A 57,671-nucleotide genomic window follows, 5' to 3' on the forward strand; every position below is an offset into this window, starting at 1 on the left:
GGGGGCCGGGCCGGGGGGGGGGGGGGCGGGGGGGGGGGCCCCCCCCCCCCCCGCCGCACCCGACGCCGCTCCGGCACCGGGCGCCGCGCCCGCACGATCGGACACCAGTCCGGGACCACCGGACGCGCCCGCACCACCCGGCGCCGCGCCCGCACCACCGGGCGCCTGGCCGGCCGTTCCGGGGTCCGGCAAGCGGCCGGCGCCGGCCGGCTCGCGCGGCCCGGTCATGCCGGACGGCGGGCGAACAGGTGCAGCTGCGCGGCGAGGTCCCGCCAGGGAGCCCGGGCGGCGAGCGCCCGCTCCAGCTCCAGCAGGGCGGCCGGCTGGCCGTCGGCGACCACGGCGGGGAGCAGGTCGGCGAGGACGCGTACGCCGTGGATCTCCTCCACCGTCAGCCCGGCGGCGGCCAGCAGCGCGGCGGCGCCCTCGGCGTCGTAGCGGCGGCGCAGGGTGTCGCGTGGCCCGGCGCTGCCGGTGGGCTCGGCGGCCAGCGCGGCGGCGACGTCCAGGTGCCCGCTCATCGCCCGGCCGAGCACGGCGGCGGCCCGCCCGGCGACCAGTACGCTCGCGGCGCCGCCCGGGCGGAGGGCGGCGGCCAGCGCGGCGACCACCGGCTCCGGGTCGTCGACCACCTCGAGGACGGCGTGGCAGAGCACCAGGTCCACACTGGCCGGCTCGACCAGCCCGGCGAGCGCGTCCCCGTCGCCCTGCACGGCGCGTACCCGATCGGCGACCCCGGCCTCGGCGGCGCGGCGGGTCAGCGCGGCGAGCGCGTCGGGACTGGCGTCGACGACGGTCACCCGGTGCCCGGCCTGGGCCAGCGGCACGGCGAATCCGCCGGTGCCGCCACCCACGTCGAGGACGGTCAGCTCGGTGTCACCGCGGCGGTCCAGCTCGGCGCGCAGCACCGACCAGATCACGGCGGTACGGGGGGTCAGCGGCGGCCCGGCGAGTCGGCCTCGGGTGTGCTCCACCCCGACGAGCCTAGTCACCCGGTCCAGCTCGGCCGGGGACGCGGGCGGTCAGGCCTCGCCGCCGGCGGCGGTGTCCTCCTCGTGTCGGGAGCGCACGGAGTTGGCGACGGGCCTGTCGGTGACCTCGTACTCGCGGGTCTCCGTGTGGTGTGTGGGCACCCAGCCGGCACCCAGCCGGGTCCGTCGGGCGTTGGCGACTCCACCGCTGTTGGCGCGATACCCCGTCATCGGTACGTTCCCCTCGTGACGCGCGGGCCACCCTGCCCGCGCGGGCAGGAGTCTCCCGCCGTCCGGGAAGGAAAACCGTAATGTGGATCACTTATTGATCAACGGAAATCGCGTGAGGCGGGGCTGACCGGGGGATCAATCGGATCCAACCGGTCAGCGGTGAGATTGATCACTCCCTCGTGACGGTGCAGCCGCCCCCGGACCACCAGCGCGGCGCTGGTCCGCGCCACCCGCCGGTACCGCTGCCAGAGCCCCGGGGAGCAGGTGACGTTGAGCATCCCCGTCTCGTCCTCGAGGTTGAGGAAGGTGACCCCGCCCGCGGTCGCCGGGCGCTGCCGGTGGGTGACGATCCCGCCGACCCGGATCCGCCGACCCGGATCCACCCGGCCGAGCCGGGCGATCGGCACCGCGCCCAGGGCGTCGAGCTGGTCGCGGATGAACCGGGCCGGGTGGCTCTCCGGCGACAGCCCGGTCGCCCACACGTCCGCGACGAGACGGTCCACCGCCTCCATCCCGGGCAGGGTCGGCGCGGCCGTGCCGGTCACCGTGCCGGGCAGGCGACCCGGCCGGTCCTGCGCCGCCGCGCCGGCGGCCCACAGCGCCTCCCGGCGGGTCAGGCCGAAGCACGCGAAGGCGTCCGCGGTGGCCAGCGCCTCCAGCTGCGCGGCGGTGAGACCCCCGCGCCGGGCCAGGTCCGGCATGTCCCGGTACGGCCCGTGCGCCACCCGTTCGGCCTCGATCCGCTCGGCCACGTCCTCGCCGAGGGTACGCACGCTCGACAGTCCCAGACGGACGGCCGGCCCGCCCAGCCCCCAGGCGTGCGGCGGCTCCCCCGGCCGGCTCCCCCACCGGGTGTCCGGGGTGGATTCCAGGACGGCCTTCGCGCCGCTCGCGTTCACGTCCGGCCGGCGGACCTCCACCCCGTGCCGGCGCGCGTCGTCGACCAGGGTCTGCGGCGAGTAGAAGCCCATCGGCTGGGCGTTGAGCAGCGCGGCCAGGAACGGACCGGGGTGGTAGCGCTTGAGCCAGGAACTGGCGTAGACCAGGTACGCGAAGCTCATCGCGTGGCTCTCCGGGAAGCCGTAGCTGGCGAACGCGGTGAGCTTGCGGTAGACGTCGTCGGCCAGCTCGCCGGTGATCCCCCGCTCGGCCATGCCGGCGTAGAGCCGGTCGGCGATCTGCGCCATCCGCTCCACCGACCGCTTGGCCCCCATGGCCCGGCGCAGCTGGTCCGCCTCGGCGGCGTCGAACCCGGCCAGGTCGATGGCGAGCTGCATCAGCTGCTCCTGGAACAGCGGCACGCCGAGGGTCTTCTCCAGCGCGTTGCGCATCAGCGGGTGCGGGAAGGTGACCGGCTCCTGGCCGTTCTTGCGCCGGATGTACGGGTGCACCGAGCCGCCCTGGATCGGGCCGGGCCGGATCAGCGCCACCTCCACCACCAGGTCGTAGAAGCAGCGGGGCTTGAGCCGGGGCAGGGTGGCCATCTGGGCGCGACTCTCCACCTGGAACACCCCGACCGAGTCGGCCCGGCAGAGCATGTCGTACACCTCGGGGTCGTCCAGGGTCATGTCCCCCAGGTCGAGGCTCATCCCGATCATGTCGTAGCCGTAGTGCAGCGCGGAGAGCATGCCGAGGCCGAGCAGGTCGAACTTGACCAGCCCGACCGCGGCGCAGTCGTCCTTGTCCCACTGGAGGACGCTGCGGCCGGGCATCCGCCCCCACTCCACCGGGCAGACCTCGATCACCGGCCGGTCGCAGATCACCATGCCGCCGGAGTGGATGCCCAGGTGCCGGGGGAACCCCGCCCACCTCCCCGAGCCACCAGTCAGCTCGTTGGCGTACGCGACCACCTGCTCGGGGATGTCCTCCACGTCGACCGCGGCGACCGAACCCCAGCGGTCGATCTGCTTGCTCCAGGCGTCCTGCTGCCCGGGCGAGAACCCGAACGCCTTCGCCACGTCCCGCACCGCCGACCGCGGCCGGTACGAGATGACGTTGGCGACCTGGGCGGTGTGCTCCCGGCCGTACCGGGCGTAGACGTGCTGGATGACCTCCTCGCGGCGGTCGGACTCGATGTCCACGTCGATGTCCGGCGGGCCGTCCCGCTCGGGGGCGAGGAAACGCTCGAAGAGCAGCCGGTGCCGCACGGCGTCCACATTGGTGATCCGCAGCGCGTAGCAGACCGCCGAGTTGGCCGCCGACCCCCGGCCCTGGCAGTAGATGTCCTGCTCGCGGCAGAACGTGACGATGTCGTAGACCACCAGGAAGTAGCCGGGGAAGCCCAGCTCCTCGATCATGTTCAGCTCGTGCTCCAGCTGCGCGTACGCCTCGGGGTGCGCCTCCGGCGGGCCGTACCGCTCCCGCGCGCCCTGCGCGGTGAGGTGGCGCAGCCAGCTCATCTCGGTGTGCCCTGGCGGCACCGGGTACGCCGGCAGCGCCGGTGCGACGAGCTGGAGGTCGAAGGCGAGCTCCGTACCGAACTCGGCGGCCCGGGCCACGGCTCCCGGGTACGCGGCGAACCGGGCCGCCATCTCCGCGCCGCTGCGCAGGTGGGCGGTGCCGGCGGCGGGCAGCCAGCCGTCGATCTCGTCCAGGCTGCGCCGGGCCTGGACCGCGGCGACCGTGGTGGCCAGCCGGCGCCGCCCGGGGGTGGCGTAGTGCACGTTGTTGGTCGCCACCGTCGGCAGCCCGGCGGCGGCGGCCAGCTCGGCGAGGGCGTCGTTGCGGTCCGCGTCGACCGGGTGGCCGTGGTCGGTCAGCTCCACCGCCACCGTCTCCGCGCCGAAGAGCGCGGTCAGCCGGTCCAGCTCCCGGGCCGCCGCGTCGACGCCCTCGGTGAGCAGGGCGGCCGGCACGTGCCCCTTGCGGCAGCCGGTGAGCACCAGCACGTGGTCTTTCAGCTCGGCGGCGACCTCCTCCAGCTCCCCGTAGACCGGGCGGCCCTTCTCCCCACCGCGCAGCTGGGCGCGGGAGATGGTGGCGGCCAGCCGCGCGTACCCCTCATGGCCGTGGGCGAGCAGCAGCAGGTGCCGGCCGAGCGGGTCCGGTTCGCCGTTCTGCGGGCCGGGCAGGTCGAGGGAGAGTTCCGCGCCGAAGACCGTCGGCAGGTGCAGGGCGCGGGCCGCCTCGGCGAACCGCACCACACCGTAGAAGCCGTCGTGGTCGGTCACCGCGAGGGCGGTGAGCCCCAGCCGGGCGGCCTCCTCGGCCAGCTCCTCCGGGTGGCTGGCGCCGTCGAGGAAGCTGAAGTTGGTGTGCGAGTGCAGCTCCGCGTACGGCACCACACCGTCCGGGCGGTCCAGCGGTGGCGGCTCGTAGTGCTGGCGCTTGCGGGTCCAGGCCGGTGAGTCCCCACCGTCGGCGTCCACCGCCAGGGGGTCCACCACGTGCAGGTGCCGCTCCCCGCGCGGCGTACGGCGTTGCCCTCGGGCCGGCTTGCCGGTGAGCACCCGCTCCAGGTCCGACCACGGCAGATCCGGGTTGTGGAAACTCACGCCCCCACCCCCGGGTACGGGCGCGCCGGGCGCGCCGACGACGCGGTCGCACGGACGGGGCAGCTCGACAGGGGACGGTCAGTCATAGACCGCCTCCACCAGCCACCGGCCGCCCTCGACCGTGAGCAGCAGGGCGGTGCCGTCGGCGAGGCCGACCTGGAACCGGGCCCGCCGCCGGGCCTCGGCCGGTGCCCACCAGCGCTCGTCGGCCGGCCACGGCCCGGTCCAGCCCACGATCTCCACCGGGCGGGCGGTCCCGACGGCCAGCCGGGCCGGTGCGGCGCTCACCGCCAGGCGCGCGCTGACCACGACCGGCTCGCCGGCCGCGTCGTGCACGGTGGCGGCGAGCGGCTCGGGGAGCACCACCGCCGGTGCCGGCGGTGGGAGCCGACCCGGCCACGGCGGCTCCGCCGCCCGGCCCGCCGCCCGGCCCGCCGACCGACCCGTCCGGGCCGGGAGCGGGTCGGTGTGGGCCGGGAGCGGGCCGGCGTGGGCCGGCAGCGGGGGCGGGCCCGGGCGGGCGGGGAGGCGTTCGTCGCCCCACGGCACCAGGCGTACCTGGTCGGCCGGGGACCGCCCGCCGCCGAGCACCGCCGTGACCACCGCCTCGGGGCCGAGGATGCCCTGGACGCGGCTGAGCGCCCGGTGCGCCCGCTCCCGCTCCTCGCCGGCCTCCCCCCACAGGCCCGGTTGCAGGGCGCCCTGCGCGATCACCCCGTCGGGGACCAGCCGCAGCCGGATGATGCCGGCCGTCGGCCGGGCCGGGCGGGCACCGGTCCGGCCGGGCCGGCCGCCGGAGAGCCAGCCGTCGAGCTGCCACCGGACGCGGTCGGCGATGGCGGTGGCGGTGAGCAGACCGTCGTGCCGCCAGACCCGGTGCAGCTCCTGGCCGTGCGCGGTGACCGCCTCGATGCCGAGCCGGGTGCAGGCCAGCCCGTGCGCGGCGAGCCGCTCGTGCAGCCGCTCGGCCAGCGCCCGGGCGACGAAGGCCGCCGCGTCGACCCGGTCGAGGGGATCGTCCTGGTCGGCGGTGACCGCCAGGTCGGCCGGGGGTTGCCGGACGGCGAGCGGGCGGTGGTCCCGCCCCGCCGCCAGCCGGTGGGCCAGCGCACCGTCGAAACCGAACCGGGCCAGCACGTCCCCGGCGGGCAGCGCCGCGAAGTCGCCGAGGGTACGCACACCGAGCCGGCGCAGCAGGTCGGCCAGGGCCGGACGGCCGAGCGCCTCGACCGGCAGGTCGGCGAGGAACCGCGGCGTCCCGCCCGGCGGGACGACCCGGCCGGAGCGGGCGGCCAGCCCCGCGGCGAAGACCCCGTCGGCGATGCCGATCTGACTCTCCACCGCGCAGGCCTGGGCGACGTGCTCGACGATCCGCTCCGCCGCCGCCTCCTCGCCGCCGAGGTAGCGGCTCGGCCCCCGGGCCGCCACCGCGCACGCGCCGGGGCGGACCACCTCGACGCCGGCCACCAACTCCTCGACCGCGGCCACCACCGGCTCGAACGCCCGGGCGTCCCGGGCGGGGTCGTGGTCGACGACGGTGAGCCGGGGGCACCGGCCCTGCGCATCCCGCCTGCGCAGCCCCCGGCGGACCCCCTCCGCCCGGGCCTGCTCCGAGCAGGCGACCACCCGGTTGGCGTGCAGCACCGCGACCGGATCGGTGGCCGGCACCCCGTCGACGATCTCGGCGGCGATCACCGGCCAGTCCGGACACCAGAGCACCAGCGTGCGTACCGGCGCGGCGGACCCGCCGGCCGCCCCGGAACGGACCGTGCCGGAGCCGCCGGCCGTCCCGGGAGGGGACGCGCCGGTCACGCCGGTCACCTCGGGAGGGGACGCGCCGGTCGCCCCGGGCGGGGATGTGCCGGTCACGCGGGGCTGACCAGGGTGAGCGCCGGCAGGGCCGGCTCGACGGCGGAGGCCGCCGGCACCGTGCGGAGCCGACCGGCGGTCGAGCGGCCGGTGACCGAGGCGACCGGCGCGGCGGGAATCGGGCGGGGGATGACCCGGGTCAGCGCGTCACCGGGCAGCCAGACCGTCACCTCCCGGGGGCGGGCGGCGGCGCCCCGGCCCCGCGCCGAGACGGTGACTTCCCGGCGCCGCAGCCGGCCCCGCCCGGCGCCGAGCCCCTCCCAGGCTCCCCGGACCACCTGGAGGGTCACGTCGGCGCCGTTCCACCGCCCGTACGGGACGAGGACACAGCCCCGCTGCCGGGCCCGGGCGGCCAGCCGGTCGGCGACCGATGCGGAGACCGTGGCCGGCACCGCGGTGACCACGACGTCCACCCCGTCGATCAGCGCGGCGACGACGGTGGCCCACTCCGGCCCCGGATGCGGCACCAGGGCGAGCCGGTCCAGGGCGATGCCGAGCTCGGCGGCGGCACCCGCCCCGAAGGTCGGCACCCCGACCACGGCGCACCACGAGCCGGCCCGGGACGCCTCGGCGAGCAGCGCCAGGACCAGGGAGGTGGCACCGCTGGGCCGGGGCTGGCCGGCGGCGACCGCGATCGTGCTACCACGGCGCAACCCGCGGTTGGGCAGCAGGCCGGTCAGCTCCGGGGCCACCGGCAGCACCCGGTGACCGCCCGCCGGATCCGGGGCGCTCGCCGGGCGCACCAGACCCGCCAGTGCGGCGGTACCGACCACCATCCGGCCCGCCATCGGACCTACCCCCTGTCGTGCTGCTGTGCGGTGTGCTGCTGATAGCTCAAAACGGACCGGGTGGACGGCCTCCGTCTCCGCCCTGCCGGCGCAGGTCGGCTGCTGGTCGGCTGCTGTCCCTCGGACCAGCCGGCGCGGGCCGGCGCCCTCGGCGGCGGCGCGGGCCGATCTCCCGTTGCGTCGGCGCGAGCCGTCTCCTCGTTGTCGACGGGAGCCGGCAGGCCGTCCCCGGGGACCGGCGCGGGCCCCGGGAACGGGTGCCGGGGATCAGGCCGCGAGGCCGTCGAGTGCCGGTTGGTGCGCCACGCCGAGCGCGGTCTCCACCACCGTGACGAACTCCTCCGCCGCGCGGAGCAGGTCGTCGGCCTCCCGGGCGGTGACGACCCGGGGGATGCCGGCCTCGGCGGCGGCGCGCTTGCTGGCGCCGACGGCGAAGAACCGGGCCCACTCGTCCAGCTCGGGGGCGACGCCGGAGAGCAGGACCCAGACGCTGGTGACCCGGTTCCGCCGGGTCGGCGCGGGGCGGGCGCGCGCGGCGAGCACGGCCGCGGCGGCGCGGAGGGCGGCCAGGTGGGCCGCCGCGTAGCGGAGGCCGTCCGGACCGGTCCGGGCGGCCTCCGCCAGCCCCTGGCGGGCGACCGCGAGAAGCTGGGCGGGGGTGCGGTGCGGCAGCACGTGCGCCGGCACCGTCGGTGCCTGAGCCGGATTGGTCGGCATGGGTCTGTCTCCTCCACGTGGCCGAGGCGCGCACCCCGCGACGGAAACCGGTCCGCCGGCGGGACCGCCGGGTCGAGTGGTGCGGAGGAAGACGCACCGGTGTGGGAGCCGGCCGGGTGTGGACGCTTCCCCACACCACACCCGGCCGGCATGACCGGCGGGTTCGTCGCCCGCCGCCCGGGGGTCGAGGGCGGCGGGCGACGCTCCTGCCTGACGGGTCCGGGCTCGCGACTGCCCGGAACCCTGGTGCGGCCCGCGGAGCCGCACCTGCCCGGACCGGCGCCGCGAAACACCGCTCCGGGCTGTTGGAACGAGCGTACGAGGCAATCGAACACTCGTTCTAACTACTGCTGACAGTACACCCTCCCCCCGACGAAAATGCAACGTGTGACGCGCCGGAGGTGCGTCAGCGTGGCCGGCTGAACCCGCCCCGGGCGTACCGGGAAGAATGGCGGCATGCAGCCACACCCGAACGTACGGGCGGTGCAGGAGGCGCTCGATGGTGCGGACGCCCGCGACGGCTCCGGCACGCCGAGCGCCATCCGCCTGCTGCCCGACGCGGTCCACACCGCCGCGGCCGCCGCCGAGGCACTCGGCGTCGAGGTCGGACAGATCGCCAACTCACTCGTCTTCGAGGCCGACGGCGCACCGCTGCTCGTGCTGACCTCCGGGGCCCACCGGGTGGACACCGCCGGCCTCGCCGCGTCGATCGGGGTCACCCGGCTACGGCGGGCCACGCCGGACTTCGTCCGCGAACACACCGGGCAGGCGATCGGCGGTGTCGCCCCGGTCGGCCACCCGCGGCCGCTGCGCACCCTGGTGGACACGGCCCTCGAGACGTACGACGAGATCTGGGCCGCCGGGGGTGTCCCCCGGGCGGTCTTCCCCACCACGTACCCCGAACTGCTCCGGGTGACCGGCGGCACGCCGGCCGAGGTGGCGTGAGCGAACGGACCGACCGCGTGAGCCCGGCCGACCGCGGGGAGCCCGTCCCCGACCTGGTCACCCTGCACGTGTGGCGCACCGCCCGGGGCGGGCTGCCCCGGGCGCTGGTCCGGATGGCGCGCGACACGCGCCGGCTGCGCGCACTGCCCGGCGTCCGCTTCGCCAAGCTCCTCGGCACCGGGACCGGCACCGGCTTCGGGCCGGGTGACGTGGACCCGACCCGGTGGGCGGCCCTGACGGTGTGGGACTCCCCCGCCGCGGCGGCCGGCTTCGACGGCTCCCCGGTGGGGCGGGCCTGGGCACGGCTCGCGCGCGCCGCCGTCCGGGTCGACCTGCGTCCCCTCACCAGCCGGGGCGAGTGGGCCGGCCGTCGGCCGTTCGGCGACCCGCCCGGCGGGCGGGCCGACGGCCCGGTGCTCGCGCTGACCCGGGCCCGGCTGCGCCCCGCCCGGGCGGTCACCTTCTGGCGGGCGGTTCCGCCGGTGGCGACCGCGCTGCGCGCCGCGCCCGGCCTGCTCGCCCGGTTCGGCGTCGGGGAGGCGCCGCTGGGCTGGCAGGGCACGGTCAGCGTGTGGCGCGACCCGGCGGACCTGGTCGCGTTCGCGTACCGTCACCCGGAGCACCGGGCCGCGATCATCCGGACGCCTACCGAGGGGTGGTACGCGGAGGAGCTCTTCGCGCGGTTCGCGGTGCGCGACGTGGTCGGTGACCGCACGGTGCTGGGGTGGGTCGCGGACGACGCGGGTACGGCGGAGGGGCCGCGTGAGCGAGCGTAGCGAGCGAACCATCAGGCACAGCAGCGCGGCGCCTCGCGCCGCCGCCGAGCGGAGCGAGGTGACGGCGTGAGCGCGAGGAGTGAGCCGGGTTGCGGGCCCCCGCAGTCGGTAACGAGGGAAGGTACGGCATGAGGCTGGTGCGGTGGACACCGGAGGATCTCGTCCGACGGCTGGACGACGTGGTGGCCGTCTACGGCGAGGCGATGGGGTACCGCACCGACCTGCTGGAGGCCCGCCGCGGCTACATCGCCACCCACGTCCGGCGGCCCGGCTTCCGCGCCGTCGCCAGCCTCACCACCGAAGGCCACCTGGCCGGCTTCGGCTACGGCTACCTGGGCGCGGCCGGCCAGTGGTGGCACGACCAGGTGTGGCGCGCGCTGGACCCGGCCGCCCGGCAGCGCTGGCTGGGCAACTGCTTCGAGGTCGTGGAGCTGCACGTCCGGCCGCCCGCGCAGGGGCACGGCCTCGGCGCGGGGCAGTTGCGCGCGCTGCTCACCATGGCCGAGGGGACGACCACCCTGCTGTCCACGCCGGAGGCGGACGAGCAGCGGTCCCGCGCCTGGCGGCTGTACCGGCGCTTCGGCTTCGTCGACATCCTGCGCGACTTCCACTTCCCCGGCGACGAACGCCCGTTCGGGGTGCTCGGCCGGGACCTGCCGCTGGCCGCCCCCACCTCCCCGGCGCCGGCCGCGGCATGACCGGTCCCGCACCGGCGACCCGCGCCACCCGCCCGGCCTGGGCGCTGCTGGCCGTGCTGGTGCTGGCGCAGATCTGTTACCCGCTGGCCGCCGGGGAGACCCGGGCCGGGCTCACCGTCGCCACGGTGGTGCTGGGCTACCTGCTCTCGGTCGGCCACGCGCTACTCAGCCGCGGCCCGCGGGCGGCGGCGGCGCTGGTCGCGGTGGCCACCGGGGGCGGCTTCGCCATCGAGGCGCTCGGCGTGGCCACCGGGTTCCCGTTCGGCAGCTACGACTACTCCGGCCAGCTCGGCCCGAAGCTGGCCGGCGTGCCGCTGGTCATCCCCCTCGCCTGGACCTGGATGGCCTGGCCGGCGTGGCTGGCGGCGGTACGGCTCACCGGCGGCGGGCCGACCCGCGGATCCGGCGGCGCCGGGGTCGGGCGAACCGCCCGACGGATCGCGCTGGCGGCACTCGGCCTGGCCACCTGGGACCTCTTCCTCGACCCGCAGATGGTCGCCGAGGGTTACTGGGTCTGGCGGGACGCCACCCCCGCGCTGCCCGGCCTGCCCGGCATCCCGGTCAGCAACTACCTGGGCTGGCTGCTCTTCGCGGTACTGCTGATGAGCGCACTGCGTCCGCTGGCCGGGCCCGCCGTCGCCGCCACCGACGGCCGCGACGACCCGATGCTCGCGCTCTACCTGTGGACGTACGCCTCCAGCGTGCTGGCCCACGCCGTCTTTCTCGACCTGCCCGCCTCGGCGCTGTGGGGCGCGGCCGGCATGGCGGTGACGGCCGTCCCGCTGGCGGTGACGCTGCTCCGCACAGGTCGCCACCCCGGTCCGGCCGACCGGAACCCCCGCCCGCGCGTGGACGCGCCGGCATGAGCGGGCGGAGCGCCGGCCGGAGCGGGCGTGCCGGGGCGGCGGCGTGAGCGTCCTGCTGGCGCTGCTGGCGGGGGTGGCCGTGCTGACCGCGCACACCGCCGTCAACGCCGGCCGGTGGCTGCGCCGCCCCGCCGCCGCGCCGGCCGACGTGACCGAGACGGTGGCCGTGCTGCTGCCGCTGCGCGACGAGGCGGCCCGGGTCACCCCGTGCCTGCGCGCGCTGCTGGCCCAGCGCGGTGTGCCGCGGCTTCGGATCGTGGTGCTCGACGACGGGTCGACCGACGGCACCGCCGACGTGGTCCGCGCGGTCGCCGCTGACGATCCGCGGGTCACCCTGCTCGACGGCGCCACCCCGCCGCCCGGCTGGCTGGGCAAGCCCCACGCCTGCTGGCAGCTCGCCACGCGCGCCGACCCGGCCGCCACCGTGCTGGCGTTCGTCGACGCCGACGTGGTCCTCGCCCCGGACGCGGTGGCCGCGGCGGTCGGCGAACTGCGCGCCGCGCGCGTGACGCTGCTGTCGCCGTACCCCCGGATCGTGGTGGCGACGGCGGCCGACCGGCTGGTCCAGCCGCTGCTGCAGTGGCTGTGGCTGACCTTCCTGCCGCTGCGCGCGATGGAACGCTCGGCGCGACCGTCCCTGGCGGCGGCCGGCGGGCAGTTCCTGGTGGTGGACCGGGCCGGCTACACCGCCGCGGGCGGGCACGCGGCGGTGGCCGACCGGATCCTGGAGGACGTCGAGCTCGCCCGGGCGGTCAAGCGGGCCGGCGGCCGGATCGCCCTGGCCGACGGCTCGCGGCTGGCCACCTGTCGGATGTACGACGACTGGCCGCAGCTGCGCGACGGCTACACCAAGTCGCTGTGGGCCACGTTCGGGCACCCCGTCGCGGCCGGCGCGGTGGTCGCGCTGCTGCTCCTGCTCTACACCGCTCCGCCGCTGGTGGCCGTGGCCGCGCTGGCCGCCGGCGCGCCGGGGGTGGCCGCCGGCGCCGCCGGGGCGTACCTGCTGGGGGTCGCCGGTCGGGTGGTCAGCGCGCGGGCGACCGGCGGCCGGTGGTGGCCCGACGCGCTCGCACACCCCGTGTCGGTCGCGGTCCTCGGTTGGCTGACCCTGCGGTCGTACCATCTGCGGAAGCGGCGGCGCCTGACCTGGCGGGGCCGTCCGGTCGTCTAGGTCTGGGGGCGCGGCATGGCGCGGATCGTGGTCGTCGGCGCCGGGGTGGGTGGCCTCGCGACCGCCGCCCGGTTGGCCACCACCGGGCACGAGGTCACCGTCTTCGAGCAGGGCGACACGGTCGGCGGCAAGCTCGGCCGGTACGTGCACGACACCCCGGCCGGCCCGTTCCACTTCGACACCGGGCCCAGCCTGCTCACCCTGCCGCAGGTGCTCCACGACCTGTTCGAGGACACCGGCGCGAAGCTCGACGAGTACCTGGACCTGGTCCCGCTGGACCCGATCGTGCGGCACGTCTTCGCCCACGGCGGGCCGACCCTCGACTCCTGCGCCGACCCGGCCGCATTCGCCAACCGGATCGGCGCGGCCTTCGGCGACCGGGCGGCGGCGGACTGGCAGCGCCTGTGGCGGCGCGCCGAGCGGGTCTGGACGGCCTCGGAGCGGGACATCCTGCGCCGCCGCGTCGACTCGCCCCGGGACCTGGCGGCACTGGCGTGGCGGTTGGGTGACCTGGCCGCGATCGGGCCGGGCCGCACCCTGCGCGGGCTGGGCCGCTCGCACCTGTCCGACCCCCGGCTGCGGATGCTGCTCGACCGGTACGCCACCTACACCGGCGCCGACCCCCGCCGGGCGCCGGCCGCGCTGGTCGCCGTGCCGTACGCCGAGCTGGCCTTCGGCGGCTGGTACCTGCGCGGCGGGCTGGGCACGCTGGCCGACGCGCTGCTGACCCGCTGCCTGGACCTCGGCGTCGTCGTGCAGACCGGCGCCCGGGTCACCCGGATCGACGCGGCGGGCGGGCGGGTGCACGGCGTACGCCTCGCCAACCAGGCCGCCCCGGTCCCCGCCGACGTGGTGGTGGCCAACGTCGACGCGCTCACCGTCTACCGGGACCTGCTGCCCTCGCCGCGCCGGCTGGCCGGGCTGGCCGACCGCAGCCTCGCCGGCTTCGTGCTGCTGCTCGGCGTACGCGGCGACTCCGGGCTGGCGCACCACACGGTCTTCTTCCCCGGCGACTACGACGCCGAGTTCGACGCGGTCTTCGGGGCGCCGGGGCGGGGTGTCCGGGCCCGCCCCGCGACCGACCCGACGGTCTTCGTCACCGTCGCCGACGACGAGATGGTCCGCCCGGCCGGGCACGAGGCATGGTTCGTGCTGGTCAACGCCGCCCGGCACGGCACCGCCGCCGGTGCGGTGGACTGGCGGCGGCCCGGCCTCGCCGAGGCGTACGCGGACCACGTCCTGGACGTGCTGGCCGCCCGTGGCGTGGACGTGCGGGACCGGCTGGTGTTCCGGGAGATCCGCACCCCGGCGGACCTGGACACCGCGACCGGCGCGCCGGGCGGGACGATCTACGGCACGGCCGGTGGCCTGCTCCGCCCGCCCAACCGGGGGGCGGCCCGCGGGCTGTGGCTGGTCGGCGGATCCAGCCACCCGGGCGGCGGCCTGCCGATGGTGACCCTCTCCGCCCAGATCGTCGCCGAGGAGATCGGCCCCGCCTGGTGAGGGGAAGGCCCTTCTCGACGCGTGAAGGGCTCCCTGGTCACACCGGCACGGGCCCGGACGGCGGCTCCGGCCGGGGGCGTCCCGCCCGGACGCCGGCCGGGTCCCGCGACCTCAGCCGGCGTCGATCAGGGTGCGGCGGACGGCCGCCAGCAGCTGCCCCAGGCCGAAACCGGCGAGCAGCACCCACACGGCGGTCGCCATGGTGATCGTGCCGGCGGCCAGGTCCGGGTCGATCAGTCCGGTCAGGCCGGCCAGCAGCAGGCCGGCCAGGGCCACCGAGACGCGCGTCGGGCGCTCCCCCACGGTCACCGCGCCGATCTCCCGCATGCCGGCGGAGACCGCCCGTGCCCGCACGTACTCGTGCAGCCAGGAGAGCCCACCGCCGGCGGCCACCAGCGCGCCGGGGGCGCCGATCAGCCAGAACGCGACCAGCCAGGCCGCCTCGCCGAGCCGGTCCGCCACCGAGTCGTAGACGTACCCGAGCCGGGTGGTGCGGTTCGTCGCGACCGCGACCGCCCCGTCGACGCTGTCCGCCACCGAGGCGAGCAGCACGAACAGCGCGCCGAGGAACGGCCCGTCCTGGGGTCGTACGGCGAACAGCGGCACACAGAGGCAGAGCAGCACCCCCACCACGGTGACCGCGGTCGGGGTGACCCGCAGCCGGCCCAGCACGAAGCCCACGTGGTACGCGACGCGCAGCCAGGCGCGGACGACCGGGGCGGCGGCGCGGGGATCGAAGCCCCCGTGCAGGCGTGCCCAGGCCGTCGCGTACTGGTCCCAGTTCAGCTGTGTGCCCACCACGGATCAACCGTCGCACCTGTCGGGAGGTGTCGCGGCACGTAGGTCACACCCGGGCGCCGGCTTGCAGGTTCTGCCAGATCTCCCGAGTGGCCGTCGACCGGTTGAAGGTGATGAAGTGGATCCCCGGCACACCCTCGTCGAGCAGCCGACGGCACATCTCGCTGGCCTGCTCGACGCCGAGCCGGCGGACCGCCTCCGGATCGTCGGCGACCTTCTCGAAGCGCGCGGCCAGGGCGGGCGGGAAGGGCGCGCCGGAGAGCTGCACCGACCGCTCGATGGTGCTGATCTGGGTCACCGGCATGACGCCGGGCAGGATCGGGGTGTCGCAGCCCGACGCGGCCACCCGGTCCCGCAGCCGCAGGTAGTCCTCCGCGTCGAAGAACATCTGGGTGATCGCGAACTCGGCGCCGGCCCGGCACTTCCGGACGAAGTACGCCGTGTCGGTGGCGATGTCGGGCGAGCGGGGGTGCTTGTACGGGAAGGCGGCGACGCCCACGCTGAAGTCGCCGGAGTCCCGTACCAGCCGCACCAGGTCCTCCGCGTAGAGCACGCCCTCCGGGTGCGGGACCCACTCGCCGGTGGGGTCGCCCGGCGGGTCGCCGCGCACCGCGAGCACGTTGCGCACGCCCGCGGCGGCGAGCCGCCCGATCACGTGGCGCAGCTCGGCGACCGAGTGGTTGACCGCGGTCAGGTGCGCCATCGGCAGCAGGGTGGTCTCGGTGGCGATCCGCTCGGTGACCGCGACCGTCGTGTCCCGCGTCGACCCGCCGGCGCCGTAGGTGATCGAGACGAACGACGGCCGCAGCGACTCCAGCTCACGGATGGCCTGCCAGAGCAGCCGCTCGCCCTGCTCGGTCTTCGGTGGCATGAACTCGAAGGAGAACGTCGGCTGGTGGTCGCGGATCAACTCCCCGATCGCCGGCTGGGGATTGGGGAGGACCGAGGGGAGACCGAGAGCCACGTCACGACTCTAGCGGTGCGGGGCCGGCCGTACCCATGCCCTTCCCACGCGGCGGACGGGTGACGGCGGGCACGGGGCCACGGCAGCGCCGGCCGGTGCCGCCGCGCGGGTCGCCGGCACGGCAGGGGCGGTCGGTGGCCGGAAGCGTCACACCCCCGGCGTAGAACGGTGTCCGCGCGGAGCGGGCCGGCCGGGGTGCCGGTCCGTCGGGGGCACGCGCGGGGGTCAGGCCGATCGGCGGCGCACCGGTCCCGTCCGGGGCGGCCGCCGCCGCACCGACCCGCCGGAGGCCCGATGCCGCCCGTCCCGTCCGATCCGCCCCAGCTCGGGCCCTTGCTCGCCCGGCTCCGCCGAGCCCGGGGCTGGAGCCAGGCGCGGCTGGCCGCCGCCCTCTGCGCCGCCTCGGGGGTGCCCACGCTCAGCCGGCACGAGGTCTCGCGATGGGAGCGGCAGCTCCGCGTACCCGGCGGCTTCTGGCTGGGGTGGCTCGCCGCCGTCCTCGCGGTGCCGCTGGAGGTGCTGGGCCGGGCCGCGGCACACGCCCGCCGCCCGTCGCGGGCCGGCGACGTCCGCTCCCGTTCGGCGGCCCCGCGCCGGCCCGGCGCCCCCGCGGCGCCGCCCGCGACCGCGCCGCTCCCCGGAGCCCGCCCACGGGCCCGCACGGCGTCCGCGGCTCGCCGGCGAACGGCCGGCGGCGACGAACGGGCCGGGGCGCCCCGGCCGGCGCGCCCGCCCGGCCGGGGCCCACCCGATCCGGGTCCGTTCGGCCGCGGTCCTCCGGGCGGCGGTCCGCCCGGCCGGGGTCCGCCCGACGCGGCTCCGCCCGGCCGGGGTCCGCCCGACGCGGCTCCGCCCGGCCGGGGTCCGCCCGACGCGGCTCCGCCCGGCCGGGGTCCGCCCGACGCGGCTCCGCCCGGCGGCGGTCGGCCCGGCGGCGGTCGGCCCGGCGGCGGTCGGCCCGGCCGGGGCCCGCCCGGCCGTACGGCGCGCCGTGCCCACCCGCCGGTACGTCACGGGCGGCGCGACCGGCTAGCGTCGGGGCGTGACTCACGCTGCTCCCGTCTCCCCGGTCGACCGCGCCGGGCTGCGTCAGCGCGTCGACAAGGCGCTGACCGAGTTCCTGGCCGCCCAGCGCACCTGGATGACCGGCGTCGACGACGCTCTGGCGCCGGTCGCCGAGGCGATCGAGGCGTTCGTCCTCGGCGGTGGCAAGCGGCTGCGGCCCGCGTTCGCGTACTGGGGGTTCCGGGGTGCCGGCGGGGTGGACACCGACCAGGTCGTGACGGCCCTCGCCGCGCTGGAGTTCGTCCAGGCCAGCGCCCTGATCCACGACGACCTGATGGACCGCTCCGACACCCGCCGGGGCGAGCCGGCCGTGCACCGCCGGTTCGCGGCCCGGCACCGGGCGGCCGGCTGGGGCGGGGACGCGGACGGGTTCGGCGACGCCGCGGCGATCCTGCTCGGCGACCTCTGCCTGGTCTGGTCGGACGAGCTGCTGCACTCGGCCGGGCTCGACCCGCGCACGGTGGCCCGGGCCCGGCCGGTCTTCGACGAGATGCGCACCGAGGTCACGGTCGGGCAGTACCTCGACGTGCTGACCCAGGCCACCGGGGACACCTCGCTGGAGCGGGCCGGGAAGGTGGCCCGCTACAAGTCGGCGAAGTACACGGTCGAGCGCCCGCTGCTGCTCGGTGCCGCGCTGGCGGACGCCTCGCCGGACGTGCGGTCGGCGTACTCGGCGTACGGGCTGCCGCTGGGCGAGGCGTTCCAGCTCCGGGACGACGTGCTGGGTGTCTTCGGTGACCCGGCGCAGACCGGCAAGCCAGCGGGCGACGACCTGCGCGAGGGGAAGCGCACCTACCTGGTCGCGGCGGCCCTCGAGGCGACCGACGACTCCGGGCGGGAGGTGCTGCTCGGCGGTCTCGGGGATCCGGCGCTCGACGGGACGGGCGTGACGCGGCTGCGGGAACTGATCGAGGCGAGCGGCGCGCTGGCCCGTACCGAGCAGCGGATCCGGACGCTCACCGACGCCGCGCTCGCCGCGCTGGCCCCCGTCGACCTGGACACCGAGGCCCACCAGGCCCTGGTCGACCTGGCCATCGCCGCCACCCGCCGCCCCGCCTGACCCCACCCCCCTCCCGCGCCGCGCGCCCCCCACCCCCGCGATCTTGCACTTACGGCCCCCGTTATGCCCGTTTGGAACAGATCTGCCGGGGCAAGAAGTGCAAGATCGCGGGACTAGGGGGTGGGGTGGGGCGGGGTGCGGCCGGGGGTTAGAAGCCCAGGGCTTGGGCTCGGCGCTTGATCTCGCGGGCCTGGTCGCCGGCGAGGGCGGCAGCCGCGGTGCCGCCGGGCAGCGTGTCGTCCGGCTGGTACAGCCAGCGCAGGCTCTCCTCGTCGTCGTAGCCGGCGTCGGCCAGCAGGTTGAGCACGCCGGGCAGGTGCTTGAGGGCGCCATTGGCCAACAGGTCCTCCGGCACCCGCCGGATGCCGTCGCGGCGCACCGCGATCAGCTCCCGATCCCGGATCATCTGGTGGACCTTGCTGATCGGCACGTCCAGGCGCTCGGCGACGTCCGGGAGGGTCAGCCAGGCGGCCGGTTCGGCGGCGCGGTTCGCGGCGGGTACGGAGTCGGTCACCCGACCACCCTGCCACGTCCGTCGCGCCGAACGGGTCGCGGCACCCCGGGACGACCACGATCGGCCCCGACACAGCCCGTTCGACCTGCGGCGACGTGTCGCGTCGTCGCCGCCGGACCCGGCCGGTCGCCCTCCGGCTGTAGCATCCTGTTCAACCTTCACCCCCTGGACACATAGACTTCCTGCCGATGGACACACAGGTCGCCGACACGTTGCTGGGCTCGCTGATCGACGGGCGCTACCGCATCCGCGGTCGCGTGGCCCGTGGCGGCATGGCGACCGTGTACACCGCCACCGACGAGCGCCTCGAGCGCACCGTGGCGGTCAAGATCATTCACTCGGCACAGGGCCCGGAGGGCCGCGGCTTCGTCGAGCGCTTCACCGACGAGGCGAAGACGATCGCCCGGCTCACCCACCCCAACGTCGTCGCGGTCTACGACCAGGGCACCCACGCCGGCCGTCCGTACCTGGTGATGGAGTACGTACGGGGCCGCACCCTGCGCGACGTGCTCGCCGAGCGGCGCCGGCTCAACCCGGACGAGGCGCTCGCCATCACCGAGCAGATGCTCGCCGCGATCGCCGCGGCGCACCGGGCCGGCCTGGTCCACCGCGACGTCAAGCCGGAGAACGTGCTGGTCGCCGAGGCCCCGACCGGCGGCGTCGCCAACCTGGTGGACAGCGTCGTGAAGGTCGCCGACTTCGGGCTCGCCCGGGCGGTCGAGGCGAGCGCCCACGAGGAGCAGGGCAACCAGCTCATGGCCACCGTCGCGTACGTCGCGCCGGAGCTGGTGACCGACGGCCACGCCGACCCGCGCACGGACGTCTACTCGGCCGGCATCGTGCTGTTCGAGATGCTGACCGGCCGGGTGCCGTACGACGGGGACCGGCCGGTCGAGGTGGCCTGGCAGCACGTCGACCGGGACGTGCCGGTGCCCTCGACCCTGGTGCCGGGGCTGCCGAAGGCGCTCGACGACCTGGTCGCCCGGGCCACCCGACGCGATCCGGGTGCCCGTCCGACCGACGCCGGTGCGCTGCTGGCCGAGGTGCAGGTGGCCCGGGAGGACCTGGGCAACCCCAACACGCGTACGGCGGTGCTGCGCCGGGTGGCCGACGAGCCGGCCGTGGCCCAGCCCACCATGGTGGTCGCGGCCGTCCAGCCGGTCGAGCGGCCGGCCTGGGCCCGGCTCCCGGAGGGCGGTTCCCGCGCGGGCCGGCGGCGGGCGGCGCCCGAGGCGGACGACGTCTGGTCCCGGCTGGCCGCGCTGCGGACCCAGGTGCTGGGGCACCCGCAGGGCCGGCTGGCCGTCGCCGCCGCCGTCGTGGTGCTCGGGCTGATCGCGGCGGTGGGCGGCTGGTGGGTCGGTGTCGGCCGCTACACGGTGGCGCCGCAGCTGGTGAGCCTCAGCAAGGCCGAGGCGGAGGCCCAGGCCACGCGGGCCGGCTTCGTCCTCCGGTACGCCGATCCCCGCCACGACGAGCAGGTGCCGAAGGACGCCGTCCTCGCGCAGGACCCGGTGTCGGCCACCCGGATCCAGAAGGGCGGCACGATCACGCTCACCCTCTCGCTGGGCCCGGAGCGGTTCCCCGTGCCGGACGTGGTCGGCAAGGAGTACGAGCTGGCCGCGACCGACCTGGCCGACGCGCAGCTGAAGGTGGTCAAGGGGGCCGCCCGCTACGACGACAGCCTGCCGGCCGGCGTGGTGGTGGCGACCGACCCGAAGGCGGGCACCGAGGTCAAGCCGGGCGACAAGGTCACCGTGATCCTGAGCAAGGGGAAGGCGCCGATCTCGGTGCCGAACCTGGTCGGCAAGAACCTGACCGAGGCTCGCGGGATCCTGGCCCGGCTCGGGCTCGTGCTCGTCGAGCCGCCGACGGTGAAGGAGTCCGACAAGCCCAAGGACGAGATCCTCGGGCAGAGCCCGGCCGACGGCACCGGCGTGGAGAAGGGCGCCCAGGTCCGGCTGGAGGTCAGCCAGGGTCCGCCGCTCGTCGTCGTCCCCCGTGTGATCGACCTGCCGTGCCCGCAGGCGCAGCAGGTGCTGCAGAGCCAGGGCTTCCCGGTGACGGTGCAGTTCGACCCGAACGGCATCGCCCGGTTCCAGAGTCCGGGCGAGAACTCGCAGGTGCCTCCGGGCACCCCGGTCACCCTGGGGTGTCTGTGACGATGACGGCGCAGCACCGGCCGGTCGGCACGCACACGCCGACCTCGGGCGGCCTGGCGAAGGCGGCCCTGCCGTACGTCGACGCGGCGGGCGCGGAGGTCGTCCAGGTCTACGTCTCCAACTCGCGGGGCTGGGCGCTGCCACCCGGTGACCCGGTGCAGGACGCCCTGTTCCGCGAGGGTTGCGCGGAGCGCGGCGTTCCGGTCTTCATCCACGCGTCGCTGCTGGTCAACCTGGGCTCCCCCACCGCGGCGACGGTCGAGCGGTCGGCGGCGACCCTGGCGCACGCGCTGCGCCGGGGCACGGCGATCGGGGCGCGCGGGGTGGTCTTCCACGCCGGCAGCGCCGTGGACGCCGGTTACGCCGACGCGGCGATGCGGCAGGTCCGCGAGGCGCTGCTCCCGCTGCTGGACGCCGCGGGCGACGCCGGCGGGCCGATGCTGCTGGTCGAGCCGAGCGCGGGCGGCGGGCGGTCACTCGCCTCCCGGGTGGAGCAGCTCGGCCCCTACCTCGACGCGGTGGACGGGCACCCGATGCTGGGGGTCTGCTTCGACACCTGCCACGCCTGGGCGGCGGGGCACGACCTGGCCGCCGAGGGCGGCATGACGGCGACGCTGGACACGCTGGTCGCCACGGTCGGGGCGGACCGGCTGCGGCTGGTGCACGCGAACGACTCGAAGGACCTGTGCGGCTCCACCCGGGACCGGCACGAGAACATCGGCAAGGGCACCATCGGGGAGCCCGCGTTCGCCGAGCTGATGCGCCACCCGGCCACCGCCGGCGTGCCCGTGGTGGTGGAGACCCCCACGGAGAAGCACGTCGGCCACGCCGCCGACGTCGCCACCCTCACGCGCCTCCGGCCCTGACGGCCCTGTCGGGCGGCACCCGCACTCTCCCACCCACCGGGCCGCACCCGATCGCGGAAGAGTGGCCATTCGCGTGGAATGGCCACTCTTTCCGTGAACGAGGGCGCACCACAGGGGCGCCGGGGGCGGTGGTCAGCCGCGCAGGATCCGGGTGACGACGTCGATGGCGCGGCTGACGGCGGCGTCGTCGACGTCCATGTGGGTGACCAGGCGGGCCGTGCGGGGGCCGAGCACCGAGACCAGCACCCCCTCCGCGCGGGCGGCGGTGGCGAGGGCGTGCGCGTCCAGCGCCGCCTTGGTCAGGTCCAGCGGGACGAGGTTGGTGCGGACGCCCGTGGCCAGCACCCCGAACGGCGCGACCGCCTCGGCGAGCCGGGCCGCCTTCGCGTGGTCCTCGGCGAGCCGGTCGACGTGGTGCGCCAGGGCGTACCGGCCGGCCGCGGCGAGGACGCCCGCCTGCCGCATGCCGCCGCCCATCCGCTTGCGGACGAACCGGGCCCGCTCGATCCGGTCGGCGCTGCCCACCACCAGCGACCCGACCGGCGCGCCGAGCCCCTTGGTCAGGCAGACCGACAGGGTGTCGAACAACCCGCCGTACGTCGCCAGCGGCACGCCGTCGGCGACGTGCGCGTGCCAGATGCGGGCGCCGTCGCAGTGCAGCGCGACCTGCGCGTCGTCGGCGACGCGCCGCAGCTCGCGCAGGGTGTCGAGGGGGATCACCCCGCCGCCGCCCCGGTTGTGGGTCTGCTCGACGGCGATGGCCCGGGTGGGCACCGCCCAGTAGCCGTCGGGCCGGATCATGGCGGCGACCGCGTCGGGGTCGACGTCCGCGCCGACCGCCGGCCACGTCCGCGACGAGATGCCGCCGTACGCGGCCGCGGCGCCGATCTCGTACGTCACCACGTGCGCGTCGGCGTCGCAGAGCAGCTCGTTGCCGGGCGGCACGAGCAGTTGCAGGGCGATCTGGTTGGCCATCGACCCGGTCGGGCAGAACAGCGCCGCCTCGTGGCCGAGGAGCGCGGCGACCTCGGCTTCGAGGGCGTTGACCGTCGGGTCCTCGCCGTACACGTCGTCGCCGACGTCGGCGGTGGCCATGGCCTCCCGCATCCCGGCCGTCGGCCGGGTCACGGTGTCCGAGCGGAGGTCGATCAGGTCAGCCACGGTCGTCCTTTCGGCTGCCGGCTGCGGGGCTCGCAAGCTCACTCCTCGCGTCAGCCACGGAGCATCTCCGCGACCAGGAAGGCCAGCTCCAGCGACTGCTGGGTGTTCAGTCGCGGGTCGCAGGCGGTCTCGTACCGGTCGGGCAGGTCGAGGTCCTCGATGCCCTGGGCACCACCGAGGCACTCGGTGACGTCCTCGCCGGTCAGTTCGACGTGCAGGCCGCCGGGGTGGGTGTCCAGGCCCCGGTGGACCTCGAAGTAGCCCAGCACCTCGTCGACGATGCGGTCGAAGTGGCGCGTCTTGTAGCCGTTGGACGACTCGTGGGTGTTGCCGTGCATCGGGTCGCACTGCCAGACGACCTTGGCGCCCGCCGCGGTGACCTTGGCGACGATCGGGGGCAGGACGTCACGGACGCGGTGGTTGCCCATCCGGCTGATCAGGGTGAGCCGGCCGGGCACATTGTCCGGGTTGAGCTTCTCGCACAGCTCGATGGCCTCGTCCGGCGTGGTGGTGGGGCCCAGCTTCACGCCGATCGGGTTGGCGATCCGGGAGATGAAGTCGATGTGGGCCCCGTCGATCTGCCGGGTGCGCTCCCCGATCCACAGGAAGTGCCCGGACAGGCCGTACGCCCGCTGGTCGGAGACCCGGGTGAGCGCCCGGTCGTACTCCAGGGCGAGCGCCTCGTGGGAGCAGTAGAGGGTGACGGTCCGCAGCGCCTCGTCGTCGGTCATCCCGCAGGCCCGGATGAAGGCCAGCGCCCGGTCGATCTCCCGGGCGATCGCCTCGTACCGCTCGCCGGCCGGCGAGTTGCGCACGAACCCCTTGTTCCAGTCGTGCACGGCGTGCAGGTCGGCCAGGCCGCCGGCCAGGTACGCGCGGAGCATGTTCATCGCGGCGGCGGAGTTCGCGTACGCCCGAATCATGCGCTGCGGGTCGGCGATCCGCGCCTCCGGTGTCGCCTCCAAGGAGTTGATCATGTCACCGCGGTAGGCCGGCAGGCCGCGCGCGTCGGTCGGCAGCGACCGGGGCTTCGTGTACTGGCCGGCGACCCGGGCGACCTTGACCACCGGCAGGGAGGCGCCGTAGGTCAGCACGATCGCCATCTGGAGCAGCGTGCGGGCGTTGGCGAGCAGGTGGCTCTCGGTGTTGTCCGCGAAGGTCTCGGCGCAGTCGCCGCCCTGGAGCAGGAACGCCTTGCCCTCGCAGACCAGCGCGAGCCGCTGCCGCAGTTGGTCGACCTCGTAGGGCGCCACGACCGACGGCACGTTCTCCAGCACCTTGCAGACCTCGGTGACCTGGGCCGGGTCCGGCCAGGGCGGGGTCTGCGCGCGGGGCAGGTCCCGCCAGCGGTCCAGGCCGAGGGCCGCGTCCTCGGCGGAGTCGACGGTCGGCCGGCTGGTCTGGAGCACGGGGCTGCCGACGGCCGGATGGCTCAGCTGATGCCACTCATGGCGCATGCCAGAAAGCGTACGGCGACGGACCGGGCGGCCGGGGGGCGAGGGGCACCGTTCCGGCAGGTGAGAGATCCCTCACCGCCCCCGGGTCAGGGGCTGGTGGCGGGGCTGGGCGTGTTGCCGCCGGGGACCTCGCCCGCGATGCACCAGTCGGCCCCGTCGCGGGTGACCGTGAACAGCAGGGGGCGGGTGAGCTTGCGCGTGCCCGCGGTCACCGACACCGCCGCGCTCACCTGGAGGCCCTGCGGGCCGGGGCGGATGTCGGTGATCTGCGCCTGGGGCACCTCGAAGTGGTCGGCGAAGTCGCCGTTGGGCCCGGTGGCGGCGGCGTCGAACGCCTCGTGCATCGCCGCGCAGAGCTGGCTGCGCCCGGCGGCCACGTCCTTGGCCGTCATGGCGTCCAGGTACGCCTGCACGCGCTCCCGGGCCTTCGCCGAGGCCTCTTCGGCGGGCGCCCGCCCGGGACGCTCCGCCGCCTCGTCGTCGCCGCCGATCCCGCACCCGAGCAGGACGGACGGCAGGGCCGCGACGAGGGCGCCGATCGCCAGCCTCCGGTACGCCGTACGCATGCCACCTCCCAAACGCCCGTGGACTTCGAACCCCCGTCGAGCGGCGAGTCTGTCACATCGGGCCGGCCGACGGCCCGTCGGCACACGCGGGCGGGGGGGGACCGGTGCGCGGTCCCTCCCCGCCGTGTGGGTGATGCGTCGGCCTGCGGACTAGCCGAGACCGCCCTTGATGGCGCCGATCAGCTCACCGTTGCTGGTGTCACCGGAGAGCTCCCAGAAGAACGCGCCACCGAGGCCCTGGTTCTTCGCGTACGTCATCTTGCCGCCGATGGTGGACGGGGTGTCGTAGCTCCACCAGTTGCTGCCGCACTTGGCGTACGCCGTGCCGCCGACGGTGCCGGTGGCCGGGCAGGTGTTCTTGAGGACCTTGTAGTCCTCGATGCCCTGCTCGTAGGTGCCCGGGGCCGGGCCGGTGGCGGTGCCGCCCGGTGCGGTCTGGGTCACCCCGGTCCAGCCGCGGCCGTAGAAGCCGATGCCGAGCAGCAGCTTGTTGGCCGGGATGCCCTTGCTCTTGAGCTTCTGGATCGCCGCGTCGGACCAGAAGCCCTGCTGGGGGATGCCCGGGTACGAGTAGAGCGGGGAGTGCGGGGCGGTCGGGCCCTGCGCGTTGAAGGCGCCGAAGTAGTCGTACGTCATCGGCATGATCCAGTTGAGGTACGGTGCCGCGCCGGCGTAGTCGGCGGCGTCGATCTTGCCGCCGGTGCTGCCGTCCGCGGTGATCGCCGAGGTGACCAGCGCCGACGAGCCGAACCGCGAGCGCAGCGCGCTCACCACGTTCTTGAACGCGGCCGGGCCGCTGGAGTCGCAGGTGAGGCCGCAGGCGTTCGGGTACTCCCAGTCGACGTCGATGCCGTCGAACACGTCCGCCCAGCGCGGGTCCTCGACCAGGTTGTAGCAGCTCTCGGCGAACGCGGCCGGGTTCTGCGCGGCCTGGGTGAAGCCGCCGGACCAGGTCCAGCCGCCGAACGACCAGATCACCTTCAGGTGCGGGTACATCTTCTTGAGCTTGCGCAGCTGGTTGAAGCTGCCGCGCAGCGGCTGGTCCCAGGTGTCGGCGACGCCGTCCACGCTGTCCGCCGCGGTGTACGCCTTCTCGTAGTCGGCGTAGCTGTCGCCGATGGTGCAGCGCCCGCCGGTGGTGTTGCCGAAGGCGTACAGGATGTGCGTCAGCTTCGAGGCCGAGCCGCTGGTGTGGATGTTCTTGACGTGGTAGTTACGGCCGTAGACGCCCCACTGCGCGAAGTAGCCGACGATCTTGCGGTCGCCGCTCGGCGGCGGCGTGGTGGGCGGCCGGGTGGTGGGCGGCGCCGTGGTCGGCGGGGCGGTGGTCGGCGGCGCGGTGGTGGTCGGGGGCGGGGTGCCGCCACCGGCGCAGGGAGCGCCGTTGATGGTGCAGTTCAGCGGGGCCTTGTAGGCGCCGGTGCCGTTGTAGCCCCAGCTGAAGGTCGCGCCCGGGCCGAGCGGTCCGGCCCAGCTCTTCTTGACCGCGACGTAGTGGTCGCCGGTGCGGGTGACGTCGGCGTCCCAGGAGCTGCTGATGCTGGTGCCCGCGGGCAGGTCGAACTCGATGCGCCAGGTGCTCACCGACGCGTCCGAGCCGTTGGTGACCGTCACCCGCGTCTCGTGACCGGTCCCCCAGTCCTGCACCTTGGCGAACGTGGCGGTGACACTGCCGGCCCCGAACGCCGTGGCCATCGGGACCGTCGCGGCCGTCAGGGCGACCACGGCGCCGACCCAGAGGGCCCGGCGGAACGATCTCTTCATGTGGCGTCTCCCCAAACAGTTAGGAAACTTTCCAAAATGATTGCTGAGACGCTACTCACGGCGTCACCACTTCGTCAAGATGCGCATGTATCGATTTCATGAGGAGCGAAGCCGGCCGCGGCGCCGGTCGCCTCGACCCGCGTAGCCTCGCCCCCCATGACCGCCTTCGACACCCCGATCGACACGCTCACCGGCGGGCCCGCCGACCTCGCCCGATACCGCGGTCGCGCACTGCTGGTGGTCAACGTCGCGTCCCGCTGCGGCCTCACCCCGCAGTACGCCGGCCTCCGGGCGCTGCACGACGAGTACGCCGACCGGGGGCTTCGCGGTGCTCGGCGTGCCGTGCAACCAGTTCGCCGGCCAGGAGCCCGGCAGCGCCGAGGAGATCAGCGACTTCTGCCAGGTGAACTACGGCGTCACGTTCCCGCTCACCGAGAAGGTGGAGGTGAACGGCCCGCACCGGCACCCGCTCTACGCGGCCCTGGTGGACGCTCCCGACGCCGAGGGTCACACCGGTGACGTGCGGTGGACCTTCGAGAAGTTCCTGGTGGCACCGGACGGCACGGTCGCTGCCCGGTTCGCGCCGACCGTCGAGCCCGGCTCGCCCGAGCTGCGCGCCGCCATCGAGAAGGTCCTTCCGCCGACCGCCTGACCGGCGCCGCCGCGGGCCGGCCGCCCGTGACCGGCCCCGGCGTCACGGCCTTGGCCGCCGCCAACCGGCCGAGTCCCCGGTGTCGTGAGGCGACGGGCGATACGTTGGGCAGCAGGCGGGCGGCGCGGTGCGGGCCGGGCGAACGGAGGGTCGAGATGACGACGGTCGGGCTGATCGGTAGCGGGCACATCGGGAGCACGGTCGCCCGGCTGGCGGTGGCCGCCGGCTATGACGTCGTCCTCAGCAACCGGCGCGGACCGGACACGCTCGCGGACCTGGTCGACGAGCTGGGTCCCCGGGCCCGTGCCGCGACACCGCCCGAGGCGGCGGCCGACGGCGACCTCGTGGTCGTCACGATCCCGCTGAAGGCGTACCGGGACGTGCCCGTCGACCCCCTCGCCGGCAAGCTCGTGATCGACACCAACAACTACTACCCCGACCGCGACGGCCGCTTCCCCGAGCTGGATGCCGGCTCGACCACCAGCAGCGAACTGCTCCAGCGGCACCTGTCCCGGTCCCGGGTGGTCAAGGCGTTCAACAACATCTTCTTCAAGCACCTGCTCGCCCTGGCCCGCCCGGCCGGCAGCGCGGACCGCAGCGCGCTGCCGGTCGCCGGCGACGACCCGAGCGCCAAGGCGGAGGCCGCCGCCTTCCTCGACCGGCTCGGGTACGACACGGTCGACGCCGGGACGCTCGCCGACAGCTGGCGCTACCAGCCGGACACCCCGGCGTACGGGGTCATCTACTCGGCCGACCCGCAGGACTGGGAACGGGAGTCCCCGGCCGACGCGGACAGCGTGCGCTCGGCCCTCGCCGCGGCCAGCCGCTGACCCGCACGGAGGAGCGCCGACCAGGGCGGTCCGGAGTGGACGGCGTGTCGGAGGTTGCGCCGTAGTCCCGTTCACGGGACTCTGGTGACCGGCGCCCGTCCACGCCCCCGGAGGCCACATGCGTCCGCTTTGCTCCGCGTCCCGCCGGCTGCCCGTCACCGCCGCCGCGCTCCTGCTCGCGGCCTGCGGTGTCGCGGTGGTCGCCAACCCGGTCCAGGCCGCCCCGGTGGGCTACGTCCGGCTCGCGCACCTCTCCCCCGACACCCCGGCCGTCGACGTCTACCTCGCCGCTCCCGGCCAGAAGAAGCCCCAGGTCTTCCCCGGCGTCGGCTACGGGGTGGTCTCCACCTACCTGCCGTTGCCCGCCGGCCGCTACGCGGTCGCCATGCGCGAGGCGGGCGCCCCCGCCGACGAGCCGCCGGTGCTGACCACCGAGGTGGCGGTGAGCGGCGGCGCGGCGTACACGGTCGCCGGAGTCGGCCGGCACGCGGACCTCGGGCTACGGGTGCTCGACGACGACCTGAGCGCCCCCGAGCCGGGCCACGCCAAGGTCCGCGTCGTGCAGGCGTCGGTGCGGGCCCCGGTGCTCGACGTGGCGGCGGCCGACGGCCGGCCCATCGCCACCGGCGTCCGCTTCGCCACCACCACGGACTATCAGCAGGTCGAGCCGGGGCGGCTGCGGCTGCGCCTCAGCAGTGCCGGCGGTCCGACGACCGACGCCGAGGTCACGCTGACCGGCGGGGCCGTCTACTCGCTGCTCGTGCTGGACGCGAAGCAGGGTGGGCTCACCACCGAGCTGCGGCAGGACGCCGCGGGCGGGGCCGTCGTCGTCCCCACGGGCGGTGTCGACGCCGGCGCCGGCGGCAGCGCCGGGCTACCCGCGTACCCCCTGGTCGCCGGCGGCGTCGCGGCGGCCGCGCTGACCGCGGGCCTGGTGCTGATCGGCCGCCGGCGGCGCGGCACCTGGTGACCGGCCGGCCCGGCTTCACGATCCGGCGGCACCGCACACGCGGGACGCCGGCCACCGCGCTCGTCGCGGCCGGCGCGGCGCTCTGCCTGACGGCGGGGACGGGGGTCGGGCTGGCCACCACCACCTCGCCGCCGCCGACCGCGGGCTGGCGGGCGGGCTGCACCACCGACTGCCCCGGGGCCACCGCGCGGCCCGCGCGGCTGCCGGCCCCGACCCGGGTACGCGTGCCGCGCATCGCGGTCGACTCGCCCCTCGAGGTGCTGGGGGTGGACGCGGCCGGCGCCCTGGCCCCGCCGGCCGACTTCGCGAGGGCCGGCTGGTACGGCGCCGGCCCGGCCCCCGGCGACCCGGGTCCGGCCGTGATCGCCGGCCACCTGGACTCCCGCGCCGGACCGGCCGTCTTCGCCCGCCTCGGCGAGCTGCGGCGGGGCGACCGGGTAGAGGTGTGGCGCGGCGACCGGGTGGTGTCGTTCCGGGTCACCGGCGCGGTACGGGTGCCCAAGGACCGCTTCCCCACCACCGCCGTGTACGGCCCGACGCCCGGCCCCGAACTGCGGCTGGTGACCTGCGGCGGCGACTTCGACCGGCGGTCCCGCCACTACCGGGACAACGTGGTGGTGTTCGCCGCCGTCGAGCTGTAGCTGACCTCCGCACCGGGATCACCGTCTACGACGCGTACGGCGCCTCGCAGGCCACGTGGGAGAGCATGTTCGCCCAGGCCGATGTGGACACCGTCGTCTTCGACATCCAGGACGTGGGCGCCCGGTTCTACACGTACATCTGGACGATGTACACGTCGATGCTGGCCGCCGCGCGGGTGGGCAAGCGGTACGTCGTGCTGGACCGGCCGAACCCGATCGGCGGCCGGGCGTACGGGCCGATGATGACGCCCGCCTACAGCTCGGGCGTGGGCCTGCGGGAGATCGTCCAGCAGCACGGGATGACCGTGGGCGAGCTGGCCCGGCTCTTCACCACGGAGTTCCTGCCCGCCGCCGGCCGGTCGGTCGACCTGCACGTCGTCCGGTGTCGGCACTGGAAGCGCGACCGGCTCGCCGCCGACACCGACCTGCCGTGGGTGATGCCCAGCCCGAACATGCCCACATCGGACACCGCGCTGGTCTACCCCGGCACCGGCCTGTTCGAGGGCGTCGCGTCCATCACCGAGGGCCGCGGCACCTGCCGGCCGTTCGAGCTGATCGGCCGAGGTGGACGACGTGGTCGGCGCGTGGGCCGACGAGCTGGCCGAGTTCGACCGGCGCCGGGCGCCGTACCTGCTCTACTGACTGTCCAGTCGATCAGGCGCGGGCGCGAACCCATCCAAGCGGATAACCGGATTCCGGCTCGCGTCCGCGTCCGGCTCGCTACTCTCGGCTGCGGGCCCCACACGGACATCCGCGGTGCACGTCATGCCGATAGGAGCGCCATGCCCGCCACGTCACGACCCCCCGTCCTCCACCTCGTCGTCTCCGGCACCGAGCCGGTCGCCGAACTCGAACCCTTCATCACCGCCTGCCAGCAGCTCGGCTGGGAGGTCCACCTCATCGCCGACCCGGACGCGGCCGACACGATGGACCTGGACGCCCTCGCCGACCTCACCCACCACCCGGCCCACGCGGACGACCAGGTGCCGGCGGCACTGCCGGAGGCCGAGGCGTACGCGGTCGCGCCGGCCAGCTTCGACCTGGTCAACCGGTGGGCGTACGGCTTCAACGACAACCTGGCCCTGCGGCTGCTCAACGAGGCCACCTCGGTCGGCCTGCCGCTCCTCGTCGTGCCGGTACCGGACCCGGCGCTCGCCCGGCACCCCGCGTTCCTCGAGAACCTCGAGCGGATGCGGCACTGGGGCGTCGTCGTGACCGGGGCCGCCGAGGCCGGCGACCCGACGCCGTGGCGGGCCGCGGTGCAGGTGGTCGCCGAGTGGACCCGGTTCGCCCGGGTGCCGGCGCGGCTGGCCGCGCTGCCCGCGGAGGTGTCCGCGCAGCCGCCGGAGTTGCCCACGCAGCCGCTCGGCGTGCCGGTGCGGCCGCTCGGCGAACAGTCGCGCGGCGCCGACGAGCTGGCGCTGCAGTCCGGCTGAGCTCGGCACCCGCCACCGGCACCCCGGGCCGGCTCCCGCCGGGCCGGGTCAGTCGGCCTGCGCCGCCAGCTCGCGAGCGCGGTCGCGGGCGGCCTCCAGCGCGGCCAGCAGCGCCGCCCGGACGCCGTGCTTCTCCAGCTCACGGACGGCGGAGATGGTGGTGCCGGCCGGCGAGGTGACCGCCTCGCGCAGCTTCACCGGGTGCTCGCCGGAGTCGCGCAGCATGACCGCCGACCCGATCGCCGTCTGCACGATCAGCTCGTGCGCGACCTGCCGGGGCAGGCCGAGCAGGATGCCCGCGTCGATCATCGCCTCGACCAGCAGGTAGAAGTACGCCGGGCCGGAGCCGGACAGCGCGGTCACCGCGTCCTGCTGCGACTCGGGGACGCGGAGGGTGGCGCCGAGGGGCTTGAACATCTCCTCCGCGAGGGCGAGGTGCGTGCCGGTGGCGTGCGCCCCGGCGGAGATGGCGGTCATCGCCTCGTCGACCAGGGCGGGGGTGTTGGTCATCACCCGCACCACCGGGGTGCCCTCGGGCAGCCGGCGGCTGAAGAAGGTGGTCGGCAGGCCGGCGCAGAGCGAGATGACCAGCTTGTCGGCCGGCACCTTGGGCCCGATCTCCTCCAGCAGCGCGCCGGCGTCCTGCGGCTTGACCGAGATCGCGAGCACCTCGGCCTCGTCCACCGCGGTCAGGTTGTCGACCACCCGGACGCCGTAGCGGGCGGCGAGCTCCTCCGCCCGGGCCGGCCGCCGGGCGGTGGCCAGCAGGCGGTCCACCGGCCAGCCCGAGCGCAACAGCCCGGACAGCATCAGCTCGCCGATCTTGCCGGCCCCGATGACCGCCACCGTGTGCACCGAACCCGCCATCGGGCCGTACCCCTCTCGCCGTGAAGCCGGCGCGCGGCGGACCGGGGCCCGCCGCGACGCCGTGGGATCGATCAGCTGCCGAAGAAGACCTCGGCCTCGGCGTACCGCTCCAGCGGCACCGTCTTCAGCTCCCGGGTGGCCTCGGCCAGCGGGACGCGGACGATGTCCGTGCTCTGCATGGCGACCATCTTGCCCCAGTCGCCCTCGTGGGCCGCGTCGATGGCGTGCAGGCCGAGCCGGGTGGCGAGCACCCGGTCGAACGCGGTCGGGGTGCCGCCGCGCTGGATGTGGCCGAGCACGACGGTGCGGGCCTCCTTGCCGGTCTTGGCCTCCAGCTGCTCGGCCAGCCACTGGCCGATGCCGCCGAGGCGGACGTGGCCGAAGGCGTCCAGCTCCTGGTTGTGCAGGACCATCTGGCCCTCGAGCGGGTGGGCGCCTTCGGCGACCACGACGATCGGGGCGTACTGGTGCTGGAACCGCTTCTCGACGTAGCCGGCGACCTGGTCGACGTCGAACTGCCGCTCCGGCAGCAGGATCACGTTGGCGCCACCGGCGAGGCCGGCGTGCAGGGCGATCCAGCCGGCGTGCCGGCCCATCACCTCGACGACCAGGGTGCGGTGGTGGCTCTCGGCGGTGGTGTGCAGCCGGTCGATCGCCTCCATGGCGATGTTGACCGCGGTGTCGAAGCCGAAGGTGTAGTCGGTGGCGCCGAGGTCGTTGTCGATGGTCTTCGGCACGCCGACGACGTGGACGCCCAGCTCGTGCAGCTTGGTCGCCACGCCGAGGGTGTCCTCACCGCCGATCGCGATGAGCGCGTCCACGCCCTGGGCGGCGAGGTTCTCCTTGATCCGCTCGACCCCGTTCTCGATCTTGAACGGGTTGGTGCGGGACGAGCCCAGGATGGTGCCGCCGCGCGGCAGGATCCCGCGGACCTCCGCGATGCCCAGGGGACGGGACAGGCCCTCCAGCGGGCCCTTCCAGCCGTCCCGGAAACCCACGAACTCGTGGCCGTAGTTGGTGACGCCCTTGCGGACCACCGCCCGGATCACCGCGTTGAGACCTGGGCAGTCGCCGCCGCCGGTGAGCACGCCGATACGCATGATCTGCTCATCCTCCTGGAGCATTGGGGTAAAGCCCGGTAAGCCCCAGGATAGGTGTCAGAACAGACCATCGGCGCCATTGCCGGCCCGGGGCGGGCCGTCAGTGCGCACTGTAGTCCGCGCCGGTGCACGCCGACACCGCGACCTGGTTACCGTCCAGTAGCCGACCTCGGGCTTTCCGGTCGCCCGGTCAGCGCCCGCCCGGCCCGGTCATCGCCCGCCACCGCAACAGGTTGTGCCGCGCGTCGACCAGCGCGTCGTGCCGGGCCGCCTCGGCCTCCGGCAGCGGCGGGCGGCCCCGGTCGTCCCAGAGCTGGCGCAGCTCCTTGGTGAACCGGGGGATCTCCCGCGGCAGCGCGGTCATCGGGCCCCAGAGCTGCGCGAGAGCCACGTGGTCGTACGCCGCGTACCAGGCCCAGAGCTCGATCAGCTCGCCCGGGCGGTCCCGGACCGGCTCCAGGAGGAAGTCCAGCAGGTCGGCGCGGATCCGCTCCCGGGACCGCCAGGCGCGGTCGGCGGGCGACGGCAGCTTGTCGAGCACGTTGCGGCGTACCCACGGCACGGCCCGGGAGTCGTCGAACTCGGTGGAGACGGCGTAGAACTCGCGGCCGTACTCGTCGACGACGCCGATCGACACGAGGTCGACGATGCGGCCGTCCTCGATGAATTCGCAGTCGTAGAAGTAGCGGTAGACCATCACCGTCATCCTCGCGTACGCCCCCACCGCGACGCCGGGCGGGTGCCGGCGACTCGGCCACCGGCACGTTCGGGCAGGTCACGGTGGGGATGAGGGACGGCGTCGAGCACGCCTCTAACGTCACGGAGATGAATTGAGGGGTGTACAGCAAGCGACCGGACCGTCATGATCTGATGTGTACCGCTACCGGAGGTGTCGGAGCACCTGGGCGGGGGGCCCGTCAGGTTCGCCCGGTGAGCGAGTTGTGGTCCTTGACCGGGGAGGGGTTGGGCCGTGGAGGTGCGCCTTCCGGAGCCGGGTGACGCGCTCACGGGTGTCGAGATGTTCGCCGGCCTCGAGCCGGAGGTCCGGCAGCGGGTGATCGCGGCGGCGGTTCCGCGCACGTACCGCAAGGGTCAGCTGCTCTTCGTGGAGAACGACCCCGGCGAGTCGCTGATCGTGCTGCGGCGCGGCGCGGTCGCGGTCTTCCGCACCGCGCCGACCGGCGAGCGGGCCGTGCTGTCGGTGATCCGGCCGCCGGACGTGCTGGGCGAGGTCTCCCTGCTCGACGCCTCCACCCGCTCCGCGTCCGCCGAGGCCATCGAGGACTGCTCGGCCCTCGCGCTGTCCCGCGGGGCGTTCATGGAGCTGGTCCACTCCAACCCGCGCATCCTCGACGCGGTGATGCGTTCCCTCGGCGCCCTGATCCGCCGCCTGACCGAGCAGAACGCCGACCACGTCTTCCTCGACCTGCCCGGTCGGGTCGCCAAGACGCTGGTCCGCCTGGCCGGCGAGAGCCAGGCGCCGATGATCACCATCGAGCTCAACCAGAGCCAGCTCGCCGAGATGGCCGGCGGCTCCCGGCAGAGCGTCAACCAGGCGATCGGCTCGTTCGCCAGCCGGGGCTGGCTGCGCACCGAGGGCCGCCGGATCGTGGTCACCGACGTGGCGTCGCTGCGCCGCCGCGCCGGCATGAGCGAACGCTGAGCCGTCCGGCGCGCGTGGTCGTCAGGCCGCGATCGGCTCGCGGGGCTGCGGTGCGGGCGGCGGGGGCACGGACTTCGCCTTCTGGGCGTACATGTCGACGTACTCGCGGCCGGACAGCTCCATCAGCTCGTACATGATCTCGTCGGTGACCGCGCGCTCGACGAACCGGTCCCCCGCCATGCCGGCGTAGCGGGAGAAGTCCAGCGGCGGGCCGAAGCGGATGCGCACCCGCTGCACCTTGGGGATGATCTTGCCGGGCGGCTGGATCTCGTCGAGGTTGAGCATCACCACCGGCACCACCGGGGCGCCGCTCTCCAGCGCGAGCCGGGCCACGCCGGTCTTGCCCCGGTAGAGCCGCCCGTCCGGCGAGCGGGTGCCCTCCGGGTAGATGCCGGCGACCCCACCGGCCCGCAGCACCTTGAGCTGGGTCTCCAGCGCCGCCCGGGCCGCCCGGCCGCCGGAGCGGTCCACCGGGATGGTGCCGGTGCCGACGAAGAACATCTTGGTCAGCCACCCCTTGATGCCCTTGCCGGTGAAGTACTCCGCCTTGGCGACGAAGGTGACCTTCCTCGGCACGATCAGCGGCGTGAAGATCGAGTCGGAGAAGGAGAGGTGGTTGCTGGCGAGGATCACCGGGCCGGTCCCGGGTACGTGGTGCAGGCCCTCCACCTGCGGGCGGAAGATCAGCTTCAGCAGCGGCCCGAGGATGACGTACTTCAGCAGCCAGTACAGCACCGGCGTCCTTTCCCGTGGGGGTCCCCGCGACAGCGCCCGGGAGCGCTGCCGTCGCCGACGAGCCTACGGAGCACCGGCCCTCCCCCACAACGGACGACCGATCAACTTTCCCGTCACGCGACCGGCCCGACAGCCCGCTACCGGCCCGACAGCCCGCGCCTTGTGGGCGGCGCGGGCGGTGTTGACGGCGAGGCGGGCGCCCTTGACCGCCGCTTCCGGCACCGACCACGGCCGCCGCCGCACCCGCGAAAGCCCAGGCGGCTTCCTTCCAGTTGCCGGTGGCGGCGTACGACACGGCCGACACCACGCCGGCGATCGTGCCGATCGGGCCGGGGATCCGTCCACGGACACGGCCGTGAGGCCGGACGCCGGCCCGGCCTCACGAGCAGTTTCCACATCCGTTTGGCGCGGAACGCCGTCAGGCGTCCGGCCGCTCCGGCCCCGGCGAACGCCGCCGTCGTTGAATCACCACGGCGAGGTCACGCAGGAAGAGGACGAGAAGCCCGGCGCTGACCGGCACCGCGATCCAGGCACGCCAACCTCCCTCGGTCACGATGTCGGGCAACAGGACCGCAGTGAAGAGGAGCATGAGTCCCAACACCCACAGCCGCCGCCCCGGGTCACCTGACTTCACCATCGCCATCTCCGCCTGTAGGGGATCTGCCCGCAGGAGCTACGTGACATGCCTCGGGTCCACTCGTCCAGCCTGCGGCACATCCCGTTCCAGGGCTTTGCCAACCAGTCGTGGCTGCGGTCGCGCCAGAAGCGTCCCGCAGTCTTGAGATTGTCCCAGTCGCCGCCGATGCTGGCCTGCCAGAGGGCTCCACCCACCTTAGGCGACGCGCGCCTGGCACAGTTCTTCCAGTTTGACCGGCAGTTTTTCCAGCTGCGCTTGGTGAACCGCTTCTTTGCCTTCCACGCCGCCTTGCCGAACCGGTAGGTGAACCGGCCCGCCTTCCAAGCCGGGCCACCGGGGATGACCCAGGCCGCCAGGGCGATGTGCGAGTGGAGTGCCTCGCGGTAGCTGCCGGACGGGCGGCACGAGGAGCTGAAGAGCCATTTCCAGGTCCGGCAGCTACGCCCGTCCAGGTCCACGGCGTTGATCGGGTCACCGCAGACGTACTCGTACGCGTTGCAGCTGCCTCCGGGCACCGGGTCGGTCGTGGTGAACCGCCCGAGGGCCGGGAGGTAGAGCCGGACACCCATGAGGATGGCGCTGCCGAGTCCCTCACCCGACCTCTGTTTGCCACCCAACCAGCCGTACCGCAGGTCCGCCTGACCGACGGAGGGGTTGCCGAACTCGTCGTAGTCGAACAACTCCGGCTCGGTCAGGGCGGGGTCGATGATGGCGGCGATGTCCCCGTGCAGATTGGTCAGCTGGAGGGATACGCCGCCGCTCGCCGCCGTCGTCGCCACCAGGTCGCCGTCCGGTCCGGAGACGTTGCGAGTCAGTTCGCCCGACGCCGCGTCCTCCACAATCCACCGGGGCTCGTCCGAGTCGTCCCCGTAGTGGTTGACCGTGGACCTCGGGCTGGTCCAGACGCCGTCGACGAGCACCTCGGTGGTGTGGCCGCGGAAACGGTGGGCCGGGTCCAGCGTCCACGTGCGCCGGGTGTCCCCGAACTCCTGGGCCCGCACCAGGTTGTTGACGTGGTACGTGGTGGCGAGATCTCCGGCGATGGTCGTCGTACGTCCGAACTCGTCGTACACGTAGCCGGAATCGGTCAGCCGATCCGCACTGTCGAAGGAGTGCGTCACCTGCTCCGTCGTCGCCGTCTCCTGGCACTCACCGCCGGCGCCCGGGCCGTGGGTCCAGCGGTCGGTGCGGTTGGCACGACCGTCGTAGGCGTACCGGCGGGTGATGCAGCCGTCGGTGATCGCGCTGTCGTGCTGCGTACGGACGAGGCGTCCGAGCCGGTCGTACCCGTAGACCTTGCTACCTCCGGTATAGGTGTGGTTCACCCACTGGCTGGCGCTGTTCTCGACGACCGACTCGGAGAAGATGACCGTACCGTCCGAGTCCCGCGTGTAGGTCCGCTCGACCGGCTGCAGGTTGGCGTCCAGGCGGTCCCTGCGGGTCAGTCCCCCCGGGTAGGTGAGTTCGGTGAGCTGTCCGTCCGGGGAGTACTTCGCCGAGAAGGTACCGGCGACGCTGTCCGTGACGCTTGTGAGCAGACCTCTCGGCTCGGCAGCACGGTCGTAGACGTACGTCGAGTGACCGGTCGGGTCCGACGTCTTCACCGTCTTGCCGAAGCGGTCGTACTCGGTGGTCGTCCGGGCACCGTCCGCGTCGGTGTAGGCGGCGACCCGTCCCAGACTGTCGTGCTCACGGACGATCTCCGCACCGCCCATGCTGGTCCGGGTCACGACCCCGGAAGCCGGATCGTAGGTCGTCGTGGTCGCCTCGATCGGGACACCGAGGTCGGAGGTGATCTCCGCGTGGATCACCCGGTTGGCGGCGTCGTACCGCGTGGTTAAGGTCCGCGTCTTCCCACCCGCCGTCTCGGCGACAACCGCCTCTTTGCCGGAGCGGTTGTAGGACACCACATGCCGGACCGGGAGGTCGTCCGTCATCCGCGCCGGATCGTGCCCGGTGACGGCGCCCGCAGCCCGGGTGAGGCAGACCAGACCAGCCCACTCGGGGCGGTTGCCGCACGCGGATCCGTTCGGGTTGGCGCCGGCGGTGTAGTAGAGGGTCTCGGTGGCCCGTGCGTCGGAGCCCGACGAGCCGATCCCCACCGACTTCAGAGCTCGACCCGCCGCGTCGAAGACGGTGCCGGAACTCAGGTTCTGGCCGCCCGAGCCGGCATCCATCGTCTCCTTGGTCGGCTTCTTCAGCGTCCAGCCGGAAACGCCGCCGTACTCGGCGTCGTAGCCCTTGCGGGTGGTCCGGGTGTCGGCGTCGGGGTAGCCGACCACCTGCACGCCCTTCGTCTCGGTGGTCACCAGGTGGTACGTGGCGCCGTCCGGCTTGCCCTCGTCGTACTTGTTGACCGTGTGAGCCCGGCCGATGACGGTGGCGCCCGCGGGGATGGCCTCCAGAGGCCCGGTGCCGTCCGGGTCGGCGACCGGGTTCTCCACCGCCGTCGTCAACGTCGGGCCGAGGGTGTCCAGCAGGTCCACGCCGTCCGAGCTGTAGGTGTTGACGGTGGAGAGCGCTAGCGCGCGGGTCGCCGTGTCGGAGCCGGCCAGGCCCAGCTCGGCCAGGTAGGCGTCGGCGCCGGGCAGGGTGCCCAGAGCCAGCGCCCGGTCGGTGGCCTCCAGGGTCCGGACGACGTTGCCGAACCGGTCATACTCCTGCGTGTCGATGTGGCCGCCCGGGGTGGCGGTGTTGACCTCCTTGCCGCCAGCGGAGAGGTAGTGGACGGTGGCGTACTTGTAGCCGTTGGTGCCCGGCGTGGCCGGCGTGGCGCTGCTGCGGCCTGGGTCGTCCTCCGGCCCGAACACGGCGGTCGCGTCGGTGGGCAGGTCGACCTGGCCCCAGGTGGAGATGGCGGCGGAGTCGAGGTTGTACGGGCCGCCGGTGCCCTGGGTGAGCGGCACGTTGTAGACGACGGTGGTGGCGATCTCGCCGTCGGTGGTGGTCTTCGAGCCCTGCTGGAGGGCGGCCCGGCGCACCTTGAGCAGTTTGCCGGCGTTCTCGTCCCCGGCCAGGTCGGCGACCTGGGCGTCGGTGAGGGCCTTGCCGTAGATGCGGACGTCGTCGATGCCGCCGTGCCAGATGTTCGCTGCGGCGCCGGCCCACTTGGCCCGGCCCACCACGTACCCGCCGGTGGCATTCCAGCCGCCGACGGCGGCGGTGGTCGTCTGGAGGACGCCGTCGACGTAGAGCTTCATCCGGCCGCTGGCGGTGTCGTAGACGCCGGTCAGGTGGGTCCACTTCCCGAGCACCGGCGCGGTGTTCGAGGTGGCCCGGACCGGGGTGGCGCTGTCACTGTCGGAGGTGACCCGGGAGAACGCGAACCGGTCGTCGGCGGCGACGTAGTTGAGGAAGAAGCCGCTGGTCCGCGACCCGTCCTTGGACACGGCGGTCCGGTTGACGGACTTGTCGGTCAGCCGCACCCAGGCCGAGACGGTGTAGGAGGAGGTGTTGGACAGCGCCGTGCCGGCCGCGCTGATCTGCTGGCCGGTGCCGCCGGTGAACCCGGCGGCCCGGTCTGCCGGGTTGTCCGGGTCGTTGCCCTGCGCCCAGTACACCCCGGAGGCCATCGTGCCGGTGCGGCCCCCGCCGGAGGAGTCGGCGACGCTCGTGCCGGAGCCGGCGTCGAGGTCCCAGCGCAGGGCGGAGGAGTCGACGTCGGGGTTGCCATAGTCGAAGTGCCAGGGGAGTTGGCCGGCCGGGGTCACCTTGGTGACCCGCCCGCCCGCGTACTCGTAGCTGGTCTTCAGCTCGGGGCTGACCCGCGGGTCCCACACCTCGCGGACCTGGCCCAGGTTGTCGTACGCGTACCGGGTGATCTGGGTGGCGGTCATCGCGGAGGTGTCCGGGTCCCACGCCCACAGCTTCACGCCGGAGACGCGGTCGGTGAAGTCACCGAACACGGTCTGGCTCAGCCCCGAGGTCGTCGACGTGGCGTACTCGTACTCCAGCACCTCGCAGCCGCGGGCCGGAGTAGCCGCGGTGCAGTCGCCGACGCCCGGCTCGACGGGGTTGATGACCTTCTTCAGCAGCAGCCGGCTGCCGGTGGTGTCGTAGACGTAGCGGGACGTGCTGTCGGACTCGGCCGTCCAGGACGAGGTGGCCGCCCACACGCCGCCCTGCAGGGTGAACTCGGTGATCGTGCCGTCCACCTCGGCAAGCCGGTACGCAGTGCTACCGACCTTGCTCAACGCCATCCCCTCGGCGCCCGGTTCCGGGGCGAAGGTGGTGCCGTCGGAGTTCTTGGCGAAGGTGATCCAGCCACCGTCCATGGTGTTGACGCGGGCCAGCGACGGCTCTGGCAGCGTGACCGTGGTGTAGTCGACGCCCGCCGCGCCGCCGGTGGCACCGCTGGTCCAGGCCGGGCCGAACGGCGCGACGATCTCGGTGACGGAGAGGTTGTCCCAGTAGACCTTGCGGCCGGAGCCGCCCTGCATGCCGTTGTAGAGCCGGAAGAACGCCTCGGTGGCCCCGGCCGGCACGGTCATGTCGACCGAGAGTTCCTGCCAGCCGTCGGTGTAGGCGGCCATCTGGGAGGCGACCTCGCTGTAGCTGGTACCCACCTTGTGGAAACCGACGATCCGCAGGCCACGCTCGGTATGCGCGGGCACCAGTCCGGTAGCGGCCGGCACGTAGATCCAGCCGGTCATCCGGTACGTCTTGCCCGGGCTCATGGAGAGCCGCAGCCCGCCGTTGTCCCCGCCGACCGCGACGTAGGTGTCGTTGCTGGTCGTGGTGACCGGGGTGATCTCCAGTGAGTCGGCCGGCGTCGTCTCGCCCTGGCCCCGGGCGGTGGAGCGCAGCGCGGACGACGTGGCCGGGACGGTGAAGCCGGTCAGGTCGATGGAGACCTGCTGCTGGTTGGCGGTGAGCCGCTCCGCCATCGGCTGATAGCCGTCAGCCGGGTCGCGGGAGGTGGCCGACCGGGAGACCGACAGGCCCAGCTCGTCGGCGTCCGTGGCGGAGAGCGCATACTCACCGGTGAGCAGGTTGACCGAGCCGGGGCCGACCTCGTCGCCGGCGGCGCCGTCGCCGCTGGAGTCGACGGTCACCCGGACCCACGGGATGGTGTACGCAGGTGTGGTGCCGGTGGCGGTGTAGAGGTGCGCGCGTACCTCGACGACGCCGCCGACCAGGCCGAGGGTGTCGGTGGCGTTCCAGATCGCGTACCCGCCCAGGGACGAGAGCGCGACCGGGCTGTTGGCGGTGGCGGTGATCGGGGCGCCGGTGGCGGAGGTCAGGTTCGCCGAGGGCACCGGCAGGGTCGCTCCACCGGGGCCGCGCCGGTACTCGAAGTAGGTCCGGGTGTATCCGGTGACCGGGGTGGTGATGCGCAGCTTGGTGCGCTTGACGATGGTCGCGCCGGGCAGCGGCTCGGCCAGGGCGGCGTTGCCGGCGTCGAAGATGTACAGGTTGGGGCTGGACAGGTTGCCGGCCGAGTCCTTGGCCTGGACGGTCAGGGTGCGGTGGCCGTCGCGGGGCGCGAGCGTCACCGACTTCGCGCCGGTGGCGGCCACGGTCGTCGCCGTTGCGTCGTAGTCGAACTTGTAGACGAAAGCCGCGAGGTCGGTGGTGCCGTTGGCGGGGGTGAAGGTGAACGTGTCGGGCTGGCTGGCGCCACCGTGCGGCTGCCCGTCGTTGAGGTAGATCGTCGCCGAGACGAACGGCACGCCGGGCTTGTCGGTGTCGACGGTCAGCGGTGTCCACGCCGTCCAGGCGCCGTAGTTCCACGGATCCTTGGCCCGGACCTGCCACTCGTACTGGGTGCCGTTGACCAGGTCGACCGGCACCTGCCAGGAGGCGGTCGAGCCGTTGGTCCAGGCGGGGCTGCCGGAGCGCAGGCCGGACGAGCTGACCACCGCCTGCGTGGCCTTGTTGCGCACCACGAACTCGGCCTGGAGCGTCTGGCCGGCGTTCGCGTCGGCGAGCTTCGCCGACAGGGTGGGCCGCAGCGACGCGGTCCGCGCGCCGGAGCCGCACGCGGTGTAGCAGGGGGCGACGGCGAGCGCGGTCGGCGCCGACGGCGCGCTGTTGTAGGTGATGGTCACCACCGGCGGGTGGGTGCCCTCGGCGGAGTCGAACCGCTTCCAGCCGGACGTCGAGGTCTCCGAGGTGGCGCGCAGCATGACGCTGGCGCTGGTCAAATTGTTGTCCGCGCTGTGCTGGAGCGCGCCGCCGACCTCGACGTAGACGTAGCCGTCGCCGCAGGAGGAGTTGTAGCCGCGGGTCTCGGTCGAGGTGCCGACCTTCGCCCGGGCGGTGGGCTGGTTGGTCCAGCGGACCGAGGAGTCGACGTAGTCGGTGCGCCAGGCCTCCCAGGACGCGGCGGTGCACGACCACGAGTGGTAGTTCCACAGCCGCAGCTTGGCGGTGATGATCCGGCTGCCGCCGAAGCCGGTGGTGTTGAACCGCAGGTACGACCGCGCGTAGAAGGTCCCGCCGTCGTTGGAGTAGCCGAGCTTCAGGTCGCTGGACCCGGACTGGTCGCTGGAGTAGCTGTTCTGCACGAACGCGTCGAACGACGGTGACAGCGACGTCGGCGGGTCGATGGTCACCGGGAAGGTCAGGTCGGGCCGGGCGAGGAACGTCGCGTCCGGGGTCAGCTCCATGAGCGTCCGGCCACCGGCGGCCACCGTACGCAGCGCGACCGGGGCGTGGTTGACGTGGTCTCCGGAGAGCGGCGAGACCTTCGCGTCCCACATGAGCGGCGTCTGCGCCCGGCCGACCTGCCGGCCGCGGGAGTTCTTGAAGACCAGGCCGCCCATGCCGTCGCGGGCCGTGGTGAGCTTGCCGGTCCGCAGCGGCAGGCTCAGCTTGCGCACCTGGGCGAGGCCCGCCCGGTCCTTGACCACGACGTGCTGCTCGTAGCCGGTGGCGTGGGCGCGGAAGACCAGGTCGACGCCCGGCCGCACGTCCGGGTACGTGACGGTCCGGCCGTTCAGGACGGGCTCGGGCAGCGGACCGGGCCAGGCGACCACCGCGCGTTCGGAGCCGGTGCCGACCGAGGCCACCTCGTGCTCCCCGGCGCCGGGCGCGGCGCCGGCGAAGGTGAGGCCACGCGGGTGCGCCTTCGGCGCCACGACACCGTCGGCCCGCCGCTGGAGGGTGAGATCGACGGGCACCCAGCTGTCGCCCTGCCGGACCCGGACCGGGGCCAGGGCCTGCTCCTCGGTCAGGGTGCCGTCCGCGTTGGCGAAGACCTGGGTCGTCTCGGACCGCCGGTTCGCCACCTCGACCCGCGCGCCGCAGAGCCGGGCGGCCACCGCCGCGGACACCTCGTCGGGGCGGTCGTCGGGGCAGGCCGGCTTCGGCTGCGGCGCCGGCTTCGGCGCGGCCACGGCCGGCCGCTCGACGCGGGCCGGAACGTCTGACATGGTCGCTGCCAGGACGACGGCCAGCAGCAACGCCACTCGCCGCGCCCAGCGGGCGAACGCCCCGCGCGCCAACGAGACGAAAACACCGATACGTAGATGCTCTTCCACGGCAGCCCCCGTATTTCCGCAACCGAAAAGTCGGCGCAGCATAGGAACGTCCGTCGTCGGCGATCAATGTCTTGACAGGCAGGTCGGCGAGCCGTAGAACCGGTGGTCCTTTGCGGACACCTACCGCCAAGATGGACCCGTCGCACCGAGCCGGATGAGTCGGACTCTTCCGGCTGCTGGCCGTCACCGAGCGCCGCCGGCGGACCGGCCATGGTCGGGGCCGGCTCCGCCGCCCGATGCGGCCACCTGCGGCTCGGCCCCGCCGGACGACGACGGCGCACCGCCCCTGGTGACGATCGGTGACCCGGCCCGGCCGGGACGCCGCGCCAACCCCGGACCACATCGGCCTTTACCTATGACGTAAGTCACAGTCGCCGTCGATGTCCGCGGCTGGCCGGCGGGCTGGATTCGGTCGGCCGCGCCTGCCATGATGCGCCGCATGTCCCTGCACCGTCGTACCGTGCTCGGCACCGGTCTCGCGGTCGCCGCCGCCACCGTCGCCGGCTGCCGCGAGGTGGCCCGGTCGGCCACCGCCGGCCCGTCCGCCGCGCCCACCGCGAGCCGGGGAGCGAGCGCGTCGGCCGCGCCCAGCCGGTCGGCGGCGGCACGAATCGCCGAGCCGGACGCCACCGGGACCAGCGGGGCGACGGTCCGCGGCGGCGCCAACGCGGCCGGCCGGCTGGTCATCACGCTCAACCGCCATCTCTCGCCGACCCGTGCCAACCCGCAGCATCCGGCGTACGCGGGCGCGGTCGCGCTGTGCCTGGTCAACGGGGCCATGGTGGCGCGGGCGGTGGTCGGCAAGGCGCTGCGCTACGACGCCGGGCCGGTCCTGCTGCCCGCGTCGAAGCAGGTGACGATGCGGCACGACTCGATCTTCGACCTCGCCTCGATCACCAAGGTCTACACCTCGATCCTGGCGTTGCAGCAGGTCGACAAGGGACGGATCGACCTGTCCGCGCGGGTGGTGGACTACCTGCCCGGCTTCACCGGCACCGGCAAGGACAAGGTCACCGTCGCCATGCTGCTGTCCCACACCAGCGGCCTGCCGGTCGGGGCGAAGGTCGCGGGCCTGCCCGACGACGCGGCCCGCCGGGCGGCCGTCCTGGCCACCCCCCTGGTGAGCGGGGCGGTGCCCGGCACGGTGTTCCGGTACTCCAGCGTCGGGCTGATGGTGCTCGCGTTCCTCGTCGAGAAGGTCACCGGCCAGCGGTTCGACCAGGCGCTCAAGACCGGGCTGACCGGCCCGCTCGGCCTGCGGTTCACGGGCTTCAACCCGAAGACCTGGCTCAGCGCCGCCGACCAGGCCGCCCGACTCGTCGCCACCGACGCGCGCTCGTCGCGGGGGCTGCTCCGGGGCGTGGTGCACGACGACGTCGCCAACCACATGGGCGGGATCGCCGGCCACGCCGGCATCTTCAGCACCCCCGCCGAGGTGGCCGTCATCGGTCAGCTGCTGCTGAACGGCGGTGCCTACCAGGGCGTCCGGATCCTCTCCGAGGAGATCACCCGGCAGATGCTCACCAACGTGAACGCCGGCCTGCCGGCCGTCGACCCGGAGCGGCCCACCCGCACCGCCGCGCACGGCCTCGGCGTCGTGCTCGACCAGCCGTGGTTCATGGGCCGGCTGAGCGGTCCGCGCACCTTCGGGCACACCGGCTTCACCGGCACCTCCCTCGTGGTCGACCCGGACCGGCGGATGGTCCTGGTCCTGCTGACCAACCGCGCCCACCCGAACTGGAGCTGGGCGAACCCGGACCCGGTCCGGGTCGACATCGCCGACATCGTCGCGGCGATCCCCCGCTGAGGCCGGCCCGGCGCCGGCGGCACCGGGTCGCCGCGCCGGCCCCGCGTCGTTGGCGCACGGACGGCCGGGCCACGGCGAGGGCGCGGTCCGCGCATGACCCCGGCCGGGTCACGCGGCAGAGGGCGCGGTCTACGCACAAACGGACAAACGTCCCGGCCCGCCACCAGCGGAGCGACCCCTGGCGGGCAAGACGCGACACAACGCACTCCCGGAACCGGGTGCCGACGTGTCACGATTCATGGCACGGCGTGGGGACGCCGAGGGGGCTCAGGTGGCGCGCCACGGGCGCGCGTTGAGGAGGTTGTCCGGTGTCAGCGGGTGGCGCCCGCCGGGGGCGGCGGGACAACGGGCTCGACGCGACCGAGTACGCGGTCGCGGGCGACGTCGACCCCCGGGTCGGCGAACACCTGCTGGACGTGCTGGCGGCCGGGGGTATCGCCGCGTACCTGCAACCCTCCGCCGACCTCAACCCGGTCACGCGCACCACCACCGTCCCGTCCCGGCCGGTCGACCGCCTGTACGTGGACCGCTCGCACCTGACGACCGCCCGCGACTACCTGACCCAGCTCGCCGACGAGGGCGCCGCCGAACGCGCGCGCGACGACGAGCCCGACATCGACGCCGAGTGGGCCCGCATCGTCGCCGGTTTCCACGCCACCGCCCCCGGCGGTGACAACCCGTGGCCCGCCGCCGAGGACATCGACGACACCCGCCCGGGCCGGGCCGGTGCCGACGGTCCGACCGTCACCGAGGCCCGGCCGCTGCCGTACGCGGCCGACATCTCCGGCGTGACCGTCGGGCGGGGCCGGGACGACGCGCCGTCGCTGCTGGACGGGCTGGACACGTTCGGGGCGGACCTCCCCGACGACGAGGACGAGGACCGGTACACCCCGCCCCCGCCCCCACCACTGCCCCGGATCTCCAAGTACGCCGCGATCGGCACGCTGGCCATCGTGGTCGGGTTCGTATTGTTCCTGTTCCCCTCGGTGTTCCCGGCCGACCCGTCCGTGGTCACGCTGCTCGGCTTCACCGGCATCCTGGCGGGCTTCGTCACGCTGGTCTGGCGGCTGCGCCCGGGCGACCGCGACGAGCACGACCCGGACGACGGCGCCGTCGTCTGACCGCCCGGCGCGGGCGGATCGCGTCGACCACCGTCACTGCGCCCGCATCCCGGGACGGCCGCCGCCCCGCCAGTCGTGTAACAGTGGTGTAACTTACGGTCAGTAGGAATACCGCTGTCCGTCAAGTCCCCCCTCCGCTGACTGCCGGTCGTTCCTCCCCCTTCGCACCGGCGGTCGCTCCCCGGCAGATCGGAACGCCCGAGATGCGACAGAGTTCCCTCGTGGTGGTCGCCAACCGCCTCCCCATCGACGACAGTGTGGCCCCGGACGGCGCCTGCGAGTGGCGCCGCAGCCCCGGCGGCCTGGTCAGCGCGCTGCACCCGCTCCTGCGGCACACCCCCGCCACCTGGGTGGGGTGGGCCGGCGGCACCGGGCCGGCCCCCGTGCTGCCGGACATCGACGGCGTCCGCATGCACGCCGTGGCACTGACCGCCGGCGACCTGCGCGACCACTACGAAGGCTTCGCCAACGCCACCCTGTGGCCGCTCTACCACGACGCCGTCGAGCAGCCCGAGCACCACCGCCGCTGGTGGGAGGCGTACCAGCGGGTCAACCAGCGCTTCGCGGAGGCGACCGCCGAGGTGGCTGAGCCCGGCGCCGTGGTGTGGGTGCAGGACTACCACCTCCAACTCGTCCCGGGCCTGCTCCGGGCGCTCCGGCCGGACCTGCGGATCGGCTTCTTCCTGCACGTCGCGTTCCCGCCGCCGGAGCTGTTCATGCAGCTGCCCCGCCGGGCCGAGCTGCTGCGCGGCATGCTCGGCGCCGACCTCGTCGGCTTCCAGCGGGCCCAGGCGGCGCACAACTTCGCCCAGCTCGCGGCGAAGGTGCTCGAGCTGCCGGCCACCGACCGCCGGATCGCCGTCGACGACCGGGTGGTGCGCATCGGCGCCTTCCCGGTCTCCATCGACACCGCCGAGATGGCCGCCCTGGCCGCCCGGCCGGACGTCGCCGAGCACGCCGCCCGGCTGCGCCGCGACCTGGGCAGCCCCGACCAGGTGATCCTCAGCGTCGACCGGATGGACTACACCAAGGGCATCGAGCAGCGGCTCAAGGCGTACAGCGAGCTGATCGTCGATGGTCACGTCAAGGTCCGGGACACGGTGCTGGTGCAGGTGGCGGTGCCGAGCCGGGAACGCGTCGGGCAGTACCAGATCCTCCGCGAGCGCGTCGAACGCGAGGTCGGCCGCATCAACGGCGAGTTCGGGCGGGTCGGCGAGCCCGCCATCCACTACCTGACCCAGCCGTTCGACCGCGCCGAGCTGGCGGCCCTGTACCGGATCGCCGACGTCATGGCGGTGACCCCGCTGCGGGACGGCATGAACCTGGTGGCCAAGGAGTACGTCGCCGCCCGCGTCGACGACACCGGGGCCCTGCTGCTGAGCGAGTTCGCCGGCGCCGCCGCCGAGCTGTCCCAGGCGTACCTGGTGAACCCGCACGACCTGGAGGGCCTCAAGCAGGGTCTGCTCGCGGCCCTGCGCGCCGCGCCGGACGACGTCCGCGAGCGGATGCGGGCCATGCGCGCGCACCTGCACCGGCACGACATCCGCGCCTGGGCCCGCTCCTACCTCTCCGCGCTCGACGAGGACGGGTCGCTGGTCAGCCGGCTCGGCGCCGCCGGTTAGGGCCTGTCCTGGCCGGGCAGGCCCTCGACCACGGCCGCGCTCAGCCCCGGCCGGGGTCCGGGTCCTTCTCCAGCCAGTCCAGGATCGCGTCGACCGGCTCCCGCCAGCGGGCGTCGAGCATCAGGTCGTGCCCCATGCCGGGGAAGAGCAGCGGCGCGGAGCCGTACCGCCGGGCCGCGCGGGTCAGCGCCGCCGCTGGCACCACCCGGTCGTCCGGGCTGCCGAGCACCAGCACCGGCGGCTCGCCCACCGCCGGCTCCGGCTCCCGACCGAGCAGCAACTGCCACTGGGCACGCCGGGCGGCCCGGCCCAGCCGGGCGGCGTGCCGCCGGGCGTCCGCCTCCGGCAGCTCCCGGCTGAACAGCTGGGATCGGCTCAACCGCAACCGGCCGCCGGCCAGCGCCGGCAGCGTCCCGAGGGGGTTGCGGCGCAGCGCGGTCAGCGCCGTACCCCAACCGCCGAGCACCGGCGCCACCAGGACGGCGGCGCGGGCCGGGTAGCGCGCCAGGGCGTGTGCGACCACGAGTGCCCCGGCACCGTGCCCCACCAGCACCGCCTGGCGCGGCAGGCCCGCCGCCACCTGCACCACGTCATGGGCGTACGCCCGCAGCGTCGCGTCCGGCGCCGGGCCGCTGCCGCCGTGGCCGCGCAGGCTCACGGCGTACGCGGGAAAGCCGCGCCCGGCGGCGTGCCCCAGCCAGTGCTCGGCGAACGCCCACGCGCCGTGCCCGAAGCCCGGCACGAACAGCAGTGGCGGGCGACCCTCCTCCACCTCCGGGGTGGCGCCCAGCACCTCGCGCCGGACCGGGCGGACCGGCCGGGCCCACTCCCACCCCCGCATGATCCGCACCTGCTGGGTCACTGTGCCGACCTTTCGTTCGCGACTGCGGGGCTTCGCCCCGCTGCACCTCGCGTTCGTGCGCGGCCGCGTCCCACGCGAGCCGCCCACGAACGCCCGCTCCTCACGCTCACCGCGTCTCCAGGTCCCGCAGGGCACGCTGGACGGCGCGCAGGTAGTCGGCGTGGCCGACCTCGAACCAGTGCCGGGTGCTGTCCTTGACCGGCCCGGAGTAGCGCTCCCCCGCCTTCGCGGTGACCTTCCCGGCGAAGGCCGCCGCGCGGTCCGGGTGGGTCACGCGCAGCCGCAGCAGCCGGGCGAACAGCACCGCCTGCCAGTGCGACAGGGTGAAGATGCCGGAGTCGGGCTGCACCAGACCGGCCACCGCGAGCGTCGGGTGACCGGGCACGAACGCGTTGAGCCACAGCGTCGGCCGGCCGGTCGCGGCGTCGTCGCCGAGGATCTTCGGGTCGAGGAACTCGAACCGCGGCAGGTAACCGGTGGCGAAGACGACCAGCTCCGGGTCGATCTGCCGGCCGTCGGCGAGCTCCACGGCGTACGGGTGGAAGCGGGTGACGTCCGGGACCGGGGTGATCTGGCCGTGGCCGACGTGGTAGACGAGCTGGCTGTTGGCGATCGGGTGGGTCTCGTACACCCGGTGGTCGGGCTTCGGCAGGCCGAAGCGGGTGAGGTCGCCGACGGTCAGCCGCAGCGTCAGGTGGTAGAGCCACTGCCGGACCCGCCGCGGGACCCGCAGGGCCAGCAGCGCGTCGTTGACCTGGTCGGCGGGGCGGCCGAGCACGTACTTGGGGGTGTACCAGTAGCCGCGGCGCGTGGAGTGCCAGCAACGGGACGCCTGCTGCCCGGCCTCGACGGCGATGTCGCACCCGGTGTTGCCCGCGCCGACCACCAGCACCCGCTTGCCGCGTAGCTGTGCCGGGTCCTTGTACGACGAGGCGTGCATGATCTCGCCGCGGAACTCGGCGAGGCCGTCGTAGCTCGGCAGCTTCGGCGACCAGTTGTGGCCGTTGGCGACCACGACGGCCGCGTACCGGGAGGTGCGCTCCGGGCCGTAGCCGCCGGTGCTCCGGGTGGTGACGTCCCAACGGTCCCCGGCCACCGGCTCGACCCGCACCACCTCGGTGCCGAACCAGATGTGCCGGCGCAGGTCGAAGTGGTCGGCGTACCGCTCGAAGTAGGACAGCAACTGGCTGTGGTGCGGGTAGTCCGGCCAGTCGTCCGGCATCGGGAAGTCGGGGAACTGGGTGAACGGGCGGGACGAGATCAGGTGGGTGCTCGCGTACACCGGGCTGCGGTCGTGCCGCCAGTTCCACGCGCCGCCGACCCCCGTCTCCCGCTCGTAGCAGTCGACGCCGAACCCGTGCTCGCTGAGGTTCTTGATGGCGGTCAGCCCGCTCGCGCCGGCACCGATCACGCAGACCGTGTCGCCCCGGTCCGAGACCGGGCGGCCGTCGCGGGTCAGGTCGACGGTGCTCGACTCCGGGTCGGGCCGGCCGTCGTCGGTGGAGGTGGACACCGAGGGATCTCCTTATGTGCGGCACGGGTGCCGGGTCGCGCAGCATCCTGCCCACATCGGATGGCCGATGTCCAGCCCCGGCCCCCGCGCGGCGGTCAGTCGGTCGGGGGCAGCAGCAGGTCGACCAGGACGGGGAAGTGGTCGCTGGCGCGGCGGGTCTCCGGCGTGTCCACCACGTCGTAGTCGACGACGGTGATCCGCGGGTCGACGAAGAGCGCGTCGATCCGCCGGCTCGGGTTGCCGCACGAGAAGGTGAGCCGGTCGGCCCGGTCCGTCGCCACCGCCGCGTCGGTGCGCCCCGCCGCCACGGTCGCCCAGGCCGGCCCGTCCGGCCCCTCGTTGAGGTCCGCGCCCGCGATCACCGGCCACGGCGCGTCGGCCAGCCCCCGCGCGAACAGCTCGGCCTGGGCCGGCCGCTCCGCCGGATCGGTGGACAGGTGCGACCCGGCGACGGTGAACCGGGCGCCCCGCCCGACCACGCAGTCGGCGTACGCGGCGCCCCGCAGGTGCCGGCCGGGGGTGAGCGGGAACCGCTGGCACCGGCTGGCGGTCACCCGGACCCGGAGGCTGGTCAGCAGCAGGTTGCCCAACGCGGGCAGCCCGCCCGCCGCCACCACCAGCCCGAACGACTCGGCGAGCGCCGCCGACTTCTGCCGCCAGCGGAACCGGCGCGGCCCCTCCTGCACGACGACCACGTCCGGCGCGGCGGCACGGACCACCGCCGCCAACGCGGCGGTGTCGTCCCGCTGGCTGTGGATGTTGTACGACACGACGCGCAGCGGCACGCCGGCACCCGGTGCAGCCAACCCCGGCCCTAGATCCGACGGGCGAGGTCGGCGGCGCCGATGACGCCCGCGGTGTTGCCCAGCTGGGCCGGCCGGATGTCGGCCACCGGCAGCCGGCCGCGCTGCGCCAGCGCCTCGGTGAAGGAGCGGCGGGTCGGGCCCATCAGCAGGTCACCGGCATCGACGACGCCACCGCCGACGACCAACACCTGGGGGTCGAGGATCTGCGCCATGTCCGCGAGGCTGGTGCCCAGCCAGCGGCCGACCAGGGCGAACGCCTCGGCGGAGACCGGGTCGCCGCCCTTGGCGGCGGCCGTCACCATCGGGCCGGTGATCGCCTCGACCTCCCCGCCGGCCAGGTCCAGCAGCGCGGTGGCGCGGTGCGGCTCCTGGCGGGCGGCGGCGCGGGCGAAACGGACCAGGGCGCTCCCGCTGGCGTACTGCTCGATGCAGCCCAGGCGGCCGCAGCCGCACTGGTGCCCGTCCGGAACGGTGAGCATGTGGCCGAGTTCGGCGGCGATGCCGTTGGCGCCGCGGACCAGCTCGCCGCCGAGGACGATGCCGCCGCCCACGCCGGTGCCGATCGTGAACATGACCATCGAGTCGTCGGCGTGGCGGGCGGCGCCGTGCCGGAACTCGGCCCACGCGGCGACGTTGCCGTCGTTCTCGACGATCACCGGCAGGTCCACCGCCGCGCTGACGTAGTCGCGGAGCGGCTCGTCGCGCCAGGCCAGGTTGGGGGCGAAGAGCACGGTGGAGCGCCCGGCGTTGATCCAGCCCGCCGCGCCGATGCCGACCGCCTCGATCGTCCGCCCGTGCGCCAGCTCGCCGACCACCTCGATGATGACGTCCCGGGTCTTGCCGACGTCATCGGCGGGAGTGTCCCGTCGGGCCTGCACCAGGACCCTGCCGGCGTCGTCCACGACACCGCCGGCCACCTTCGTGCCACCGACGTCGACTCCGATGGTCAGCGTCACCGCTGCCACTCCCCTCTGCTGTGCTGCCCCGGCCCCACGGCATCGCTCGGTGGGTGACGGGAGGTGGTGGTCAGGCCCCCCGGGCGTCCTCGCCCGCGTCGCCGGGCACCCGGGAGGCGGGCACCACGGGACGGTCGGCCGTCGCCCGTACGGTCTGCGGCGCGGCCGGCCCGGCGACGTCGACGGGCGGTGCGGCGGCCGGGTCGGGTGTCTCCTCCGCGCGGGTGGCGGCGGACCAGACGTCCCCCTCGGGCGCCGACGGAGAATCATGCCCGCTCCGGGTGGCCTCGCGCCACACGTGGTCCTCGGTGCCGGCGGCCGGGGTGGCCGGCCTGGGCCGGTCGGCCCGCTCGTGGGCCGGCTCGGCCGGGGCGAACGCGCGGAGCAGGCTGGCCACGCCGGCGGCCAGGTCGCCCGCTCCGGTGGCGAGGCGCTCGGCGAATTCCGGACTCGGGTCGCGCAACGCGGCGACAGCGCGGCAGACCGGACAGATGCAGCATTCGGCCGTACCGGTGGCGAAACCGCCCCTGGACGACCCTGCCGAACCGCCCGGGACGCCGCTGTGATTGAGGACACTCGACACGATCCCACCGAGCGGACCCCACGCCCCCGACTCCGATCCCGCCGCGGCCAGCCGCGCGGTGGCCAGCAGGGTGGCGACCAGTCGTTCCGCCTCTTCCCGGGCCGAGCCCGGATCCGTTGCCCCCACGCTCGGCTCCTCTACCGGGGCGGCCGGGCCGCCGACCGCGTCACTGCGCCGCACCGGGTGCTTCTACCCGGCGCTTGAGCTGCTTCAACGCGGTGTCCATGATCATCTTCTCGGCCTTGCGGCGGAACATGCCGAGCATCCCCACCGACAGCTCGACCTCCAGCGTGTAGGTCACCGTCGTCGTGCCGTCACGGTTGCCCACCAGGTCGTACGAGCCACGCTGGGACTTCTGCATCTTCGAGGGCGCCACCAGGTGCCACTCGATCCGGGTGAGGTCCTCCGCGTACTCGTAGGCGAGCACGTACTCGTCGGCCATCACGCCCGCGTCGATGGTGAACCGGACCTGGCTCGCATAGCCGTCCTCGTACTCCTCGACGACCTCCACGTCCCGCACCGCCTCGGTCCACTCCGGGTAGCTCGGGAAGTCGCAGATGACCGCCGCCACCCGTTCCGGTGGCGCGCCGATGATGATCGACTGGGTGGAGGAGTCCGCCATGGGGGGAGGCTACCCGGCGGCGGAAGGAACCTGCCTGCGCCACCCTCCCCGTCGGGCGGGTAGGTTTCGACAGAGCCGACCCGAGGTGGCGGCCCGCCCGGCCAGTGTGAGCACGAGGAGAGTGCAGGTGCGCGAGTTCTCCGTCCCGCCGATCGTCACCGTCGGCGACTCGGCCAACCTCACCGACCCGGTCTGGGACAATGCCGAGGTCGCCCCGGACGCGGTGCAGTTCGTCCGGCCGGGCCCCGAGGGCGCCCGGGTCGAGGTGACCTGCCGGCAGTTCCGCGACGAGGTCGTGGCGGTGGCCCGGGGTCTGGTGGCGGCCGGCGTGCAGCCCGGCGCCCGGGTCGCCCTGATGAGCCGCACGCGGTACGAGTGGACCCTGCTCGACTACGCCATCTGGGCGGCCGGCGCGGTCACCGTGCCCATCTACGAGACGTCGAGCGCCGAGCAGGCCGCGTGGATCCTGTCCGACTCCGGCGCCGTCGCCGCGCTGGTGGAGACCAACGCCCACGCCACGCTGGTCGCCGGCGTCCGGGACCGGGTCCCCGAGCTGGCGAACGTGTGGCAGTTCGACCTCGGCGCGGTGGACGAGCTGGTCGCGGCGGGCGCCGCGGTCGACCCGGCCGAGATCGAGCGGCGCCGCGCGGCGGTCCGCTCCGGCGACCTCGCCACCATCATCTACACCAGTGGCACCACCGGCCGCCCGAAGGGCTGCATGCTCACCCACCGCAACATGTACGCGGACATCGCCAACGCGGTGCCGGTCCTGCCGAACCTGTTCCGCGAGAACGCGTCCACCCTCCTGTTCCTGCCGCTGGCCCACGCCTTCGCCCGGCTCATCCAGATCGGCGTCGTGCAGGCGCGCGCCACGATGGCGCACTGCGCCGACACGAAGAACCTGGTCGCCGAACTCCAGGCCTTCCGTCCCACGTTCGTGCTGTCCGTGCCCCGGGTCTTCGAGAAGGTCTACAACGCCGCCAAGCAGAAGGCCGAGGCCGACGGCAAGGGGAAGATCTTCGCCCGCGCCGAGGCCGTCGCCATCGCGTACAGCGAGGCGCTGGAGACCCCGGCCGGCCCCGGCCTGGCACTGCGCGCGCAGCACGCGCTCTTCGACCGGCTCGTCTACCGCAAGCTCCGCGCGGCACTCGGCGGCCGGTGCCGCGACGCCATCTCCGGCGGCGCGCCGCTGGGCGCCCGGCTCGGGCACTTCTTCCGGGGCATCGGGGTGACCATCTGCGAGGGGTACGGCCTGACCGAGACCTCCCCCGCGGCCGCCGCCAACCTGCCCGACGCGACCCGGATCGGCACCGTCGGCCGGCCGCTGCCCGGCGTGACCATCCGGATCGAGGACGACGGCGAGATCCTGATCGCCGGTGACCTGATCTTCAAGGGCTACTGGCGCAACGAGGTCGCCACCGGCGAGGCGCTGACCGACGACGGCTGGTTCCGCACCGGCGACCTGGGCCAGCTCGACAGCGACGGCTACCTGAGCATCACCGGCCGCAAGAAGGAGATCATCGTGACCGCCGGCGGCAAGAACGTCGCCCCGGCGGTGCTGGAGGACCAGGTCCGGGCGCACCCGCTGATCAGCCAGTGCGTCGTGGTCGGTGACCGGCAGCCCTTCATCGCGGCGCTGGTCACCGTCGACGAGGAGGCGCTGCCCAAGTGGCTGGAGGCGGCCGGCCTGCCGGCGGACACCCCGGTCCAGCAGCTGTGCGAGCACCCGGAGCTGCGGGCCGAGATCCAGACCGCGATCGACGCCGCCAACCAGGTGGTGTCCAAGGCCGAGGCGATCAAGGTCTTCCGGATCCTGCCCCGGGACTTCACCGAGGCGACCGGCGAGCTGACCCCGTCGCTCAAGGTCAAGCGGCAGGTCGTGCACAAGTCGTACGCCGCGGAGATCGCCGACATCTACCGCGGCTGACTACCATCCGTCACGTGCCCGCCTCGACATCCGCCCTCCCGCGCCCGCACCCTCTCGCCGCCGCCGCGCGCGTGGTCATGCTGGCGCTGGTCGCCGTCCTGACCCTGTTCGCCACGCGTGACGTCGCCCAGCTGTGGTGGATCGCGCTGCTGGCGGTGGCGGGCCTGCCCGCGCTGCTGGCGCCGACGCACCACCGGCTCGGGCCGCTCAGCCGGGTGGCCGAGGTGGTGGTGCTGGGGCTGGCCGCGAGCCAGGTCGCCTCGGTCGCGACGATCGGCGCGCAGAACGGCGGGCTGGGCGCCTCGGCGGTGCTGCCGTACCTGGCCGTCCCGGTCACCGTCACGGCGCTGCGCCGGCGGTTCCGCGAGGGCGCCGCGCTGCTCGCCGTCGCCGCGGTCACCCTGCTGGTCGCGGGCGCGCTGACCGAGGTCGACGGGAGGCGGCAGCTCGCCCAGGTCGGCTACCTGGCCGTCTGCGCCCAGTGGCTGATCCTCGCCGCCCTCGGGCTCTACGCGGCGAGCACCCTGCACCGGGTGATGCAGGCGCGCGGCGACGGCAAGCCGCAGCCGTACGCCGAGGCGACCCGGCTGCTCACGCAGCTCCGGACGGTCGCCCGGCAGCTGCCCGGCGCCACCCTGGACCCGGGCGGCATCTCGGAGCACCTGCTGGAGGAGCTGCGGGCGGTGGCCCCGGCAGGCCGGGCGGCGGTGCTGTCGGCCAGCGGCGGCGGGCGACTGGTGGTGCTGGCCCAGTCGGGCGTCGACCGGGTGGACTGGGAGACGACCCTCGACGCGGACTCGGCGATCGCCGACGCGTGGGCGAGCCAGCAGCCGCAGACCGCGGCGCGCTCCCAGGCCCGCTCCCACGCCGGTAAGGACGTCTCCGCGCTGATCGTCCCGCTGGTCGCCGGGGTGCGCACCGTGGGGCTGGTGGTGCTGGAGGCGGACGCCGCGCACGCGTACCCGCCGGACGTGGTGTCCCGGGTGACCGCGCTGACCAGCCCGGCGGCGCTGCGCCTGGAGGCGGCGCTGCTCTTCGACGAGGTCCGGTCGCTGGCGACCAACGAGGAGCGGCAGCGGCTGGCCCGGGAGATCCACGACGGCGTGGCCCAGGAGCTGGTGATGGTCGGCTACGGCATCGACAACGCCCTGGCCACCGTGCACGACGACGCCGAGGAGACCGCCGAGAGCCTGCGGACGCTGCGCCAGGAGGTCACCCGGGTGATCACCGAGCTGCGGCTGAGCCTGTTCGAGCTGCGCAGCGAGGTGGACCGGCACGGCGGGCTGGCGGCCGCGATCGCCGAGTACGCGCGCACCGTCGGCGCCTCCGGCGGGCTGCGGGTGCACCTGTCGCTGGACGAGTCGACGGCCCGGCTGCCCGCCGCCACCGAGGCCGAGCTGCTGCGCATCGCCCAGGAGGCGGTGACCAACGCGCGCAAGCACGCCGGCGCCGCGAACCTGTGGGTCACCTGCGAGGTGGACCCCCCGTACGCCCAGATCGAAGTGTCGGATGACGGTCACGGGATGGGTGACCAGCGCACCGACGGGCACTACGGTCTTGCGATCATGGCCGAGAGGGCGGAACGTATCCGGGGCCGGTTGGAGATCAGGCCGCGGCAACCAAGTGGCACGACGGTGGCGGTGGTGGTGGGTTCGTCGCCCCGACGCGATACCGTGCGTGGCAGCGCAGCAGCAGAAGGGGAGTAACGCGAGGATGACCACAAGCCCGACACCGGCCACCCGCACCAAGGTCCTCCTTGTCGACGATCACGATCTGATCCGCAAGGGCCTCCGGCACGCCTTCGAGCGCGACCGCCAGTTCGAGGTCGTCGGCGAGGCCGCCACGGCGGCCGAGGGCGTCCGCCAGGCCGGTGCGCTCCAGCCCGACGTGGTGATCATGGATCTGCGTCTGCCCGACGGCAGTGGCCTCGAAGCCACCCGCGCCCTGCGCAAGTCCAGCGCCACCATGGGCATCGTCGTGCTCACCATGTACGCCGGCGACGACCAGCTCTTCGGCGCGCTGGAGGCCGGCGCGAGCGCCTTCGTGCCGAAGACCGCCCCGGCCGACGAGGTGGTCGCCGCCGCCCGGCACGCCGCCTCCTCCCCCAGTGCGTTCACCGCCGCCGACCTGGCCGAGGCGATGAAGCGCCGGCTGGCTCCGTCCGGTCCGCAGCTCTCCCCCCGCGAGGGTCAGGTGCTGCGGCTGCTCGCCGACGGCATGAGCGTCGCGGGCATCGCCAAGCAGCTCTTCGTCAGCGAGTCCACCGCCAAGACCCACATCTCCAAGCTGTACGAGAAGCTGGGCGCCGCCAACCGTGCCCAGGCGCTGATGACCGCGCTGCGGCTCGGCCTGCTCGAGGCACCGGACGCGCCGAAGTTCTGACCCGTCCGTCCACCGTCGGTCCGCGCCCACCCCCGGCGGGCGCGAATCT

At 74.5% G+C, this 57,671-nt stretch carries 45 protein-coding genes and 1 pseudogene; 21 read left to right on the forward strand and 25 right to left on the reverse strand.

Annotated elements, in window-relative coordinates:
* Nucleotides 1-224 precede the first annotated feature (224 nt).
* From HCJ94_RS15880 to HCJ94_RS15905, 6 genes are all read right to left on the reverse strand, one after another.
* Nucleotides 225-992 carry a methyltransferase domain-containing protein gene (locus HCJ94_RS15880; RefSeq protein ID WP_168001801.1) on the reverse strand — a complete coding sequence of 256 codons (768 nt, stop codon included), beginning with the start codon at nucleotides 990-992 and terminating at the stop codon, nucleotides 225-227.
* Between the two features lie 30 nt (nucleotides 993-1,022).
* Nucleotides 1,023-1,202, reverse strand: a complete 180-nt coding sequence (locus HCJ94_RS15885) for a hypothetical protein (RefSeq protein WP_168001802.1) — start codon at nucleotides 1,200-1,202, stop codon at nucleotides 1,023-1,025.
* Nucleotides 1,203-1,300: 98 nt separating this feature from the next.
* The gene (locus HCJ94_RS15890; RefSeq protein ID WP_168001803.1) at nucleotides 1,301-4,696 is read right to left on the reverse strand and encodes an error-prone DNA polymerase; all 3,396 of its coding nucleotides are present in this window, start codon (nucleotides 4,694-4,696) and stop codon (nucleotides 1,301-1,303) included.
* Between the two features lie 78 nt (nucleotides 4,697-4,774).
* Nucleotides 4,775-6,418, reverse strand: a complete 1,644-nt coding sequence (locus HCJ94_RS15895; RefSeq protein WP_205801381.1) for a DNA polymerase Y family protein — start codon at nucleotides 6,416-6,418, stop codon at nucleotides 4,775-4,777.
* Nucleotides 6,419-6,561: 143 nt separating this feature from the next.
* Nucleotides 6,562-7,353 carry a DnaE2-dependent mutagenesis accessory factor ImuA' gene (imuA', locus tag HCJ94_RS15900; protein ID WP_168001805.1) on the reverse strand — a complete coding sequence of 264 codons (792 nt, stop codon included), beginning with the start codon at nucleotides 7,351-7,353 and terminating at the stop codon, nucleotides 6,562-6,564.
* Between the two features lie 267 nt (nucleotides 7,354-7,620).
* On the reverse strand, nucleotides 7,621-8,070 hold the full coding sequence (locus tag HCJ94_RS15905; RefSeq protein ID WP_155331080.1) for an SAV_6107 family HEPN domain-containing protein: 450 nt from the start codon (nucleotides 8,068-8,070) through the stop codon (nucleotides 7,621-7,623).
* A 456-nt stretch (nucleotides 8,071-8,526) separates the two neighbouring features.
* Between HCJ94_RS15905 and HCJ94_RS15910 the strand changes: the two genes are divergently transcribed.
* The 6 genes from HCJ94_RS15910 to HCJ94_RS15935 all read left to right on the forward strand — a co-directional run bounded on the left by HCJ94_RS15910 (nucleotide 8,527) and on the right by HCJ94_RS15935 (nucleotide 14,029).
* Nucleotides 8,527-9,015, forward strand: a complete 489-nt coding sequence (locus HCJ94_RS15910; protein WP_168001806.1) for a YbaK/EbsC family protein — start codon at nucleotides 8,527-8,529, stop codon at nucleotides 9,013-9,015.
* A 17-nt stretch (nucleotides 9,016-9,032) separates the two neighbouring features.
* Nucleotides 9,033-9,791, forward strand: coding sequence for a monooxygenase (locus HCJ94_RS15915; RefSeq protein WP_168001909.1), 759 nt, complete (start codon nucleotides 9,033-9,035; stop codon nucleotides 9,789-9,791).
* Nucleotides 9,792-9,919: 128 nt separating this feature from the next.
* Nucleotides 9,920-10,489, forward strand: coding sequence for a GNAT family N-acetyltransferase (locus HCJ94_RS15920; protein WP_168001807.1), 570 nt, complete (start codon nucleotides 9,920-9,922; stop codon nucleotides 10,487-10,489).
* Nucleotides 10,486-11,355 (forward strand): carotenoid biosynthesis protein, encoded by an 870-nt coding sequence (locus tag HCJ94_RS15925; RefSeq protein ID WP_168001808.1) that lies wholly within the window; start codon nucleotides 10,486-10,488, stop codon nucleotides 11,353-11,355. The genes HCJ94_RS15920 and HCJ94_RS15925 overlap by 4 nt, the downstream gene beginning before the upstream one ends.
* A gap of 43 nt (nucleotides 11,356-11,398) precedes the next feature.
* Complete coding sequence (locus tag HCJ94_RS15930) at nucleotides 11,399-12,526, forward strand: glycosyltransferase family 2 protein (protein WP_168001809.1); 1,128 nt, start codon at nucleotides 11,399-11,401, stop codon at nucleotides 12,524-12,526.
* Nucleotides 12,527-12,541: 15 nt separating this feature from the next.
* Nucleotides 12,542-14,029, forward strand: coding sequence for a phytoene desaturase family protein (locus HCJ94_RS15935; protein ID WP_168001810.1), 1,488 nt, complete (start codon nucleotides 12,542-12,544; stop codon nucleotides 14,027-14,029).
* A 111-nt stretch (nucleotides 14,030-14,140) separates the two neighbouring features.
* On the opposite strand, the gene HCJ94_RS15940 is transcribed toward HCJ94_RS15935, so the two are convergent.
* Nucleotides 14,141-14,830, reverse strand: coding sequence for a CDP-alcohol phosphatidyltransferase family protein (locus tag HCJ94_RS15940; protein WP_168001811.1), 690 nt, complete (start codon nucleotides 14,828-14,830; stop codon nucleotides 14,141-14,143).
* Between the two features lie 43 nt (nucleotides 14,831-14,873).
* Nucleotides 14,874-15,791, reverse strand: coding sequence for a methylenetetrahydrofolate reductase [NAD(P)H] (gene metF / locus HCJ94_RS15945; RefSeq protein ID WP_168001812.1), 918 nt, complete (start codon nucleotides 15,789-15,791; stop codon nucleotides 14,874-14,876).
* A gap of 1,042 nt (nucleotides 15,792-16,833) precedes the next feature.
* Here metF and HCJ94_RS15955 point away from each other — a divergent pair.
* Nucleotides 16,834-17,916, forward strand: coding sequence for a polyprenyl synthetase family protein (locus HCJ94_RS15955; RefSeq protein ID WP_168001813.1), 1,083 nt, complete (start codon nucleotides 16,834-16,836; stop codon nucleotides 17,914-17,916).
* Nucleotides 17,917-18,064: 148 nt separating this feature from the next.
* On the opposite strand, the gene HCJ94_RS15960 is transcribed toward HCJ94_RS15955, so the two are convergent.
* Nucleotides 18,065-18,430, reverse strand: coding sequence for an Rv2175c family DNA-binding protein (locus HCJ94_RS15960; protein WP_168001814.1), 366 nt, complete (start codon nucleotides 18,428-18,430; stop codon nucleotides 18,065-18,067).
* A 188-nt stretch (nucleotides 18,431-18,618) separates the two neighbouring features.
* Between HCJ94_RS15960 and pknB the strand changes: the two genes are divergently transcribed.
* Nucleotides 18,619-20,592, forward strand: a complete 1,974-nt coding sequence (gene pknB / locus HCJ94_RS15965) for a Stk1 family PASTA domain-containing Ser/Thr kinase (RefSeq protein ID WP_168001815.1) — start codon at nucleotides 18,619-18,621, stop codon at nucleotides 20,590-20,592.
* 2 nt (nucleotides 20,593-20,594) lie between these two features.
* Nucleotides 20,595-21,458, forward strand: a complete 864-nt coding sequence (locus HCJ94_RS15970) for a deoxyribonuclease IV (RefSeq protein WP_168001816.1) — start codon at nucleotides 20,595-20,597, stop codon at nucleotides 21,456-21,458.
* A gap of 132 nt (nucleotides 21,459-21,590) precedes the next feature.
* On the opposite strand, the gene HCJ94_RS15975 is transcribed toward HCJ94_RS15970, so the two are convergent.
* The 4 genes from HCJ94_RS15975 to HCJ94_RS15990 all read right to left on the reverse strand — a co-directional run bounded on the left by HCJ94_RS15975 (nucleotide 21,591) and on the right by HCJ94_RS15990 (nucleotide 26,406).
* The gene (locus HCJ94_RS15975; protein ID WP_168001817.1) at nucleotides 21,591-22,619 is read right to left on the reverse strand and encodes a threonine aldolase family protein; all 1,029 of its coding nucleotides are present in this window, start codon (nucleotides 22,617-22,619) and stop codon (nucleotides 21,591-21,593) included.
* A 50-nt stretch (nucleotides 22,620-22,669) separates the two neighbouring features.
* Nucleotides 22,670-24,076: a class II 3-deoxy-7-phosphoheptulonate synthase gene (locus HCJ94_RS15980; protein WP_168001818.1), complete on the reverse strand. Its 1,407-nt coding sequence runs from the start codon at nucleotides 24,074-24,076 to the stop codon at nucleotides 22,670-22,672.
* An 86-nt stretch (nucleotides 24,077-24,162) separates the two neighbouring features.
* A complete protein-coding gene (locus HCJ94_RS15985) occupies nucleotides 24,163-24,642 on the reverse strand; it encodes a nuclear transport factor 2 family protein (RefSeq protein ID WP_168001819.1) in 480 nt (159 codons plus the stop codon).
* 150 nt (nucleotides 24,643-24,792) lie between these two features.
* Nucleotides 24,793-26,406 carry a glycosyl hydrolase family 18 protein gene (locus tag HCJ94_RS15990; protein WP_168001820.1) on the reverse strand — a complete coding sequence of 538 codons (1,614 nt, stop codon included), beginning with the start codon at nucleotides 26,404-26,406 and terminating at the stop codon, nucleotides 24,793-24,795.
* 156 nt (nucleotides 26,407-26,562) lie between these two features.
* On the opposite strand from HCJ94_RS15990, the pseudogene HCJ94_RS15995 reads away from it, so the two are divergent.
* The 5 genes and pseudogenes from HCJ94_RS15995 (at nucleotide 26,563) to HCJ94_RS16010 (ending at nucleotide 30,935) form a co-directional block, all read left to right on the forward strand.
* Nucleotides 26,563-27,058 (forward strand): annotated as a pseudogene (locus HCJ94_RS15995) (glutathione peroxidase).
* 104 nt (nucleotides 27,059-27,162) lie between these two features.
* Nucleotides 27,163-27,888, forward strand: coding sequence for an NADPH-dependent F420 reductase (locus tag HCJ94_RS16000; RefSeq protein WP_255481055.1), 726 nt, complete (start codon nucleotides 27,163-27,165; stop codon nucleotides 27,886-27,888).
* A 118-nt stretch (nucleotides 27,889-28,006) separates the two neighbouring features.
* Entirely contained in the window at nucleotides 28,007-28,858 is an 852-nt protein-coding gene (locus HCJ94_RS16005; RefSeq protein ID WP_168001822.1) for a DUF4397 domain-containing protein, read from the forward strand.
* Nucleotides 28,855-29,499, forward strand: a complete 645-nt coding sequence (locus HCJ94_RS30225) for a class F sortase (protein WP_309227303.1) — start codon at nucleotides 28,855-28,857, stop codon at nucleotides 29,497-29,499. Before HCJ94_RS16005 ends, HCJ94_RS30225 begins: the two co-directional genes overlap by 4 nt.
* Before the next feature lie 17 nt (nucleotides 29,500-29,516).
* Nucleotides 29,517-30,935 (forward strand): exo-beta-N-acetylmuramidase NamZ domain-containing protein, encoded by a 1,419-nt coding sequence (locus HCJ94_RS16010; RefSeq protein ID WP_373684320.1) that lies wholly within the window; start codon nucleotides 29,517-29,519, stop codon nucleotides 30,933-30,935.
* Nucleotides 30,936-30,983: 48 nt separating this feature from the next.
* Here the strand turns inward: HCJ94_RS16010 and proC are convergent, their stop codons facing one another.
* The 3 genes from proC to HCJ94_RS16025 form a co-directional block, all read right to left on the reverse strand.
* Nucleotides 30,984-31,802, reverse strand: a complete 819-nt coding sequence (gene proC / locus HCJ94_RS16015) for a pyrroline-5-carboxylate reductase (protein WP_168001824.1) — start codon at nucleotides 31,800-31,802, stop codon at nucleotides 30,984-30,986.
* A gap of 71 nt (nucleotides 31,803-31,873) precedes the next feature.
* Nucleotides 31,874-32,902, reverse strand: a complete 1,029-nt coding sequence (locus tag HCJ94_RS16020) for a 6-phosphofructokinase (protein WP_168001825.1) — start codon at nucleotides 32,900-32,902, stop codon at nucleotides 31,874-31,876.
* Nucleotides 32,903-33,092: 190 nt separating this feature from the next.
* A complete protein-coding gene (locus tag HCJ94_RS16025; protein ID WP_168001826.1) occupies nucleotides 33,093-33,599 on the reverse strand; it encodes a polyadenylate-specific 3'-exoribonuclease AS in 507 nt (168 codons plus the stop codon).
* 273 nt (nucleotides 33,600-33,872) lie between these two features.
* On the opposite strand from HCJ94_RS16025, the gene HCJ94_RS16030 reads away from it, so the two are divergent.
* Nucleotides 33,873-34,565, forward strand: a complete 693-nt coding sequence (locus tag HCJ94_RS16030; RefSeq protein WP_155331056.1) for a Crp/Fnr family transcriptional regulator — start codon at nucleotides 33,873-33,875, stop codon at nucleotides 34,563-34,565.
* Between the two features lie 21 nt (nucleotides 34,566-34,586).
* On the opposite strand, the gene HCJ94_RS16035 is transcribed toward HCJ94_RS16030, so the two are convergent.
* From HCJ94_RS16035 to HCJ94_RS16045, 3 genes are all read right to left on the reverse strand, one after another.
* The gene (locus HCJ94_RS16035; protein WP_168001827.1) at nucleotides 34,587-35,300 is read right to left on the reverse strand and encodes a lysophospholipid acyltransferase family protein; all 714 of its coding nucleotides are present in this window, start codon (nucleotides 35,298-35,300) and stop codon (nucleotides 34,587-34,589) included.
* Between the two features lie 418 nt (nucleotides 35,301-35,718).
* Nucleotides 35,719-35,937 carry a hypothetical protein gene (locus HCJ94_RS16040; RefSeq protein WP_168001828.1) on the reverse strand — a complete coding sequence of 73 codons (219 nt, stop codon included), beginning with the start codon at nucleotides 35,935-35,937 and terminating at the stop codon, nucleotides 35,719-35,721.
* Complete coding sequence (locus tag HCJ94_RS16045; RefSeq protein WP_168001829.1) at nucleotides 35,931-43,313, reverse strand: LamG-like jellyroll fold domain-containing protein; 7,383 nt, start codon at nucleotides 43,311-43,313, stop codon at nucleotides 35,931-35,933. Before HCJ94_RS16045 ends, HCJ94_RS16040 begins: the two co-directional genes overlap by 7 nt.
* Nucleotides 43,314-43,860: 547 nt before the next feature.
* Here HCJ94_RS16045 and HCJ94_RS16050 point away from each other — a divergent pair.
* The 3 genes from HCJ94_RS16050 (at nucleotide 43,861) to HCJ94_RS16060 (ending at nucleotide 47,971) form a co-directional block, all read left to right on the forward strand.
* Nucleotides 43,861-45,228: a serine hydrolase domain-containing protein gene (locus HCJ94_RS16050; protein ID WP_240944258.1), complete on the forward strand. Its 1,368-nt coding sequence runs from the start codon at nucleotides 43,861-43,863 to the stop codon at nucleotides 45,226-45,228.
* Between the two features lie 308 nt (nucleotides 45,229-45,536).
* Nucleotides 45,537-46,349 carry a DUF308 domain-containing protein gene (locus HCJ94_RS16055; RefSeq protein ID WP_168001831.1) on the forward strand — a complete coding sequence of 271 codons (813 nt, stop codon included), beginning with the start codon at nucleotides 45,537-45,539 and terminating at the stop codon, nucleotides 46,347-46,349.
* 203 nt (nucleotides 46,350-46,552) lie between these two features.
* Complete coding sequence (locus HCJ94_RS16060; RefSeq protein WP_168001832.1) at nucleotides 46,553-47,971, forward strand: alpha,alpha-trehalose-phosphate synthase (UDP-forming); 1,419 nt, start codon at nucleotides 46,553-46,555, stop codon at nucleotides 47,969-47,971.
* A 40-nt stretch (nucleotides 47,972-48,011) separates the two neighbouring features.
* Here HCJ94_RS16060 and HCJ94_RS16065 read toward each other — a convergent pair whose 3' ends face one another.
* The 6 genes from HCJ94_RS16065 to HCJ94_RS16090 all read right to left on the reverse strand — a co-directional run bounded on the left by HCJ94_RS16065 (nucleotide 48,012) and on the right by HCJ94_RS16090 (nucleotide 53,313).
* Complete coding sequence (locus HCJ94_RS16065; RefSeq protein ID WP_168001833.1) at nucleotides 48,012-48,833, reverse strand: alpha/beta hydrolase; 822 nt, start codon at nucleotides 48,831-48,833, stop codon at nucleotides 48,012-48,014.
* A gap of 106 nt (nucleotides 48,834-48,939) precedes the next feature.
* Nucleotides 48,940-50,346, reverse strand: a complete 1,407-nt coding sequence (locus HCJ94_RS16070) for a flavin-containing monooxygenase (protein ID WP_168001834.1) — start codon at nucleotides 50,344-50,346, stop codon at nucleotides 48,940-48,942.
* Nucleotides 50,347-50,441: 95 nt separating this feature from the next.
* A complete protein-coding gene (locus HCJ94_RS16075) occupies nucleotides 50,442-51,152 on the reverse strand; it encodes an endonuclease/exonuclease/phosphatase family protein (RefSeq protein WP_168001835.1) in 711 nt (236 codons plus the stop codon).
* Between the two features lie 8 nt (nucleotides 51,153-51,160).
* A complete protein-coding gene (locus HCJ94_RS16080) occupies nucleotides 51,161-52,117 on the reverse strand; it encodes an ROK family glucokinase (protein ID WP_309227305.1) in 957 nt (318 codons plus the stop codon).
* 61 nt (nucleotides 52,118-52,178) lie between these two features.
* The gene (locus HCJ94_RS16085; RefSeq protein WP_168001837.1) at nucleotides 52,179-52,817 is read right to left on the reverse strand and encodes a hypothetical protein; all 639 of its coding nucleotides are present in this window, start codon (nucleotides 52,815-52,817) and stop codon (nucleotides 52,179-52,181) included.
* Between the two features lie 40 nt (nucleotides 52,818-52,857).
* Nucleotides 52,858-53,313, reverse strand: coding sequence for an SRPBCC family protein (locus tag HCJ94_RS16090; protein WP_168001838.1), 456 nt, complete (start codon nucleotides 53,311-53,313; stop codon nucleotides 52,858-52,860).
* A 127-nt stretch (nucleotides 53,314-53,440) separates the two neighbouring features.
* Between HCJ94_RS16090 and HCJ94_RS16095 the strand changes: the two genes are divergently transcribed.
* The 3 genes from HCJ94_RS16095 to HCJ94_RS16105 are packed head-to-tail and all read left to right on the forward strand — an operon-like array spanning nucleotide 53,441 to nucleotide 57,622.
* On the forward strand, nucleotides 53,441-55,240 hold the full coding sequence (locus HCJ94_RS16095; RefSeq protein ID WP_168001839.1) for an AMP-dependent synthetase/ligase: 1,800 nt from the start codon (nucleotides 53,441-53,443) through the stop codon (nucleotides 55,238-55,240).
* A gap of 14 nt (nucleotides 55,241-55,254) precedes the next feature.
* Nucleotides 55,255-56,946 (forward strand): sensor histidine kinase, encoded by a 1,692-nt coding sequence (locus tag HCJ94_RS16100; protein WP_168001840.1) that lies wholly within the window; start codon nucleotides 55,255-55,257, stop codon nucleotides 56,944-56,946.
* A gap of 7 nt (nucleotides 56,947-56,953) precedes the next feature.
* Nucleotides 56,954-57,622: a response regulator transcription factor gene (locus HCJ94_RS16105; RefSeq protein ID WP_088972416.1), complete on the forward strand. Its 669-nt coding sequence runs from the start codon at nucleotides 56,954-56,956 to the stop codon at nucleotides 57,620-57,622.
* The last annotated feature ends 49 nt before the right edge of the window (nucleotides 57,623-57,671 follow it).

The sequence above is a fragment of the Micromonospora thermarum genome, assembly GCF_012034245.1.
GTDB lineage: Bacteria > Actinomycetota > Actinomycetes > Mycobacteriales > Micromonosporaceae > Micromonospora > Micromonospora thermarum.

What these genes read in the sequence shown, in the direction of transcription:
- HCJ94_RS15970 (WP_168001816.1), top strand. Translation starts at nt 20,595, where the DNA reads ATGACGGCGCAGCACCGGCCGGTCGGCACGCACACGCCGACCTCGGGC.
- HCJ94_RS15925 (WP_168001808.1), top strand. Translation starts at nt 10,486, where the DNA reads ATGACCGGTCCCGCACCGGCGACCCGCGCCACCCGCCCGGCCTGGGCG.
- HCJ94_RS15980 (WP_168001818.1), bottom strand. Translation starts at nt 24,076, where the DNA reads ATGCGCCATGAGTGGCATCAGCTGAGCCATCCGGCCGTCGGCAGCCCC.
- HCJ94_RS16050 (WP_240944258.1), top strand. Translation starts at nt 43,861, where the DNA reads ATGTCCCTGCACCGTCGTACCGTGCTCGGCACCGGTCTCGCGGTCGCC.
- imuA' (WP_168001805.1), bottom strand. Translation starts at nt 7,353, where the DNA reads ATGGCGGGCCGGATGGTGGTCGGTACCGCCGCACTGGCGGGTCTGGTG.
- HCJ94_RS15885 (WP_168001802.1), bottom strand. Translation starts at nt 1,202, where the DNA reads ATGACGGGGTATCGCGCCAACAGCGGTGGAGTCGCCAACGCCCGACGG.
- HCJ94_RS15990 (WP_168001820.1), bottom strand. Translation starts at nt 26,406, where the DNA reads ATGAAGAGATCGTTCCGCCGGGCCCTCTGGGTCGGCGCCGTGGTCGCC.
- HCJ94_RS16040 (WP_168001828.1), bottom strand. Translation starts at nt 35,937, where the DNA reads ATGGTGAAGTCAGGTGACCCGGGGCGGCGGCTGTGGGTGTTGGGACTC.
- HCJ94_RS16105 (WP_088972416.1), top strand. Translation starts at nt 56,954, where the DNA reads ATGACCACAAGCCCGACACCGGCCACCCGCACCAAGGTCCTCCTTGTC.
- HCJ94_RS15920 (WP_168001807.1), top strand. Translation starts at nt 9,920, where the DNA reads ATGAGGCTGGTGCGGTGGACACCGGAGGATCTCGTCCGACGGCTGGAC.
- HCJ94_RS16060 (WP_168001832.1), top strand. Translation starts at nt 46,553, where the DNA reads ATGCGACAGAGTTCCCTCGTGGTGGTCGCCAACCGCCTCCCCATCGAC.
- HCJ94_RS15985 (WP_168001819.1), bottom strand. Translation starts at nt 24,642, where the DNA reads ATGCGTACGGCGTACCGGAGGCTGGCGATCGGCGCCCTCGTCGCGGCC.
- HCJ94_RS16045 (WP_168001829.1), bottom strand. Translation starts at nt 43,313, where the DNA reads ATGTCAGACGTTCCGGCCCGCGTCGAGCGGCCGGCCGTGGCCGCGCCG.
- proC (WP_168001824.1), bottom strand. Translation starts at nt 31,802, where the DNA reads ATGGCGGGTTCGGTGCACACGGTGGCGGTCATCGGGGCCGGCAAGATC.
- HCJ94_RS15910 (WP_168001806.1), top strand. Translation starts at nt 8,527, where the DNA reads ATGCAGCCACACCCGAACGTACGGGCGGTGCAGGAGGCGCTCGATGGT.
- pknB (WP_168001815.1), top strand. Translation starts at nt 18,619, where the DNA reads ATGGACACACAGGTCGCCGACACGTTGCTGGGCTCGCTGATCGACGGG.
- HCJ94_RS15935 (WP_168001810.1), top strand. Translation starts at nt 12,542, where the DNA reads ATGGCGCGGATCGTGGTCGTCGGCGCCGGGGTGGGTGGCCTCGCGACC.
- HCJ94_RS16020 (WP_168001825.1), bottom strand. Translation starts at nt 32,902, where the DNA reads ATGCGTATCGGCGTGCTCACCGGCGGCGGCGACTGCCCAGGTCTCAAC.
- HCJ94_RS15905 (WP_155331080.1), bottom strand. Translation starts at nt 8,070, where the DNA reads ATGCCGACCAATCCGGCTCAGGCACCGACGGTGCCGGCGCACGTGCTG.
- HCJ94_RS16005 (WP_168001822.1), top strand. Translation starts at nt 28,007, where the DNA reads ATGCGTCCGCTTTGCTCCGCGTCCCGCCGGCTGCCCGTCACCGCCGCC.
- HCJ94_RS16090 (WP_168001838.1), bottom strand. Translation starts at nt 53,313, where the DNA reads ATGGCGGACTCCTCCACCCAGTCGATCATCATCGGCGCGCCACCGGAA.
- HCJ94_RS16025 (WP_168001826.1), bottom strand. Translation starts at nt 33,599, where the DNA reads ATGGTCTACCGCTACTTCTACGACTGCGAATTCATCGAGGACGGCCGC.